This window comes from Providencia sp. AGC89 (assembly GCF_053543535.1).
Genome location: NZ_JBIXLP010000001.1, coordinates 57,672 through 115,342, shown reverse-complemented (window position 1 = coordinate 115,342; position 57,671 = coordinate 57,672). Strand labels below are relative to the sequence as shown.

54 protein-coding genes, 1 tRNA gene, 1 other RNA gene and 2 pseudogenes (1 of these 58 only partly in view) are annotated in these 57,671 nt (G+C 41.0%); 23 read left to right on the top strand and 35 right to left on the bottom strand.

Annotation, left to right across the window (positions count from 1 at the left end; translation table 11 throughout):
* The 7 genes from mlaF to murA all read left to right on the top strand — a co-directional run.
* Positions 1–593: the 3' portion of a phospholipid ABC transporter ATP-binding protein MlaF gene (gene mlaF / locus ACIPUA_RS00540; RefSeq protein WP_042846218.1), read on the top strand. Its footprint begins 211 nt before the window's first position; the window shows 593 of its 804 coding nt (coding positions 212–804); the start codon falls outside the window, past its left edge; its stop codon occupies positions 591–593.
* 6 nt (positions 594–599) lie between these two features.
* Positions 600–1,382: a lipid asymmetry maintenance ABC transporter permease subunit MlaE gene (gene mlaE / locus ACIPUA_RS00535; RefSeq protein WP_042846216.1), complete on the top strand. Its 783-nt coding sequence runs from the start codon at positions 600–602 to the stop codon at positions 1,380–1,382.
* Positions 1,383–1,385: 3 nt separating this feature from the next.
* A complete protein-coding gene (gene mlaD, locus ACIPUA_RS00530) occupies positions 1,386–1,883 on the top strand; it encodes an outer membrane lipid asymmetry maintenance protein MlaD (protein WP_042846214.1) in 498 nt (165 codons plus the stop codon).
* 35 nt (positions 1,884–1,918) lie between these two features.
* A complete protein-coding gene (mlaC, locus tag ACIPUA_RS00525) occupies positions 1,919–2,548 on the top strand; it encodes a phospholipid-binding protein MlaC (RefSeq protein WP_042846213.1) in 630 nt (209 codons plus the stop codon).
* A gap of 1 nt (position 2,549) precedes the next feature.
* The gene (gene mlaB / locus ACIPUA_RS00520; RefSeq protein ID WP_042846211.1) at positions 2,550–2,840 is read left to right on the top strand and encodes a lipid asymmetry maintenance protein MlaB; all 291 of its coding nucleotides are present in this window, start codon (positions 2,550–2,552) and stop codon (positions 2,838–2,840) included.
* A 218-nt stretch (positions 2,841–3,058) separates the two neighbouring features.
* Complete coding sequence (ibaG, locus tag ACIPUA_RS00515) at positions 3,059–3,313, top strand: BolA family iron metabolism protein IbaG (RefSeq protein WP_042846210.1); 255 nt, start codon at positions 3,059–3,061, stop codon at positions 3,311–3,313.
* A 52-nt stretch (positions 3,314–3,365) separates the two neighbouring features.
* Positions 3,366–4,628 (top strand): UDP-N-acetylglucosamine 1-carboxyvinyltransferase, encoded by a 1,263-nt coding sequence (murA, locus tag ACIPUA_RS00510; protein WP_042846209.1) that lies wholly within the window; start codon positions 3,366–3,368, stop codon positions 4,626–4,628.
* 108 nt (positions 4,629–4,736) lie between these two features.
* Here murA and degS read toward each other — a convergent pair whose 3' ends face one another.
* From degS to zapG, 3 genes are all read right to left on the bottom strand, one after another.
* Complete coding sequence (degS, locus tag ACIPUA_RS00505) at positions 4,737–5,801, bottom strand: outer membrane-stress sensor serine endopeptidase DegS (RefSeq protein WP_166685151.1); 1,065 nt, start codon at positions 5,799–5,801, stop codon at positions 4,737–4,739.
* Between the two features lie 116 nt (positions 5,802–5,917).
* Positions 5,918–7,312, bottom strand: a complete 1,395-nt coding sequence (locus tag ACIPUA_RS00500) for a Do family serine endopeptidase (protein ID WP_042846207.1) — start codon at positions 7,310–7,312, stop codon at positions 5,918–5,920.
* Between the two features lie 373 nt (positions 7,313–7,685).
* Positions 7,686–8,090 (bottom strand): Z-ring associated protein ZapG, encoded by a 405-nt coding sequence (gene zapG / locus ACIPUA_RS00495; protein ID WP_042846206.1) that lies wholly within the window; start codon positions 8,088–8,090, stop codon positions 7,686–7,688.
* A gap of 341 nt (positions 8,091–8,431) precedes the next feature.
* Between zapG and zapE the strand changes: the two genes are divergently transcribed.
* From zapE to sspB, 5 genes are all read left to right on the top strand, one after another.
* A complete protein-coding gene (zapE, locus tag ACIPUA_RS00490; RefSeq protein WP_042846205.1) occupies positions 8,432–9,562 on the top strand; it encodes a cell division protein ZapE in 1,131 nt (376 codons plus the stop codon).
* Positions 9,563–9,883: 321 nt separating this feature from the next.
* Positions 9,884–10,312, top strand: coding sequence for a 50S ribosomal protein L13 (gene rplM, locus ACIPUA_RS00485; RefSeq protein WP_004258237.1), 429 nt, complete (start codon positions 9,884–9,886; stop codon positions 10,310–10,312).
* Between the two features lie 14 nt (positions 10,313–10,326).
* Positions 10,327–10,719, top strand: coding sequence for a 30S ribosomal protein S9 (gene rpsI, locus ACIPUA_RS00480; protein ID WP_004258235.1), 393 nt, complete (start codon positions 10,327–10,329; stop codon positions 10,717–10,719).
* Between the two features lie 536 nt (positions 10,720–11,255).
* Positions 11,256–11,909, top strand: a complete 654-nt coding sequence (sspA, locus tag ACIPUA_RS00475) for a stringent starvation protein SspA (RefSeq protein WP_042846204.1) — start codon at positions 11,256–11,258, stop codon at positions 11,907–11,909.
* Positions 11,910–11,914: 5 nt separating this feature from the next.
* The gene (gene sspB, locus ACIPUA_RS00470; RefSeq protein WP_042846406.1) at positions 11,915–12,406 is read left to right on the top strand and encodes a ClpXP protease specificity-enhancing factor; all 492 of its coding nucleotides are present in this window, start codon (positions 11,915–11,917) and stop codon (positions 12,404–12,406) included.
* Between the two features lie 99 nt (positions 12,407–12,505).
* Here sspB and ACIPUA_RS00465 read toward each other — a convergent pair whose 3' ends face one another.
* Positions 12,506–13,912 carry an FAD-dependent oxidoreductase gene (locus ACIPUA_RS00465; protein WP_042846203.1) on the bottom strand — a complete coding sequence of 469 codons (1,407 nt, stop codon included), beginning with the start codon at positions 13,910–13,912 and terminating at the stop codon, positions 12,506–12,508.
* A 300-nt stretch (positions 13,913–14,212) separates the two neighbouring features.
* On the opposite strand from ACIPUA_RS00465, the gene arcB reads away from it, so the two are divergent.
* The 3 genes from arcB (at position 14,213) to mtgA (ending at position 18,172) form a co-directional block, all read left to right on the top strand.
* Positions 14,213–16,558 carry an aerobic respiration two-component sensor histidine kinase ArcB gene (gene arcB, locus ACIPUA_RS00460; RefSeq protein WP_042846202.1) on the top strand — a complete coding sequence of 782 codons (2,346 nt, stop codon included), beginning with the start codon at positions 14,213–14,215 and terminating at the stop codon, positions 16,556–16,558.
* A 232-nt stretch (positions 16,559–16,790) separates the two neighbouring features.
* Positions 16,791–17,441, top strand: coding sequence for an isoprenoid biosynthesis glyoxalase ElbB (elbB, locus tag ACIPUA_RS00455; RefSeq protein ID WP_048606189.1), 651 nt, complete (start codon positions 16,791–16,793; stop codon positions 17,439–17,441).
* Positions 17,442–17,449: 8 nt separating this feature from the next.
* A complete protein-coding gene (mtgA, locus tag ACIPUA_RS00450) occupies positions 17,450–18,172 on the top strand; it encodes a monofunctional biosynthetic peptidoglycan transglycosylase (protein ID WP_071548612.1) in 723 nt (240 codons plus the stop codon).
* Positions 18,173–18,235: 63 nt separating this feature from the next.
* On the opposite strand, the gene dolP is transcribed toward mtgA, so the two are convergent.
* From dolP to ACIPUA_RS00430, 4 genes are all read right to left on the bottom strand, one after another.
* A complete protein-coding gene (dolP, locus tag ACIPUA_RS00445; RefSeq protein ID WP_349483638.1) occupies positions 18,236–18,811 on the bottom strand; it encodes a division/outer membrane stress-associated lipid-binding lipoprotein in 576 nt (191 codons plus the stop codon).
* Positions 18,812–18,820: 9 nt separating this feature from the next.
* The gene (gene diaA, locus ACIPUA_RS00440; RefSeq protein ID WP_449059185.1) at positions 18,821–19,411 is read right to left on the bottom strand and encodes a DnaA initiator-associating protein DiaA; all 591 of its coding nucleotides are present in this window, start codon (positions 19,409–19,411) and stop codon (positions 18,821–18,823) included.
* A 651-nt stretch (positions 19,412–20,062) separates the two neighbouring features.
* Entirely contained in the window at positions 20,063–20,437 is a 375-nt protein-coding gene (locus ACIPUA_RS00435; protein ID WP_042846196.1) for a YraN family protein, read from the bottom strand.
* 46 nt (positions 20,438–20,483) lie between these two features.
* Entirely contained in the window at positions 20,484–22,190 is a 1,707-nt protein-coding gene (locus tag ACIPUA_RS00430) for a penicillin-binding protein activator (RefSeq protein WP_042846194.1), read from the bottom strand.
* A gap of 61 nt (positions 22,191–22,251) precedes the next feature.
* Here ACIPUA_RS00430 and rsmI point away from each other — a divergent pair, with 61 nt between their 5' ends.
* From rsmI to ACIPUA_RS00415, 3 genes are all read left to right on the top strand, one after another.
* A complete protein-coding gene (gene rsmI, locus ACIPUA_RS00425; RefSeq protein ID WP_042846193.1) occupies positions 22,252–23,124 on the top strand; it encodes a 16S rRNA (cytidine(1402)-2'-O)-methyltransferase in 873 nt (290 codons plus the stop codon).
* A 95-nt stretch (positions 23,125–23,219) separates the two neighbouring features.
* Positions 23,220–23,593: RNase P RNA component class A (gene rnpB / locus ACIPUA_RS00420), an RNA gene on the top strand.
* Positions 23,594–24,085: 492 nt separating this feature from the next.
* Entirely contained in the window at positions 24,086–25,162 is a 1,077-nt protein-coding gene (locus ACIPUA_RS00415) for a 4Fe-4S binding protein (protein WP_254178405.1), read from the top strand.
* 133 nt (positions 25,163–25,295) lie between these two features.
* Here the strand turns inward: ACIPUA_RS00415 and dagF are convergent, their stop codons facing one another.
* The 10 genes from dagF to ACIPUA_RS00365 all read right to left on the bottom strand — a co-directional run bounded on the left by dagF (position 25,296) and on the right by ACIPUA_RS00365 (position 34,339).
* Positions 25,296–26,036: a 2-dehydro-3-deoxy-phosphogluconate aldolase gene (dagF, locus tag ACIPUA_RS00410; RefSeq protein WP_042846191.1), complete on the bottom strand. Its 741-nt coding sequence runs from the start codon at positions 26,034–26,036 to the stop codon at positions 25,296–25,298.
* A 1-nt stretch (position 26,037) separates the two neighbouring features.
* A complete protein-coding gene (locus ACIPUA_RS00405) occupies positions 26,038–27,150 on the bottom strand; it encodes a DgaE family pyridoxal phosphate-dependent ammonia lyase (RefSeq protein ID WP_042846190.1) in 1,113 nt (370 codons plus the stop codon).
* Positions 27,134–28,273 carry an amidohydrolase/deacetylase family metallohydrolase gene (locus ACIPUA_RS00400; RefSeq protein WP_042846189.1) on the bottom strand — a complete coding sequence of 380 codons (1,140 nt, stop codon included), beginning with the start codon at positions 28,271–28,273 and terminating at the stop codon, positions 27,134–27,136. The genes ACIPUA_RS00405 and ACIPUA_RS00400 overlap by 17 nt, the downstream gene beginning before the upstream one ends.
* A 218-nt stretch (positions 28,274–28,491) precedes the next feature.
* Positions 28,492–29,142, bottom strand: coding sequence for a DUF4310 family protein (locus ACIPUA_RS00395; protein ID WP_042846188.1), 651 nt, complete (start codon positions 29,140–29,142; stop codon positions 28,492–28,494).
* A gap of 2 nt (positions 29,143–29,144) precedes the next feature.
* The gene (locus tag ACIPUA_RS00390) at positions 29,145–29,936 is read right to left on the bottom strand and encodes a DUF4311 domain-containing protein (RefSeq protein WP_042846187.1); all 792 of its coding nucleotides are present in this window, start codon (positions 29,934–29,936) and stop codon (positions 29,145–29,147) included.
* A 26-nt stretch (positions 29,937–29,962) separates the two neighbouring features.
* Entirely contained in the window at positions 29,963–30,259 is a 297-nt protein-coding gene (locus ACIPUA_RS00385; protein ID WP_042846186.1) for a DUF4312 family protein, read from the bottom strand.
* Positions 30,259–30,624, bottom strand: a complete 366-nt coding sequence (locus tag ACIPUA_RS00380) for an SFCGS family glycine-rich protein (RefSeq protein ID WP_042846184.1) — start codon at positions 30,622–30,624, stop codon at positions 30,259–30,261. Before ACIPUA_RS00380 ends, ACIPUA_RS00385 begins: the two co-directional genes overlap by 1 nt.
* A gap of 32 nt (positions 30,625–30,656) precedes the next feature.
* Positions 30,657–30,995 (bottom strand): transcriptional antiterminator, encoded by a 339-nt coding sequence (locus tag ACIPUA_RS00375; RefSeq protein WP_042846182.1) that lies wholly within the window; start codon positions 30,993–30,995, stop codon positions 30,657–30,659.
* 483 nt (positions 30,996–31,478) lie between these two features.
* Positions 31,479–33,416 carry a BglG family transcription antiterminator gene (locus tag ACIPUA_RS00370; RefSeq protein WP_217008102.1) on the bottom strand — a complete coding sequence of 646 codons (1,938 nt, stop codon included), beginning with the start codon at positions 33,414–33,416 and terminating at the stop codon, positions 31,479–31,481.
* Positions 33,417–33,631: 215 nt separating this feature from the next.
* Positions 33,632–34,339: a pirin family protein gene (locus tag ACIPUA_RS00365; protein WP_071548610.1), complete on the bottom strand. Its 708-nt coding sequence runs from the start codon at positions 34,337–34,339 to the stop codon at positions 33,632–33,634.
* Between the two features lie 123 nt (positions 34,340–34,462).
* On the opposite strand from ACIPUA_RS00365, the gene ACIPUA_RS00360 reads away from it, so the two are divergent.
* Positions 34,463–35,356, top strand: coding sequence for a LysR family transcriptional regulator (locus ACIPUA_RS00360; protein ID WP_042846177.1), 894 nt, complete (start codon positions 34,463–34,465; stop codon positions 35,354–35,356).
* A gap of 233 nt (positions 35,357–35,589) precedes the next feature.
* On the opposite strand, the gene ACIPUA_RS00355 is transcribed toward ACIPUA_RS00360, so the two are convergent.
* The 5 genes from ACIPUA_RS00355 to ACIPUA_RS00335 all read right to left on the bottom strand — a co-directional run bounded on the left by ACIPUA_RS00355 (position 35,590) and on the right by ACIPUA_RS00335 (position 38,151).
* The gene (locus ACIPUA_RS00355; RefSeq protein WP_042846175.1) at positions 35,590–35,985 is read right to left on the bottom strand and encodes a DoxX family protein; all 396 of its coding nucleotides are present in this window, start codon (positions 35,983–35,985) and stop codon (positions 35,590–35,592) included.
* A gap of 255 nt (positions 35,986–36,240) precedes the next feature.
* Positions 36,241–36,540 (bottom strand): YqjK-like family protein, encoded by a 300-nt coding sequence (locus ACIPUA_RS00350; RefSeq protein WP_042846174.1) that lies wholly within the window; start codon positions 36,538–36,540, stop codon positions 36,241–36,243.
* Positions 36,527–36,934: a phage holin family protein gene (locus ACIPUA_RS00345; protein WP_449059184.1), complete on the bottom strand. Its 408-nt coding sequence runs from the start codon at positions 36,932–36,934 to the stop codon at positions 36,527–36,529. Before ACIPUA_RS00345 ends, ACIPUA_RS00350 begins: the two co-directional genes overlap by 14 nt.
* 6 nt (positions 36,935–36,940) lie before the next feature.
* Entirely contained in the window at positions 36,941–37,246 is a 306-nt protein-coding gene (locus ACIPUA_RS00340; protein ID WP_042846171.1) for a DUF883 family protein, read from the bottom strand.
* 236 nt (positions 37,247–37,482) lie between these two features.
* The gene (locus ACIPUA_RS00335; protein ID WP_042846170.1) at positions 37,483–38,151 is read right to left on the bottom strand and encodes a DedA family protein; all 669 of its coding nucleotides are present in this window, start codon (positions 38,149–38,151) and stop codon (positions 37,483–37,485) included.
* A gap of 614 nt (positions 38,152–38,765) precedes the next feature.
* Here ACIPUA_RS00335 and ACIPUA_RS00330 point away from each other — a divergent pair.
* Positions 38,766–39,725, top strand: coding sequence for a TerC family protein (locus ACIPUA_RS00330; RefSeq protein ID WP_042846168.1), 960 nt, complete (start codon positions 38,766–38,768; stop codon positions 39,723–39,725).
* A 266-nt stretch (positions 39,726–39,991) separates the two neighbouring features.
* Positions 39,992–41,245 carry a serine/threonine transporter SstT gene (sstT, locus tag ACIPUA_RS00325; RefSeq protein WP_048606197.1) on the top strand — a complete coding sequence of 418 codons (1,254 nt, stop codon included), beginning with the start codon at positions 39,992–39,994 and terminating at the stop codon, positions 41,243–41,245.
* Between the two features lie 77 nt (positions 41,246–41,322).
* Here the strand turns inward: sstT and ACIPUA_RS00320 are convergent, their stop codons facing one another.
* The 3 genes from ACIPUA_RS00320 to ACIPUA_RS00310 form a co-directional block, all read right to left on the bottom strand.
* A complete protein-coding gene (locus ACIPUA_RS00320) occupies positions 41,323–41,883 on the bottom strand; it encodes a carbonate dehydratase (protein WP_042846165.1) in 561 nt (186 codons plus the stop codon).
* Positions 41,873–42,790: a GTP cyclohydrolase FolE2 gene (folE2, locus tag ACIPUA_RS00315; RefSeq protein ID WP_042846163.1), complete on the bottom strand. Its 918-nt coding sequence runs from the start codon at positions 42,788–42,790 to the stop codon at positions 41,873–41,875. Before folE2 ends, ACIPUA_RS00320 begins: the two co-directional genes overlap by 11 nt.
* A 150-nt stretch (positions 42,791–42,940) precedes the next feature.
* Complete coding sequence (locus tag ACIPUA_RS00310; RefSeq protein ID WP_042846162.1) at positions 42,941–44,962, bottom strand: NADPH-dependent 2,4-dienoyl-CoA reductase; 2,022 nt, start codon at positions 44,960–44,962, stop codon at positions 42,941–42,943.
* A gap of 242 nt (positions 44,963–45,204) precedes the next feature.
* On the opposite strand from ACIPUA_RS00310, the gene ACIPUA_RS00305 reads away from it, so the two are divergent.
* Entirely contained in the window at positions 45,205–45,801 is a 597-nt protein-coding gene (locus ACIPUA_RS00305; protein WP_042846161.1) for a GNAT family N-acetyltransferase, read from the top strand.
* 60 nt (positions 45,802–45,861) lie between these two features.
* Here the strand turns inward: ACIPUA_RS00305 and ACIPUA_RS00300 are convergent, their stop codons facing one another.
* On the bottom strand, positions 45,862–46,935 hold the full coding sequence (locus tag ACIPUA_RS00300; protein ID WP_042846160.1) for an NAD(P)H-dependent amine dehydrogenase family protein: 1,074 nt from the start codon (positions 46,933–46,935) through the stop codon (positions 45,862–45,864).
* Between the two features lie 359 nt (positions 46,936–47,294).
* Between ACIPUA_RS00300 and ACIPUA_RS00295 the strand changes: the two genes are divergently transcribed.
* Positions 47,295–47,371: transfer RNA gene (locus tag ACIPUA_RS00295), tRNA-Ile, on the top strand.
* A 341-nt stretch (positions 47,372–47,712) separates the two neighbouring features.
* On the opposite strand, the gene ACIPUA_RS00290 is transcribed toward ACIPUA_RS00295, so the two are convergent.
* The 8 genes and pseudogenes from ACIPUA_RS00290 to ACIPUA_RS00255 all read right to left on the bottom strand — a co-directional run.
* A complete protein-coding gene (locus ACIPUA_RS00290) occupies positions 47,713–48,837 on the bottom strand; it encodes a hypothetical protein (protein ID WP_198860913.1) in 1,125 nt (374 codons plus the stop codon).
* On the bottom strand, positions 48,837–49,097 hold the full coding sequence (locus ACIPUA_RS00285) for a PAAR domain-containing protein (RefSeq protein WP_449059183.1): 261 nt from the start codon (positions 49,095–49,097) through the stop codon (positions 48,837–48,839). Before ACIPUA_RS00285 ends, ACIPUA_RS00290 begins: the two co-directional genes overlap by 1 nt.
* 12 nt (positions 49,098–49,109) lie before the next feature.
* Entirely contained in the window at positions 49,110–50,027 is a 918-nt protein-coding gene (locus tag ACIPUA_RS00280; RefSeq protein ID WP_094301240.1) for an SEL1-like repeat protein, read from the bottom strand.
* Between the two features lie 74 nt (positions 50,028–50,101).
* Positions 50,102–51,103 carry an SEL1-like repeat protein gene (locus ACIPUA_RS00275; RefSeq protein WP_222708741.1) on the bottom strand — a complete coding sequence of 334 codons (1,002 nt, stop codon included), beginning with the start codon at positions 51,101–51,103 and terminating at the stop codon, positions 50,102–50,104.
* 5 nt (positions 51,104–51,108) lie between these two features.
* Positions 51,109–52,050, bottom strand: coding sequence for an SEL1-like repeat protein (locus ACIPUA_RS00270; RefSeq protein WP_042846153.1), 942 nt, complete (start codon positions 52,048–52,050; stop codon positions 51,109–51,111).
* Positions 52,051–52,052: 2 nt separating this feature from the next.
* Positions 52,053–53,852 carry a phospholipase D-like domain-containing protein gene (locus ACIPUA_RS00265; RefSeq protein WP_042846151.1) on the bottom strand — a complete coding sequence of 600 codons (1,800 nt, stop codon included), beginning with the start codon at positions 53,850–53,852 and terminating at the stop codon, positions 52,053–52,055.
* 2 nt (positions 53,853–53,854) lie between these two features.
* Positions 53,855–56,581 (bottom strand): annotated as a pseudogene (locus ACIPUA_RS00260) (DUF2345 domain-containing protein).
* Positions 56,582–57,343: 762 nt separating this feature from the next.
* Positions 57,344–57,487 (bottom strand): annotated as a pseudogene (locus ACIPUA_RS00255) (transposase); the annotation flags it as partial.
* Positions 57,488–57,671: the final 184 nt, after the last annotated feature.

The window sequence follows — 57,671 nt, the reverse complement described above, 5'->3', positions numbered from 1 at the left end:
ACATTCCTAGTTTGTCACGTTCAAAGCTGTACCAATCACGTAAAAAAATGAGCATGTTATTCCAGTCAGGTGCTTTATTTACGGATATGGACGTATTTAATAACGTCGCTTTTCCACTGCGTGAACATACTAATTTATCGGAATCTTTGATTCATACTACGGTAATGATGAAATTAGAAGCCGTCGGGTTACGTGGCGCAGCAAAGCTAATGCCGTCTGAGTTATCTGGTGGTATGGCGCGACGTGCGGCTTTAGCTCGGGCAATTGCTCTTGATCCTGATTTAATTATGTTTGATGAACCTTTTGTGGGGCAAGACCCGATAACAATGGGGGTTTTAGTCAAACTGATCGATGAGCTTAATCAAGCACTTGGGGTAACATGTGTCGTTGTATCCCATGATGTTCCAGAAGTGTTGAGCATCGCTGATAAAGCATATATTGTTGCGCAGCAGCATGTTATTGCACATGGCTCAGGGGATGAATTACGTGAAAATCGAGATCCCCGTGTGCGGCAATTCCTTGATGGTATTGCCGATGGTCCGGTACCATTCCGTTTTCCCGCCAATGATTATCTGGCTGATTTATTAGGGTAAAATAAGATGATAATAAAGGCGATCGCAGCCTTCGGACGCCGATGGATTGATATTTTTTCTGCGTTTGGTCGAGCTGGTTATATGCTGTTTCGCGCTTTACTTGGCAAACCAGAGTTTCGTAAACAGTGGCCATTATTGATGAAACAATTGTATGCCATTGGCGTACAGTCTTTACTGATAGTTGCTGTTTCAGGTTTGTTTATTGGAATGGTTCTTGGGTTACAAGGTTACCTTGTCCTGACAACATTTAGTGCAGAGGCAAGCTTAGGGATGATGGTGGCGCTTTCCCTATTACGTGAACTTGGTCCTGTTGTGACAGCTCTATTATTTGCTGGGCGGGCAGGGTCAGCATTAACGGCCGAAATTGGTCTAATGAAAGCAACTGAACAAATCTCTAGCCTTGAAATGATGGCAGTTGACCCTTTAAGGCGAGTCATTGCTCCGCGTTTTTGGGCTGGTTTTATTAGTATGCCATTGTTATCACTGATTTTTGTTGCTGTCGGTATCTTAGGCGGCGCATTGGTTGGTGTTGATTGGAAGGGTATCGATGAAGGTTTTTTCTGGGCGTCAATGCAATCCTCAATTGATTGGCGGCTAGATTTGGTTAACTGTGTGATTAAAAGCTTAGTTTTTGCTTTAACAGTAACTTGGATAGCGCTATTTAATGGCTATGATGCAATCCCCACTTCTGAAGGGATAAGTCAAGCAACAACACGAACCGTTGTGCATGCATCATTGTCTGTTTTAGGACTGGATTTCGTACTTACCGCACTGATGTTTGGGAACTAAGTCATGCAAAGTAAAAAAAGTGAAATATGGGTGGGTTGTTTTATGTTGCTGGCGATAGCCGCAATCATTTTTTTGTGTTTAAAAGTTGCTGATTTGAAGTCGATTGGGAGCCAATCTACCTACCAAATCTCTGCCTCTTTTGAAAACATTGGAGGTTTAAAAGAAGGCTCACCAATTAAAGTCGGTGGGGTGGTTATTGGTCGAGTTGCCAGTATCACTTTAGACAAAAAAAACTATATTCCCGAAGTTAAAATTGATTTATTGAGCGAGTACGACAATATTCCTGACTCTAGCTCACTTTCAATTCGTACTTCTGGGTTACTAGGGGAGCAATATATCGCAATGAATATTGGCCCAGATGATGAAGAGTTAGGTATTGCAATATTGAAAAATGGCGGGCGTCTAGAAGACACTAAGCCTGCCATGGTGCTAGAGGATCTCATCGGACAGTTCTTGTATAAGAGTGGTGATAGTCAAGGTACAGAGCCAGCGACAGAGTAATTTGAAGCTCTCTTTGAATAGTAAAGGAATTAATTATGTTTAAACGTTTAATGATGGTTGCCATGCTTGTTATTGCTCCATTTGCTATGGCGGTAGACCAAACCAACCCTTATAAATTAATGGATGAAGCGGCAGCGAAAACTTTTAATCGATTAAAAGCAGAACAGCCGAAAATTAAGCAAGATCCTGAGTATTTAAGAACGATTGTTCGTGAAGAGCTTTTGCCTTATGTTCAAATTAAATATGCGGGCGCTTTAGTGTTAGGCACCTACTATAAAGGTGCAACCCCAGCGCAGCGTGAAGCTTACTTCAAAGCATTCGAAGCTTATCTAGAACAGGTTTATGGCCAGGCATTAGCGATGTATCATGGGCAAACTTATCAGATTGCACCAGAGCAACCTATCGGGGATAAAAACATTGTTGCTATCCGTGTAACAATCGTTGACACCAATGGTCGCCCACCTGTACGTCTAGATTTCCAATGGCGTAAAAATAGTAAAACAGGTTACTGGCAAGCGTACGACATGATTGCAGAAGGCGTGAGTATGATCACCACCAAACAAAATGAATGGGGTGATATTTTACGTAAGCAAGGCGTTGATGGCCTAACAAAACAGTTAGAAGCTAGCGCAAAAGCCCCGATTACTTTAGAAGAGAAAAAGTAATATGAGCCACCCGTTAGCATGGGAACAAACAGAAATGACATTGCATCTAACGGGGACGTTAGACCGCGATTCTTTAATGGTGTTTTGGGATAAAAAGACGGTATTACTAGAAAGCATAGGTAATATCAATGTATCCGGTTTAACACATGTTGACTCTGCAGGTCTTGCGATGCTAGTTCGTTTAAAAGGCGAGTTCCAAGCTAAGAACCGCTCGCTGAGTATTACTGGTATTAGTGAGAACTTGAAAACATTGATTGAACTATATGGGGTTCAAACGGTGATTGCGAGTTAGGTTAAATGTCCTAAACTAAGTCAAGTTATGTAAAAATAAGCGCCTCTATGTGCTTTTCAGCTCGAGAGGCGTTTTCTTTGGTTTAAGTGTTAAGCTTAATCCTTTAGGATAGGGTCTTGCCTTGACTGCTCCGATTACGATGTTTTGATATAGGCAACGAAACATGGTGAGTTAGGGTAATATTATAAATCACAAATAATTAATAAAATTGAGTCATTATGGATACCAACGAAATTAAGCAAGTATTGATGGATAAGCTGTCTCTGGATGAGGCTATTGTTACTGGTGATGGCAGCCACTTTCAGGTTATTGCCGTCGGTGACATGTTTGACGGCATGAGCCGTGTTAAGCAACAGCAAGCAATTTATGCGCCTTTGATGGAGTATATTGCGGATAACCGCATTCATGCTTTATCAATTAAAGCGTACACCCCTGCGCAATGGGAGCGCGATCGTAAACTTAGTGGTCTTTGATTTCAAAGCCTAAGCGAACAGCCTGTAAAATTCGACATACGAGAACACTTGAATGGATAAGTTTTTAGTTAAAGGGCCAACCCGGTTAGAGGGTGAGGTGACTATATCTGGCGCAAAAAATGCGGCATTACCAATCTTGTTCGCTGCTTTATTGGCTGAAGAGCCAGTAGAAATTCAGAATGTCCCTCATTTAAGGGACATTGATACCACCATTAAATTACTGAATCAGCTTGGTACGAAAGTTAAGCGTAATGGTTCTGTGTATGTCGATGCCAGCACTGTGACAACTTATTGTGCACCTTATGATTTGGTTAAAACGATGCGTGCTTCTATTTGGGCATTGGCACCATTAGTCGCGCGTTTTGGTCATGGTGAAGTTTCTTTACCAGGTGGTTGTGCTATCGGTGCGCGCCCTGTTGATTTACATATCTCTGGTTTAGAACAATTAGGCGCAAATATTGTTCTAGAAGATGGTTATGTAAAAGCAACAGTAGACGGCCGTTTGAAAGGCGCATGCATTGTGATGGACAAAGTCAGTGTGGGTGCGACTGTTTCTATTATGACAGCAGCAACGTTGGCTGAAGGTACGACAACGATTGAAAATGCGGCTCGTGAGCCAGAAATTGAAGATACTGCTAATTTCCTTAATACCCTTGGTGCCAAAATTACAGGTGCAGGTACTGACCGTATTGTGATTGAGGGGGTTAAGCGCTTAGGTGGCGGTGTCTACCAAGTTCTACCTGATCGTATCGAAACAGGGACATTTTTAATCGCCGCCGCAGTTTCTCGTGGGAAAGTGATTTGTCGTAATGCACGCCCAGATACACTTGATGCTGTATTAGCTAAATTACGTGAAGCTGGTGCGAAAATCGAATTAGGGGATGACTGGATTAGCTTAGATATGGAAGGTAAACGCCCGAAAGCAGTTACTTTACGTACAGCACCACACCCAGGTTTCCCAACGGATATGCAGGCACAATTTAGTTTGCTCAACCTTGTTGCTGATGGTGCAGGGATGATCACCGAAACGATTTTTGAAAACCGTTTCATGCATATTCCAGAGTTGATCCGAATGGGCGCTCATGCTGAAATTGAAAGTAATACTGTGTTGTGTCATGGCGTTGAAAAACTGACCAGCGCCCAAGTGATGGCAACAGATTTACGCGCTTCAGCAAGTTTAGTTATTGCGGGTTGTATAGCCGAGGGGACTACGACGGTTGACCGTATCTACCATATTGACCGCGGCTATGAGCACATTGAAGATAAATTACGTGGTTTAGGTGCCGATATTCAGCGAGTACATTCTGACGATTAGTCATATTGTTAGCACAGGTCGGTAGTAAACCTATTGACTTAGTTAAACCCAAAAAAAGGTTGTTCTTCGAATGGAACAACCTTTTTTATTACAAAGAGAATGAATAAATTAACCCGCTTGGCCTTCAGGGATTTCCTCAATAATAACATCAATATTTTTGACTTCGCCATCCCGTAATATTTGTACTGCGGCTTTACTTCCGGGGCGAATTTCAGCCACTAAATCCATGGTTTCTGCCGCCGAAATGGCAGGCTTACCATCAACGGATAAAACAATATCACCTTGCAAAATCCCCGCTTTGGCGGCAGGCCCATTCGGAGCCACTTGGAAAACACGTAAACCTTGTATTTGATTGATATTATTATTGTTTGACCTAATTTGTGGTAGTTCGCGGGCGGTGACCCCAATGTAACCACGGATCACCCGACCATCACGGATTAGTTTATCCATGATTTTAGTCGCTAGTGCCGTTGGAATAGCAAAACTTAGCCCTTCAGAGCTAATACCTTGGCCTGCGGTAAATGAAAGCGTGTTAATACCAACTAATTCCCCTTCAGTATTGATTAATGCACCACCTGAGTTACCTGAATTAATTGAAGCATCAGTTTGTAGGAAGTTTTGTCGGCGTGTTGAGCTTAGCCCTACACGGCCAGTTGCGCTAATAATACCTTGGGTGACGGTTTGACCAATATTATAGGGGTTACCAATAGCAAGAACGACGTCACCAACATGGGTAACACGCTTGGTGTTAATGGGGATTACAGGCAGGTTGTCTGCGTCTATCTTAAGCACTGCGAGGTCAGTTAATGAATCCGAACCGACTAACAAGGCATCAAAGATAGCGCCATCTTGTAAGGCTACAAGGATTTGGTCTGGGTTATCAACAACATGTTTATTCGTAATGATATAGCCATTTGGGCTCATGATTACGCCAGAACCGAGAGATTTTAGTTCACGACCAGATTGGGAAAAACTGCCCTTGGAACTACTATACACATACACTACAGCTGGAGCCGCACGGCGCACAGCTTTATTATAACTGACGGGTTCGCTATTTGTTTTACCATACAGTAAGTCAGCTAAGCCTTGAGGACGCAACGAAGGAACCGCAACGATAATAATCAATGCAGTTAACAGGCCAAGCATGACGGATAAAGTTAGCTTCTTAACCATAAAATATCGAACATTCAGTTATTTTTTCAACGTACCCTTGAGCATAACATAAAAAAACAGGCACAGCAGAGTGATACTGTACCTGTTTTATTGATTTTAAGATGGAGTTTAATAAATTAATTTTTCATTAATAGATACAAGGTTTCCCCATCACGCAATACTTTCATTGCTAGCACTGGTGGCTTACCGTCAATAATTTTACGGAATTGGTCAATGGTCTCCACACGTGAGTCATTGACACCAAAGATTAAGTCACCTTTCATTAGGCCAATTGCAGCCGCAGGTGATTTTGGAGCCACGCTATCTACTTGGACACCTTTGGTATTACTGATAATTGCATTAGAAATAGTTGCACCTAATAAGGATTCACTTAGTTTTTCTGCTTTAGTTGCCGTACCTTCATCGTTCTCTAATACCACTTTGACATCAATTGGTTTACCAGAGCGGATTAAGCCAATGGTAATTTCTTTACCTATTTGGCTAGTACCAATTTTAGCTCTCAACTCAGCGAAACTGTTAATACGTTTACCATCAACTGAGACTAAGACGTCACCAGATTTAATACCCGCTTTAGCAGCAGATGATTTAGGAATAACTTCACTTACAAAGGCACCGCGTTGTGCATCAATGTTAAATGCTTTTGCGATATCGGAGTTCATCTCCGTACCTTTAATTCCTAAAATACCGCGTTTAACTTCCCCATGTTTAATCAGTTGTTCACTTAGGTTTTTAGCCATATTACTTGGGATAGCAAAACCGATACCGATATTACCGCCACCAGGGGCTAATATTGCAGTATTAATACCGATTAGCTCACCATTTAGGTTAACTAATGCACCACCTGAGTTACCACGGTTAATTGAGGCATCTGTTTGGATAAAGTTTTCCAAACCTTCAAGATTTAATCCACTACGACCTAATGCTGAGATAATCCCTGAAGTTGCCGTTTGGCCTAACCCAAATGGGTTACCAACTGCGACAGCAAAATCACCAACACGTAGTTTATCTGAATCTGCAATGCTAACAGCCGTTAAGTTTTTAATATCTTTGTTATTCGTGATTTTCAGTAATGCGATATCTGTTTGTGGGTCTTTACCAATCAATTTTACCGCGATTTCACGACCATCATTTAATTGGATTTGAATTTTGTCCGCACCATCAATTACATGGTTATTAGTTAAAATATACCCTTGTTCTGCATCAATAATTACACCGGAACCAAGCCCTTCAAATGGGCGCACGCTTTGTTGTTGTGATGGAACATTTGGGCCAAAAAAGAATTTTAGCTCTTCAGGAATTTGTTGATTTTGTACACGAGTCCCTGATACATGAATATTGACCACTGCGGGTAATACTTTTTCAAGCATTGGGGCTAGGCTTGGTAAATTTTGACTTTGTGCTGTTACGGGTAATGAAGCGGGTAATGCTGCACTGCTAACGGCAGGAATAGCGGCTAATGATAACCCTAGGCTCATTGCTACAGCGGTAAGAAAAAAGTTTTTTCTTTTCATAATTTAGTCGATTCTCTCAAAAATAATTATCAATTCACTGTGGATACATTTTTGGGAGTAACACAATGAGTTGAGATATTGGTTGGTATCAGATTCAATTTTACTGAAGACTATGACTATAGATTATGCGCAAAAGTTCCCTTTACGGGTAGCGAATATCCATTCTTTTACATCTATTTACATGCAACTTAAGTGAAACTTTAACTTCTATACAGTTGCTAAATAAATCATTAAGTTACATTTAGATGGAAATTTTGTTCAGATTTATTAAATGAGTATTTAAAAGCAGAAGATACAGGTGGAATAATAAAATTCAGTGAATGTTATAAGGAATCACCAGTAAGTGGCACTTACTGGTGATAAACGAAGAAAATTACTTTTCTTTCTCTTCAAGAGGGCGGAACAAGCCTGATGCGCCATCAGAGTAATCTCTTGGTGGCATTTTAACTGGTGCTTGGTCGTTATCTGCCTCAGACTCCGTTAAGCGATAGTTAAATGGGTTATCTTGTGCAGGCATATCAGGCATCAATTCAGACGAACTTTGTGCCATGTGTTGATACAGTTGACGGTAGTCACGCGCCATTTTATCCAATAGTTCTGCGCTGCGAGCAAAATGGCTAACAAGCTCTTTACGGTACTCTTCAAGTTCAGTGCTTTTTTTGTCTAACTCAGCTTGCGCTGTTTTTTGTTGGCGAAGTTTTGGGTTACCATAACGGACAACTAGTGCGCCGATGATAAAACCAACAATTAATCCTATTAATGCATACTCCCAGGTCATGCTGACTCCTTCATTACTTCAATGTTCACAGATTCAATGTTCGCAGAAATTAAGTGTCGTTACCGTTACTATACCTTAAATAATTCAAGTTGCATGTAAGCGTCAAGTAAAGCATTTCAACATATTGTAATTTGACAATTAAGTGATGAGAAAACCCACAAAACTTGAACTAGCTAAACTAAAGTTATTCAGAACTTAAAGGTAGAATCTTAAGTTGAATTTCCTTACTCTATATCGATTCGTTAACCGAAAGTTAAATGATAACTGAATCTGGTTATAATAAAGGCAGTGTATATCAAATAACGGTAAAAAAACCGAAATTTTTAAGGATTATTCAGTTAATGTCACCAATGAGCCCTACAATGCGTTATCAACAAGCGTTAGCTGATGGGAATTATCAGCCTGATGACGTACAAAAGCTTGCTGTCGAACGCCTAGATAAAATTTATCAGAACCTCGTTAATGCACCTTCAATTGTTCCTAGTGAAAAACCTTCTGGTTTAAAGCAACGTTTTAGCCGCTTATTAGGCAAAACTCCGACTACATCGATAGTGCCTGTACAAGGGTTATATATGTGGGGGGGAGTGGGTCGTGGAAAAACATGGCTAATGGATATGTTTTACGAAAGTTTACCAGGAACACGTAAACTTCGTTTGCATTTTCATCGTTTTATGAAAAAAGTACAAGAAGATTTAATGGCGTTACAGGGGCAAGAAAACCCGTTAGATATTATTGCCGATGAATTTAAAAAACACACTGACGTGTTGTGCTTTGATGAGTTTTTTGTCTCTGATATTACTGATGCAATGATTTTAGGTACTTTACTTGAGGGGTTATTTGCTCGGGGTATAACGTTAGTGGCTACCTCGAATATTATTCCTGATGATTTGTATCGTAATGGTTTGCAGCGTGCTCGTTTTTTACCTGCGATCGAGCAAATTAAAAAGTATTGCGATGTAATGAACGTCGATGCAGGGATTGACTATCGCTTACGGACTCTAACTCAAGCTCACCTATTCTTGTCGCCAATTAATAGTGAAAATCGTCAACATTTGGATGACATTTTTGTTAAATTGGCCGGGAAGCAAGGTGAACAATCACCGGTGTTAGAAGTTAATCACCGCAAAATGCAGGCGATCCGTACCGCGGAAGGGGTTTTAGCAATAGAGTTTAAGGTGCTTTGCGAAGAGCCTCGTAGCCAAAACGACTATATCTATTTATCGAACTGTTACCATACTATCTTGTTATATAATGTACCTGCCATGGGTACGAACGATGAAAACTCCGCTCGCAGGTTTTTGGCCTTAATTGATGAGTTTTATGAGCGTAAAGTTAAATTAATTATTAATGCAGCAGTACCGATGGAATCGCTTTATCAAGGGCAATTACTGGCGTTTGAATACCAACGTTGTTTGTCCCGTTTACAAGAAATGCAAAGTGAAGAATACCTTAAAATCCCACATTTGGCTTAAGTGGACAAACCCTTAAGTCGATAAACCATTGGTATTTTATCGAGCAAACGCCTTGGAATGCACAATTTAAGTACAAATTAGGGTGTTTATTCGAATAAACGTAAAAAAAATGCATTTGGGGTCGATTTTTGTTGCTGACTTCTCTATAATCTTGCGACCCCACGTTACAGCATTGTTTTTTATTTCCCAAAAAATAATGCATTAATGCCAGTTAGGCTGCTCGAAGGGGTAGGTTTACTGGACAAAGAGTCGTGTGAACCTCAGAAAGCTTATGAACATGAGTGTTCACCAACGTGTAACTTCAATATTGGGTAAGTTTTAATGAAAACTTTTACAGCTAAACCAGAGACCGTAAAACGCGACTGGTATGTTGTTGATGCAGATGGCAAAACTTTAGGCCGTCTTGCAACTGAAATTGCTAGCCGTTTACGCGGTAAGCATAAAGCGGAATACACTCCGCACGTGGATACTGGTGATTACATCATCGTTCTGAATGCAGAGAAAATTGCTGTTACCGGCAATAAACGCGAAGACAAAATCTACTATCGCCACACTGGCCATGTAGGTGGAATCAAGCAAGCAACTTTCGAAGAAATGATTGCTCGCAGTCCTGAGCGTGTGCTTGAAATCGCGGTTAAAGGCATGTTGCCAAAAGGACCTCTGGGTCGTGCAATGTACCGTAAACTGAAAGTTTACGCAGGTAATGAGCACAACCACGCGGCTCAACAACCGCAAGTTCTTGACATTTAATCGGGATTATAGCAATGGCTGAAAATCAATACTACGGCACTGGTCGCCGCAAAAGCTCATCTGCTCGTGTCTTTATTAAGCCGGGTAGCGGTAACATCACAATCAATCAACGTACACTGGAACAATACTTTGGTCGCGAAACTGCGCGCATGGTTGTTCGTCAGCCGTTAGAGCTGGTTGAAATGTTAGAAAAACTGGATCTGTACATCACTGTTAAAGGTGGTGGTATTTCAGGTCAAGCAGGCGCAATCCGTCACGGTATTACACGTGCACTGATGGCTTACGACGAGACTCTTCGTTCTGATCTGCGTAAAGCTGGTTTTGTTACCCGTGATGCGCGTTCTGTTGAACGTAAAAAAGTGGGTCTGCGCAAAGCACGTCGTCGTCCGCAGTTCTCCAAACGTTAATTTATTGCCCTTTGGGCATGAAATTAATGAAAAAACCCGCCTTTATGGCGGGTTTTTTATTGTCTGTTGTTTTTGATTAATTAATATTGGTAATACTTGATTAAATATAGCGATTAAAAAGAAATTGATATAATTTGTAGAAAAAAGAATTATTTAGTTTAGAATTTAAAATTATTATTAGTTGGGTGTTATTTAGTTCATTTATTTATTATTAAATAACCAAAGTATGGATTCAACTCCAAGGATTTAAGTCCATATATAAGTGTATTTTTAGTTAATAAAACTATTTTTTTTGTGATTTAACCTGTCATTGAAATATACTTATGATTTTTTCGATGCTTCCCCCCTAAGCTGTACAAAATCTGTTAGAATATGTGCCTGTTTTTTATTTCGGATTTCTCGCCTTTATTGTGCGGGAGGGTTGTGTTGGCTTTCAGTATGGATAAATGAAAGACGGACACTGGGGATTTTAAAATGGGTAATCGGTAATTAAATACTTAATTACATTTCGTCCATTTTGTATTTTGGAGGTTTTAATGGCTGTCGCTCCTAATAAACGTTCGGTAATGACATTGTTCTCTAGCCCAACTGACATTTTTAGCCATCAGGTACGTATTGTTCTGGCTGAAAAAGGAGTTAGTGTTCAAATTGAATATGTTGAACCTGGTCAGCAACATAAAGATTTGATTGACCTCAACCCATACCATAGCGTTCCAACGTTGGTTGATCGTGATCTAACGCTTTATGACCCACATATTATCATGGAATACCTTGATGAGCGTTTTCCTCATCCACCATTAATGCCTGTTTATCCAGTTGCACGTGGTACAAGCCGTCAATTAATGTATCGCATTAAAAATGACTGGTATTCATTGATGGACAAAATTGAGAAAGGCACGGCACAAGAAGCTGCAAATGCCCGCCGTCAATTATCTGAAGAGCTGATCGCAGTTTCTCCTGTTTTTGCTGAAATGGACTTCTTCATGAGCGAAGAATTTAGCATCGTCGATTGCTATTTGGCTCCATTGCTGTGGCGCTTACCTGTACTCGGTATTGAAATTAACCCATCAATCAGCAAATACTTACATTTTTATATGGATCGCGTTTTTGACCGTGACGGATTCAGCGCGTCATTGACGGATGCTGAAAAAGAAATGCGCGAGTCTAGACAGCCTATTAGAAGAGGCTAAAAATGATGGAAATGACACCAATGTCACCACGTCGTCCTTATTTGTTACGTGCCCACTACGAGTGGTTACTTGATAACGATATGACTCCGCATTTGGTGGTTGATGTCACCGTTCCCGATGTAAACGTTCCTATGGAGTTTGCTCGGGATGGGCAAATTGTTTTGAATGTAGCGCCTCGAGCCGTCGGTAATTTCGAAATCACCAACGAAGAAGTGCGTTTCAATGCCCGTTTTGGTGGTGTGCCGCGTCAAGTGTATGTTCCAATGTCAGCAATTATGGCGGTATATGCACGTGAAAATGGGGCTGGTATGATGTTTGAACCTGAGACTGCTTATGATGCAGAGTTATCCTCAGGGGTCGAAGATATTGAAGAACCAGAAGATAATATTACTTTAGTTCATGAAGCTGACCTTCCTGATGAAAGTTCGCAAGAACCATCAGGTGATGAGCCACCTAGGCCTCCGAAAGGTAGACCTGCACTAAGAGTTGTCAAATAACAGGCTTATCAGTTTTCATTACTTTAGAAATCAAGTAATAACGATCAACAGAGGGGATAATCCCTCTGTTTTTCTTTTTTTTTAAGTATTATTCGGTAATTAAACACCGAGAAAAAGCAAAATTCCTTCAGCTGCTCCGCGGCCATCAGCAATCGCAGTGACTACAAGGTCAGAACCCCTAATGGCATCTCCCCCTGCAAATATCTTTTGATTGGATGTTTGGTATGGAAAACCCGTATGATGACTAGCTAAGATATGACCGTGCTGATTATGCTTAACATCTTGCTCTGCTAACCAAGATTGAGTGTATGGGTGAAAACCAAAAGCAACAATAACCACATCAGCTTCGATAAAAGTATTTGAATTTTCAATGAGTTCTACTTGATAACGCCCATCTTTGAGTTCACCTTTTTGGGTTCGAGAAGCATAAATGCCAGTAATCTGACCATTTTCATTGGTGGCTACTTTGGTCGCTTGGGTATTAAAATAAAATTGAACACCTTCGTCTAATGCATTCGTTATTTCTTTTTGCGACCCGGGCATGCTTGCTTTATCTCTACGATAGACACAATTAACCTGTGCAGCGCCTTGACGAATAGCACTCCGAGTGCAATCCATCGCGGTATCCCCCCCACCTAAAACAACCACGCGTTTTTTATGTAAATCAATGTAGGGTTGGTCTGTAGATGCAGGTAGTGCCATTAAATGACGGGTATTCGCGATTAAATAGGGCAGAGCCTCATACACGCCTTGAATTGATTCAGTTGAGAGGTTCCCTTTAATTGACTGATAGGCACCTGTAGCAATAAAAATAGCGTCATAGGTGCTAAGAAGCGCATCTAACGAGAGGTCAACACCTATTTCAGTATTAAGCTGAAACTGTACCCCCATTTCTGCCAAAATTTCATGTCGCTGCATCATAACGTGTTTTTCTAACTTAAATGCTGGGATACCAAATGTCAGTAGTCCCCCAATCTCGGGATGTTTATCAAAAACGATAGCCTCGACACCATTACGAACAAGAACATCGGCACAAGCTAGCCCAGCGGGGCCAGCCCCAATAATAGCAACACGCTTATTGACTGGAGAAACATGAGAAAGGTCGGGGCGCCAGCCTAATGCAAAGGCAGTATCATTAATATAGCGTTCAATGTGGCCAATAGTCACTGCACCATGGTCGTCATGTAGTACACAAGCGACTTCGCATAACTTATCTTGGGGGCAAACACGGCCACATATTTCGGGTAAACTATTGGTGTGATGGGACAATTCAGCGGCTTCAATGATACGCCCTTCAGCTGCAAGTTTAAGCCAACTAGAGATTGGGTTATGTAAAGGGCACTTCCATTCACAAAAAGGGCTACCACAAGACAGACAACGACTTGATTGTTGTTGAATATCAGAAACGTTATCAGGCTCATAAATTTCAACAAACTCTATTTTACGGGTTGCCAGTGCTTTTTTGTGTGGCTCGCGGCGTTGTAGGTTGAAACTGTTAGAATTCATGGTGTTCCTTAATGAACTTTGTCTGATTTCACTTGGTAAAACTTGGCGTTTTCTTTTAAGTTTATCGCCCATATTTAAAGATAAACAGCATTAATATTTTGTTTTTCAATTGATTGTGATTAAGATTTACTCAGAATGAGTTTTTACCCGAGTAGAAGCAAAGAAAATTCCTGATTGTTATTTATCATTAATAATAAAAAATGGCTATTGAATGAGCAGGATCGACATTTTGTATTAATAAACATCCGAAACTGTCCTGTTTGATATATGATTCAAAGAGAATTTAACTAAGGGGTGGTTATGAAAGTACTTCGCGGCCTTGCGCAATACTATGTCGATTTGATGATGAAACTAGGGCTGGTGCGGTTTTCACTATTACTAGCATCCGCGCTGGTTGTTCTTGCCATGATAATGCAGATGGCCGTGACAATCTTTTTGCGAGGGCATGTTGATAGCCTCGATATGGTCGGGTCGATTTTCTTTGGCTTAATCATTACCCCTTTAGCGGTTTATTTTCTTTCGGTTGTTGTTGAGCAGTTAGAAGAGTCGCGGCAACGTTTGTCGCGCATGGTCGATAAACTTGAAGTCATGCGTAAGCGCGATGCGGAATTAAACATTCAATTACATGGCAATATTGAGCAACTAAATCTTGAAATACAAGAGCGCGAAAAAGCTGAAAGAGCGCACTTGGAACTGCTTGAACAACTCAAACAAGAAATGAAATATCGAGAGCAAACACAGGTTGAACTTGAACAACAATCGGTGTTGCTGCGCTCATTCCTTGATGCATCACCGGATTTAGTTTATTACCGCAACGAAAATAACGAGTTTTCAGGTTGTAACAGAGCAATGGAACTGTTGACTGGTAAAAGTGAAAAACACTTAGTTGGGTTAACACCTCTAGATATTTATGATGTCGAAATTGCATCTAAAGTAATGGAGACTGATGAAAAAGTTTTCCGCCATAATGTTTCCCTCACTTATGAACAGTGGCTGGTTTACCCTGATGGCAGAAAAGCCTGTTTTGAGTTACGAAAAGTCCCATTTTATGACCGAGTAGGTAAACGGCATGGCCTTATGGGCTTTGGTCGCGATATAACAGAGCGTAAACGCTACCAGGAGGCGTTAGAGAACGCGAGCAGGGAAAAGACTACCTTTATCTCAACGATAAGCCACGAGCTTCGTACGCCGCTTAATGGCATCGTTGGTCTTAGTCGTATTTTACTCGATACGAATTTAACTTCAGAACAATCTAGCTATTTAAAAACGATTCATGTCAGTGCAGTGACATTAGGGAATATTTTTAATGATGTCATTGAGATGGATAAAATTGAGCGTCGTAAAGTCCAACTAGATAACCAACCCGTCGCATTACCTGAGTTTGTGAATGATTTAGAGAATCTAAGTGGGTTATTAGTTCAGCCCAAAGGGCTTAAATTTGTTATGGATGTGGCACCTACTTTGCCAAAAACGGTGTTAACTGATGGGACGCGTTTACGGCAGGTATTATGGAATTTAATTGGGAATGCGGTTAAGTTCACGCAACAAGGTGAGGTCAAAGTAAGTATTTGGCAAGAGCCTGAAAACAAAATCTTTTTTAGGGTAAAAGACAGTGGTATTGGCATACCTCAGGATGAGTTAGATAAAATCTTTGCGATGTACTATCAAGTAACAGATTCTGCTGGTGGTAAACCTGCAACAGGGACGGGGATTGGTCTTTCTGTATCACGTCGGTTAGCACAAAATATGGGGGGCGACATACAGGTTGAGAGTGAAATAGGCCAAGGTTCTACTTTTACTTTATCAATTACAGCGCCTGTGGTTGAAGAAGAAGTCGCTGAACATCAAGACAGTGATGATGATTACCCACTACCAGCCTTGCATATTTTATTAGTGGAAGACATTGAACTCAATGTTGTTGTTGCGTGTTCTGTATTAGAAAACCTTGGCAATACAGTTGATGTAGCGATGAATGGTAAAGATGCATTAGCAATGTTTGCTCCCGGTGAATATGATTTAGTGTTATTAGACATTCAATTACCAGATATGACAGGTTTAGATATTTCTAGGCAGCTTAAACAACAGTATGACAAAGAAGATTTACCGCCATTAATAGCCTTAACGGCAAATGTCCTTAAGGATAAAAAAGAATATTTTGATGCGGGAATGGATGGCGTATTGAGTAAACCGTTGTCGGTTCCTGCTTTAACTCAAGTTATAGAACAATTTTGGGGGGAGCATACTTCCCAAAATGAGGAAGTTGAAAACCGCGATGTCACATCACAAGTTGATGAGTCTATATTAGATTGTGACATGTTAGAGCAATACATTGAATTAGTCGGCCCCAAACTGATTTATGATGGGTTAGATGTTTTTGAAAAAATGTTGCCGGGTTATTTAGCTATTCTTGATTCGAATATGGTGGCTAAGGACCAAAAAGGTATTGTTGAAGAGGCCCATAAAATTAAAGGTGCCGCTGGCTCTGTTGGTTTAAAGAATTTACAGAAAATCGCACAGCAAATTCAATCTCCTGATTTACCAGCATGGTGGGATAATGTTCAGGAATGGGTTGATGAATTAAAACAAGACTGGAAAGCAGATATAGAAACTTTAAGAAACTGGGTTGATGAGCGTACAAAAAAATAACCCCAACCGAAGTTGGGGTGCGCGAATACTGCGCCAACACCAGGGAAATCGTTGATCTGCATGTATTTTTTGTTCTTGGCAAATCATTAAATTAGGTATATCACCGTAAAGGGCAACATCAAGATACCAAAATTTAGCGAATCTGTTACAAGATTCATTAAAATCTGTGATGAAGATTGATGTTTCTACCCTTTAGCGCTTGAGAGATAATTTACTACAAATGGAGGAAGATATGAAATCAATTGCGGTTATTTTAAGTGGCTGTGGTGTTTTTGATGGAAGCGAGATCCATGAGTCTGTATTAACTATGTTGGCTTTGAGTCAAAATAATGCTGAAGTTCATTTTTTCGCTCCTGATGATAATCAACCTACTGTTATTAATCATATAACTGGTGAAGAAAAATCAGAGAAACGTAACCAATTAGAAGAATCTTCTCGTATTACACGTGGGAAAATATCGCCTTTGTCGTCAGCTGATGCATCAAAGCTAGATGCCCTCATAATTCCTGGTGGTTTTGGTGCTGCAAAAAACTTATGTAATTTCGCAGTTAAAGGAAGTGAGTGTGAAATTAATAAAGAACTATTAAGTTTAGTACGAGAAATGCATCAGCAGAAAAAGCCGCTAGGGCTGATGTGTATTGCTCCTGTCATGCTTCCTAAAATGTTAAATACATCAGTAGAACTAACTATTGGTGATGATAGTGAAACGATTGCTCAGATAGAGAGCATGGGAGGGAAGCACGTCAAATGTACTGTAGATGACATTGTAGTTGATGAGGTTAATCGAGTTGTTACAACACCTGCTTATATGCTGGCTCAATCAATTTCTGAAGCAAATATAGGTATTAACAAGCTCGTTAAGAAAGTATTGGAAATGGCGTGATTATTTAAATGCTAACTTTTGTTTCTAGATTGTGGCACTGGTTAAAGAAGATCACAATTTCATTACTTGTGGTGTGGCTTTTTTCCGTCATTCTTTTTAAATATGTACCAGTGCCATTTTCAGCAGTAATGGCAGAAAGACAAATTACTGCATGGTTAAACTTAAATTTTTCTTATGTATCTCATTCTAAATGGGTAGATGAAAATCGTATTTCTCCGTATGTTTATTTGGCTGTAATTGCCGCTGAAGATCAAAATTTCCCTCATCACTGGGGTTTTGATCTTGATGCAATTGAGAGGGCTTATCAACATAATATGATCAATAAACAGTCAGTCAGAGGGGCATCTACCATTTCTCAACAAACTGTAAAAAACGTATGGTTATGGGATGGAAGAAGCTGGATAAGAAAGGGGTTTGAAACAGCAATGACTCCAGTTATGGAGCTCTTCTGGTCTAAAAAAAGAATACTCACTGTTTATTTGAATGTTGCTGAGTTCGGAGAGGGGGTTTTTGGGGTAGAAGAGGCTGCAAATAAATTCTTTAATAAGCCTGCTAGCAAGCTTACAATGAATGAAGCTGCATTATTAGCAGCAGTTTTACCTAATCCTCATAGGTATAGCGTAAAATCACCCTCTTCTTATGTTTTAAAAAGGCAAGCGTGGATCTTGAATCAGATGCGCTTATTAGGCGGTAAGAATTTTCTGAAAATAAACCAATTGGCTTCGGAATAAGATAAAAGCCATGGTTTTTAACTCATGGCTTTTATTTTTATACCAATATATTATTGTTTATGATTAATTGAGATAAGTGAATGCTGTGGTTACTCGGCGAACACCGTCTGTTTCGCTCGCAATTTTTGCTGCTGCATCACCTTCTTGCCTTGTTAATACCCCCAATAAAAAGACTTCACCATTTTCTGTGATGACTTTTACACTGCCCGATTTAACACTGTCACTGGCAAGAATTTTGGATTTTACTTTGGTTGTTAACCAAGTGTCTTTTGAGGCTGTGCCTAAATCAACAGGTTCACCACTACGAATCTCATTATAAACAGCAGTAGTTCCTTCAACATTCGAGGCGATTTGTTTCGCACGCTCAGCCCAAGCCATGTCAGGGCTTTGCCCCGTTAATAACACATTTCCTTTATACGCAGTCGCGATAATGCGTGCTTTACCTGTTATTTCCTTATCTTTATTAAGTTGTCCACTAACACGTGCTTCTAAGGTGCCATCGTCAACTTGCTGACCAACTGTGCGAGGATCTGTAGCGCTTTTCGTTGCAACAGCAGCAGAGCCGACAACAGCAGCACCAATACAACCTTGTAAAAGAATAGTACTCATGATTATGGCAAAAACTGGTATTAATCGCATTTTGTCTCCTTAATCGTCCTGATGAGGGAAAAGGGTATTATCTATGAGGTCGCACAGACAATTTACAGTAAGTAAATGAACTTCTTGGATACGAACACTTCTTTGAGATGGGATCCTAATTTCAACATCTTGTGGGCCAAGTAACCCTGCGAGCTCTCCACCGTCATAGCCAGTGAGAGCGACAATGGTCATATCTCGCGTTACCGCCGCTTCAACAGCTTTAATAATATCACTGCTATTACCATGAGTAGATATTGCCATTAGAACATCACCATGCTGCCCCAATGCCCTAACTTGTTTAGCATAAATTTCGGACGGTTGTTTGCTGCCTGAGATAGCGGTTAATACAGCATTATCGGTATTAAGTGCCAATGCAGGCAGGCTAGGACGTTCAGTTTCGAAACGGTGGATCATACTCGCGGCGAAACGTTGTGCTGTGGCAGCAGAAGCACCATTACCACAACATAAAATTTTGTTACCATTTAGCAATGATTGAACCATCATCATTGCAGCTCTGGATATAGTATCCGGCAGCGCTTCAGCAGCTGCTATTTGAGTTTGAATACTTTCAGTGAAACAAACTTTTATACGGTCTAGCACTGGTTTTTTCCTATCAAAATTTACCCGTCATACTTCGTGCTGTAGCGGTGTTGGCTACGCTCGCTAACCCTAATCACATACTTATGTATGCTCATAGGGATTAGCTTACTTGCCGCCTTGCTACAACACGAATTATTTAGGGTAATCCCGTCATATCCCATGCTGTAGCGGTGTTGGCTACGCTCGCTAACCCTAATCACATACTTATGTATGCTCATAGGGATTAGCTTACTTGCCGCCTTGCTACAACACGAATTATTTAGGGTAATCCCGTCATATCCCATGCTGTAGCGGCGTTGACTACGCTCGCTAACCCTAATCACATACTTATGTATGTTCATAGGGATTAGCTTACTTGCGGCCTTGCTACAACACGAATTATTTAGGGTAATCCCGTCATATCCCATGCTGTAGCGGCGTTGACTACGCTCGCTAACCCTAATCACATACTTATGTATGCTCATAGGGATTAGCTTACTTGCCGCCTTGCTACAACACGAATTATTTAGGGTAATCCCGTCATATCCCATGCTGTAGCGGCGTTGACTACACTCTTGCAGCCTTGCTACAACGAAAAGTAATATTTGTAGCGTTGTTGATTATACTCGCTAATTTATTCAGGTAGCTTATTTGTCATTCAGATTACGAATACTAGCCATCTTCGTTAAATGCGTTTTGTATCCATTCAAATTGGTTACCCGTTATTGCGCAGATATCAAAACGGCACGAGCTGGTATCGAAACTTTCTTGCCTTTGCGCAAGCCATAATTTTGCAGCGGCTAATAATTTTCTACGTTTATGCCAGTTTACTGATAAAAGTGCATTACCGTAATCACCATTTTTACGAAAACGTACCTCGATAAATACCCAACCAGTATTATCGCGCATTATTAAATCGATCTCACCGGCTCGATTTCTTGCATTACGTTCGACAAACGTTAGCCCTTGTTGTTTCAGGAAAGTGAGTACTTGGTGTTCATAGTACCGACCTGTTAACCATTTTAAGGGTTTCTGGATTGTTTTCATGACGTCCTTGTCTGAAAAGTCACCTTCTCGATGACTTGTTTATACCCTATTGAGCAGGAAGGATCTTCCCTTGCTTGAACTGTAACCAAGGTAATTCGCGGAAAACAACACAATTAGGTGTTGTTGTGAGTACTCCGGATGCACCATTAATACGTAATTGTTCTGGTTGCTGTAATTTATCGAAATTATTAGCTAATGACCATGCATCAATACCCATTGCATATAAGCGAAATAGTGAGTAGTCATTATTTAACTTTTGTTGAGCCTGTTTGCGTAAACTATTGTTTGCACCAGCTAATAAAGGGACCTCGCTGAACTTAACACCGTCCATTTCGAAGCGGTAATCAGCCCCTGAACCTGCTTGGTTACTACGTGAGCTCGTATAAAGTGCTGGACGTGAACGGGTGCTAATTGCCATTTCTATCATCGGTTTGATAAGCGTCAGCTCGTCACGTGTCGCCACAATATAGACACCATCAATAGCACCTGTTGAATCTTCAATTTGAGGGCTTAATTGTGGGCTAACTGTTTCCCCTGTATTAACAGGTGTTCCAGTCATACGGATACCAGCACCGCGGTTAATGGATTCTTTTAGCGAAGGTACTGAACCAAAGGTTTGCATTAACACGGTCGAGCCGCCTTTCTCTTGCCAACCTTTAGCGAAGGCTTTGGCAATTCTATCGCCAAAGGCATTTGCTGGCACTAATACGAGAGGCATTTGTTTGCCTTCAGACCTCATATAAGCGGCTGCATTTTGCGCTTCATCTTCTGGAGATAACGAAAAATAACAGAGGTTTGGACGAGGTTGTAATTGGTTGCTATCGAGTTCGTTAAGCGCAAGAACGCTAACAGGAGCACCCATTTGTGCTATCACATTTACATCTGTTTTCAGCAGCGGCCCGACAACAAGGTTAAATCCTTCATTTTTAGCTTGTTCAAGCAGTTGAGGCATTTGTTGATTGGTGGTATCAAAGACTTTGATCGTTTGTGTATTTGTCGGAGTAGCATCAATACGTAAAGCGGAGGTTACCAAGTCATTATCGGTGGTGGCAGGCGCTTCACCCGTAGTCGCTGCGACTTCTGCATAAATTTGGTCGAGTATATCATTACCGCTACTTTGAGCGTTCGCTGTGTTAGCCGGAAGAGATGTGGTTTGCGGGAGCCCTTTTTGAGCATCCATAAACCCTTGCATGATGGCTTGACCGAAAACCTGACCTTGCCCACTCATCGGTAAAAATAGGGCTATTTTCGGGGTTGTGCCAACACGCGGTAACATTGCTTGGAGCAACTGGGTCGGGGGAATTGTGGCCCCTGGGTTATTTGAATAACGCATTTTCCAGTCGTTGAAACCGGTGCGTAGCGCATCAGGGTCATCTTGGTTGTTTTGATAAATATCTAAAAGATCGACCCAACCTTGGAGAATATATTCATCAGCCTCAATTCCGTGGACTTGTTCTGGCGTTAACTGTGTTAACATCTTCCAGAGGCCATCAATATTGGCTTGGCGCTCAGCAGCTGTTTTTAATAAAGGCTCTTGGCTAATATAAGCTCGCAGGGCTTCCATTGAGGGCTTGCCTTGAGCAGCATCAATGATGGCTTGGTAGCTGCTAACATCAGACGTACTTTGCTCAGGTGTTTTTTGGGTGGGCGGGAAGTAATCCGATACCATTTGGCACCCTGACAATGCAAATATAGATAGCATTGCTGTGCAGATTAACCCTTTTTTCAAATGCAAAAAAATTGAAGGACGCATACTGTATCCAATGGTGTATTTTTCAATTGCTTAATTTTAAACCGGCTATTCGGATGAAACAATGAACCAACCTAATCAAGCTGTGGTTATGGCATCCACGCTGTATATCGTCCCAACCCCAATTGGTAATATGGGTGATATCACGCAACGTGCGTTGGATGTTCTTAAACATGTTGACCTTATTGCGGCAGAGGACACTCGGCATTCAGGCATTCTTTTACAGAATTTTGCGATTAATGCACGACTGTTCGCTCTACATGATCATAATGAACAGCAAAAGGCAGATCAATTAATTAGCAAACTTCAACAAGGCGATAGTATCGCATTAGTCTCTGATGCAGGTACACCTTTAATTAATGATCCAGGTTATCATTTAGTCAATCGTTGTCGTGAGGCTGGTATCCGTGTTGTGCCTTTACCCGGCGCCTGTGCAGCGATTACTGCGCTGTCTGCTGCCGGTTTGCCTTCAGACCGTTTTTGTTATGAAGGTTTTTTACCTGCTAAAACAAAAGGCCGTAAAGACGTTTTACAATCACTTGAACAAGAAACTCGGACACTGATTTTCTATGAGTCAACCCACCGTTTGTTAGATAGTTTAGCAGATATGGTAGAAGTCTGGGGACCAGAACGTCATGTTGTTTTAGCTCGGGAATTGACTAAAACGTGGGAGTCAATTGAAGGCCGTCCAGTAGGTGAATTGTTGGCGTGGGTAAAAGAGGATGAAAACCGCCATCGCGGCGAAATGGTGTTAATTGTTGAAGGCTATAAGAAGCCAGAGGATGATTCGGCTATTTCCCCTGATGTGGTTCGCACGTTAAATTTATTACAAAAAGAGCTTCCCCCTAAAAAAGCGGCAGCGATTACAGCCGAAATTTATGGGTTAAAGAAAAATATGTTGTATAAATTGATGCTTGATAATCAAAGCAATGAATGATTTTTAGGCAAATAAAACGGTTACATTAATATAAGTGGTAAATTGCAGGTGCTAGAGTCTGTACAAGCTACAACAAAGTGCCTATAATTCGCCGCGGAGTTGGCCAGACAACCGCTGCTTTATCGTTGTCCCTTCGGGAGACGGGTAAAGGGGAGGAAAGTCCGGGCTCCATAGGGCAGGGTGCCAGATAACGTCTGGGAGGCGCAAGCCTACGACTAGTGCAACAGAGAGCAAACCGCCGATGGCCTGTTTACAGGATCAGGTAAGGGTGAAAGGGTGCGGTAAGAGCGCACCGCGCGACTGGCAACAGTTCGTGGCACGGTAAACTCCACCCGGAGCAAGACCAAATAGGGGTTCATATGGTGCGGCCCGCATTGAACTCGGGTAGGTTGCTGGAGCCAGTGCGCAAGTGCTGGCCTAGATGAATGGTTGTCCACGACAGAACCCGGCTTATCGGCCAACTCCCATTTTTTCGTCATACTTAGCGCTGTCACGGCGTTAGCTTCATTCAGCCACACGGGTCACATACTTTTGTATGCTCCCCGTGCTGTCTTCACATCGCTGCCTTGTTACAGCACTAACTATTTAGAAAAAATCTCAGTTTGTAGTGCTTTAAGCTGTCCTATGTTGGCGTTGCTCGTCAACTCGAGTCACATACTTTTGTATGCTCCTTTTTTTCGTCATACTTCAAGTTGTGCCTGTGTTGGCGTCACTCGTCAACCCTAGTCACATACTTTTGTATGCTCCTAGGGATTTCCTCATTTTGCCGCCTTGGCACAACTCGAATTATTTAGCAAAAACCAACGATAATATTTTTCTATTTCTATTTTTCTGGTCAACCTTCACCATTTTGTTGTATCAAACCATCAACGTCACAACCCCCTGATGCAAATCAATATGTTTTCTGAATATGTAAATACAATAATGGTATTTAAAATGCATGTTAAAGAGATGGGCGTATATGACCAAAAAACCACGTATAAGGTATCAACGCCGCCCCGGTACGACAGGGGGAAAGCTTCCTTGGAATGATTGGCGGAACGCATCAACTTGGCGGAAAGTTGTACAATTCACACTCTTGGCGATAAACCTTTATATCGGTATTACTTTCTATTACTGGGTTCGTTACTACGAAACTGGTGGGGCAACGCTTTATCTTCCTCGTCCGGGTGGGATTGAGGGTTGGCTACCTATTGCTGGGTTAATGAATTTAAAATACACATTAGAAACAGGCAGTTTTCCGGTAATCCATGCGGCCTCAATGTTTCTTTTGGTTTCTTTCATAATTATTAGCTTATTATTGAAAAAAGCCTTTTGTTCGTGGATGTGCCCAATAGGGACAATTTCTGAATACACGGGGAAAATAGGGCAAAAACTGTTTCGTTATCAAAACCAAATCGATTTACCTAAATGGTTAGATATTCCTCTAAAAGGCTTAAAATATTTACTATTAGCTTTTTTTCTCTATATAGCATTATCCATGCCTGCACAGATGATCCAGTATTTTATGATGTCGCCTTATGGGATCATCATTGATGTTAAAATGCTCGATTTCTTTCGCTACATTAGCGGTGTTACCTTGGTGAGTGTTATTGTTCTTGTGGTGATTAGTTTGTTTATTCGCAATGCTTGGTGCCGTTATTTGTGCCCTTATGGTGCATTGTTGGGGCTATTTTCGTTATTTTCCCCCGTAAAAATTCGTCGAGATGTGGAAAGCTGCATTGATTGCGGAAAATGTGCCAAGAACTGCCCGTCGCGTATTCCAGTCGACAAGCTCATTAAGGTAAGAACGGTGGAATGTACAGGGTGTATGACGTGCGTGGAGTCCTGCCCTGTTTCTTCAACCCTAAATTTTTCATTACAAGTGCCAAGAAAAAAACGCCAAATCCCATTGTCTGGGGTAATTATGTTAGTTTTAACTCTGGGAATGTTATTTAGTGTCATCGGGGTTGCTGCTTACTTTGGTGTGTGGGATAGCCCTGTCCCCGATAATTATTGGTTTCATATTATACCGAATGCACGAATGATAGGTCATTAATATATAATGAAAAAAGCCCCACTACATACTAGATGAGTGGGGCATTTGTTGTTTTGTCATTTGTCACAATGACTGTTTTTTATAACATCTCGCTTATATTTATTTTCCGACTTCTTTTTACTGCTTTAACGCATCAATTAACCGCTTGCTTAACCATCTGCAATAATTGACGAACTTCTTCTGGGCGAGTATTGCCCGTATTTTTATCAATGATTGAGCTATAAATATGAGGAATGATTTTCTTCACGCCTGCATCAAGGGCTATTTGCAAAATTTCCGCAAAGTTATCTAAATCAATACCGCCAGTAGGCTCTAAAGAAAAATCAAATTCAGCACAAGCTTTAGCAATGGCTTTATATTCTTCAATATATTTTAACCCTTTCATATTAAAGAACTTAACAGAGTCAGCGCCCATATCTTTAAGCATCATGATTGCGGTTTCAATGGGGACAATGCCATCTGGGGCTTGTGAGCTTAATGGGCCTGTAGAGATTTTTACCATGCCAACCGTACCTGTCGGTGAGATTAATGCGTTAACGAATGTCTCGGTTTGGCCTAATAAGGCTCGGCTAATGGGAGCACCTGTAAATACTTGATTTACATGCTGTGGTTGAATTTCCTGTGAAATTAAAGACACCATGGTTGATTGGTTTGGATCGCCAGCCCCAAGACCAACCGATAACGCATTATCCGTCTCTTGCGCGTAGATGCGCATATCAGCTATGGCACTTTCTAAGTCAGGGTAATTTTTGGATAATACACCGACAACGACAAAGGTTTCCGCTGCGACATAAATGTCTTTAGCATTTTGGTGGCTACCAGCCAACACATTTAAACAGACACGGTCACGGTAAAAATTCGGTGACAATTTCATTTTAAAATCCTTCTACTAGCAAACGAATATTCTTTGAAATGACATCAAGTTGTTCATTGCTTACACTACGGATATCCGCTTCAACTTTTCCTTCATTAGCTTTGTATTCACGGAAATAAATGGCGGTATTCCCCTGTTTCAACTCAGCCATAATCTGATAGGTCGTTTTGCCAATAACATTTTCATCGAAGCTAATTTCAGTACGTGCAATATCGCGTCCTGCGCCATCCCATACCACTTGCGCAGAGATGCCGTTGATATCATTTAGGTCACTGATAAATTTACTCATTCGATTAACCATTTCAGCGCCAGTTTCTTTTGTCGCACTCAGATATTGTTCGATAGCAAGTGTGAGCCCTAAAATACCTTCTTTACCGACTTTCATTGCTCGGCCGATACCTTGGCTTTGGCGTTTAACCCACTCGATATATTGTTTTTTACCAATAACGAGACCGCTGGTTGGGCCTTCAATAGCTTTGGCACCACTGTAAATAACAATATCGCCACCAGTGTGATAATAAGCCGTTAATTCCTCTTCTGCCGCAGCATCAACAATCAGCGGTAGCTGGTGGTCATGAGCGACTTTGGCCGCTTGCTCCACAGTTAACATGCTTTTTTGTACGGTATGATGTGATTTGATATATAAGATGGCTGCGGTTTGAGGGGTGATTTTTGCCGCGAGTTGTGCAGCACTGCATTCATTAGCAAAACCAGCTTCAATGACTTTACCTCCGCCGAGTGTCACCATGGTGTCGACGGGGGCGCCAAAGTTAACATTATGGCCTTTAGGTAAAATAATTTCGCGAGGAACCACTTTGTCGGATGAATGCAGGTTGAGTAGTAAATCATCGTCGTCTTGCACGATCACCGCGGCAACAGCTTGGGCAATACCGGCAGATGCACAAGACACCACAACAGCAGCTTCAACATCTAATAAACTTGCAATGTATTCGCCTGTTTTATTGACTAAATCTTTAATTTCAAAATAGTGATTTAACCCATAAGCCACTCGCTCAACCACTTCAGGTGTTGGGGTCGATACACCAAGGGCGGTCATACGGCCAGAAGCATTAATAACGTGTTTTAACTGATATTTATCATAGATTGATTGCATGTTCAGATTCGCCTTCTGCATGAATAATATGTTTTCCACCGACAATTGCGGCAATAGGAACAAAGCGGTGAGTCCCTATGCGATGTTCACCTTCTGCATCAGTGAGTTCAGTCGGTTCTTCTTTTAAATCAAATAGCGTAATATCTGCATCGAAGCCCGGTTTTAGATAGCCTTTCGCTGGAAGTGACAGCAAGTCAGCAGCTTTTTCTGTGACACAACGTAAAACTTGCTCAGCACTAAAGCCCATGCAGAGGAATTTCGTCATTACAAAAGCAAGGCTATACACTGGCCCATTTACGCGGTTTCGGTGATAGATATCTGAACTGATGATGTCTGGATAAGTCCCAATACGCATGGCTTGCTCTGCAACTTTAAAGCTAAAGCTTTCGCCGCCATGACCAACGTCTAAAATAACACCACGCGCCAGTGCTCTGGCAATTGAGGGTTTTAGGTAGCCATCATCACCTAAAATTTTATTTGGCTTGCCATTAAAGCAGTGAGTAATGATATCCCCACGGGTGAGTAAATCGGCAACTTCATCAATATTTGGGGGGTTATTACCAATATGCACCATTAGCGGGAGATGATGTTTTTTCTGCATTTCTTTTGCTTTGATTAAAGGGGTAATTCCGTTTTCACCCACCACGCTTTTGCTCATACGCGCTTTCATACCAACAATGAAGCCATTATGGCGCTCAATGGCCTCTTGGAAGCAAGTTTCATTGATATTGTTCATATCTGACAATTCATTTTGTGCAATGATGCCAATACGAGAGATATTCAATAAAGAAAAGACATTGGTTTTCGATTTTTGGGTGAGTTGATAAAATTTATCAACATCATCAGCGCCTACACTACCTGCATCAACCAGTGAGGTGACTCCACCCGCAGCACCTGCTAAGTCGGGGTCATCGAAGTAGATAGGCGATTCAACAAAACAATGTGCGTGAGAGTCGATCCACCCCGCACTTACATAGCATTTTCCTTTCAGGTCAATAACTTTGTCTGCTTGTTGATTGTTGGCCAGCTCTGGGCCTGCGGCGTCGATTTTTCCATCTTTGATAAGAATATCGATAATTGCACCATCGATACGTTTAGCTTGTTTGATGATTAGAGTGTACATAAGTTGCCTTCTTCATACTCGATGCTTGTCATACTCGTCATACTTCAAACCGCAGCGTTGTTGCCTGTTGTTTCACTACCCTAGCCACATACTGGTGTATGCTCCTAGGGATATCGTCGTTTGCTGCAATTTGAATTATTTAGAGTATGTCTAACTGTTTGTTCTAAATGATATAAACCGTAGCGTTTTCGTTAACCTATATTCCGAGAGAATGCGGATTAAGCGGCGATTGGGAAGAAATAACCGAATAACATCGCACCTAAAATTGCACCGCCTGCAACAGGTTTTTGCCATACATAGAAAACCAATGCGCCGATTAAAGAACCAATACCAATTGGGATGGATGCAGCCATTGCAGCAAGGATAATCAATGGCCCAAGGAATCGACCTGATGTGTTACCTGCACCCATCATGACATCAGCCCCGAAGGTTGAGTTGGCTTGGGCAATTGTGAATTTACGTGCAAATACGATTAACAGACCGATTAACACGCCAAGGAGTAAACCCGTAAGCAGTGACATCCAGAAGTTGGTCACTAAAATATCCCAGCCCGCGGCTAAGAATAGAGCAGGAACACCTAGACCAATCCCCGTTTGTAATGCGCCACCGATATCTAAGATACCGACTAATGAGCCTTCAATGATCCGAGCGAATAGGAAGCTAGCACCGAAAGCCGCTACTGCACCGTAAACACCAGTATCTAACCCTGCACGCAGCATGGCTACGAAGGCCACTTCGTTAAACGCTCCGAAGCCATAGACGACATACATGTGAGTACCTGCAAAGATCCCTGCGGATAACAGCCCAACAAAGATTGGGAAGGACCATTCAGCGTACCAAAAATCTTGTTTGTTAATTTCAGTTGTCATGATTATTTCCCGCTTAGCAGTCCGTGGACGTATTCAAGCCATAATGGTTTATCTAGGTTGAAGGAGGTGATCATCTTCAGGTCAAACTCACGGAAGAAACCACTTAATACAAACAACAACACGACAGTGATCATCATAGTACGAGTGATACGGTTCCAACCGTTGTCATCAACACCTTTACCAATCAAGATACCTAAAACTAAACCAGGGATAGCGTTACCCATAATTAACTGTGCGCAGCCTCCAAATAGGGTGGCCCAGAAACCGGAACGACGGCCCGCATCCATCGCAGCTAACCAGAAAATGACTGGCATTACGGTGTTGACGAGTAAGTTAGCGGCGGGGACTAATACATTGACCGCCGTGGTTTGTAATGCCGCTGGAACAGCAGAGGCGGTGGTATTTAAGAACGCAACCACGACCGCACCGATAATGGCACAAGCAATCGCCATTTTTTTCGGGTTATGCAGTGTGTCTGCTACGCTGCGGTTTTTGGTTAACAATGCGGCCGCGCCCCAGTTTGGGATGATGCGGTGGTCGACATCTTGGGTAAATGCACCAGCTGCAACAGATGAAGCCCATGCGTTAAAGAAGAACCCTAAGCCGAAAGAAAAGTGTGAAGCTGGGTCGCCTTCACAGGCGTTAAGTTCACCCAAAGTACGAAATGCCCCCATACCTTGTACGGTTGGTGCGTGGAACATCCGCGCTGCCCCGGCTCCTAAACCGAAGCCGCAGAGCCCACCGATAATTAGGGACATGCCCAATATTTCTAAAAAAGATGCAGTTTCACTCATGGAATTAACTCCAGACCTGATTGCTATTATTGTTCTGTAAATGGTATTTCGTTGACAGAAAGTAAGGTGACATCCAGCGAAACGTCGAGTACAACACGAAAATGTTCACGCTTGCGTGGCAAAAAGATAAAAAGAAACTTTTCTGTTCGCGATTGTGAGTGAGCACTAACAACCTCAACATCCTTTGGTTCTATCCGCAGGATGATATCTGTATTGTTTTTCAGTACGGTTTTTTGAATTGAATTTAAGGCGTCAGCAATGGCTTTTTGTTTGGTATCGCCTTGCCCTGTTACCCGTACAACCGTTTCGATAGATTTTTTCATTAAGCGTTGCCGTATTTTTTATTAAAAGCTTTAACTAAGCGCTCACCTAACTCTTCCTTGTCCATAAAACCAAAACCTAGCACGTTGCAACCATCCGCAATGGCGGTCTCTCCCTCTTCGATAGAACGCATCCCATAACGAGCTTTGTAACCATATTTAGTTTGAGCGGTAATAGCGCCTGCGCCGCCGCTACCACAAAAAGAGATACCTAAATCGGCTTGCTCTGCATTCATAACATCACCGAGTTTCATATCCGCAGCAACACCAGGAACGACAATGGCTTTACCACCCGCAGCTTCCACACCTGCAGCCACTTTTTGGCCTTTACCTAAGCGATCTCCGATAACAACAACCATCTGTTTCATAAAATATTCTCCAAATTCTACAATGTTAAAAATTAATCATTCGCGCGAGCGACTTCAAAGTGAACAGAGAGTAAATAGGTCTCTTCTTGTGCCAAGCCGGGTAACGTGTCGACAACGCGTTGTGCTAGTGCAATTGAATGTGCTGATATTTCGTCAAACAGGCTGATATCGATTTCTGGTAAGGCTTCACCCGTTTTTGCTCTTGCCACCATGGCTCGTAAGTGAGATTGCAACATTTGTTGTTGTACATCTGTAGTGTAGCAGTCCTCCTGCTTGAGCCAGTCAGTAATCACTGCCAGCAGTTTTTGTGTCACCTCATCGATATCGAGGTTATGTTCTAACATCTTAAAAACTACAACTGATTCACTCATAACTATTTAAAATCCAAAGTAATATTGCAAGTTAGACCACTCTGTTCCTTCATGCTTAATACCTTAATACGTCCATACTCATTTTTGCAGGCAATGAATTTCCACTTATAAGTGGAAATTATTTGGAAGTTAGAACTTACAAGAATGGTTTATTTTTTAGACTATTTGGAAAATAAGTGGAAAAAACGGATGTTTATCAACTATTGTTGAATAATTAAATTATGGGGTTTTCTTTAAAATTTTATATCTATCAAATAGATATGATTTTTTATAAACAAGTGGAAATGGAAAATAGAATTGGAGGGTAAAGTGGAAGCTCTAAATGGAAGCCATCTAATGTATCTGATAATGACTTCCACTTAGCCATTTAGCGTGTAAAATCACCAGTTTTGGATAGGAAAACATTTGATGGAGTTGTGGTTAGGATCACGTAAAAACTATCAATCATCATTTTTCCATTACTAAGTGGAAGTTGCTCTTAACTTAAAGAATTCGCGCTAGGCTATCTTTAGCGATCACTTGGAATTCATTAAAGTTTTTGACGCCTATTAGGCGGCGAGTGGTTTTTTCCTTCACAAAGGTGACGAATAAATCATAGATTGCCATGGCTTCTTCATAATCCGCTTTGCTGATAGCCAATAGAAAAATAACATAAGCGTTTTCTTTCGTTTCTTTATTCCATTCAATACCTTGTGGAGCAACGACAGTGGCAACGACGGTTTTATTCGCCAATAACCCTAATGAATGCGGCAGTGCAATCCCTTCCCCAAGTAATGTGGAAACAATGGATTCGCGTTCTTGCAAAGAAGGATAGAAATCTGAAGTGATATAACCTTCCCGTTGTAATTTATGGCACACGGTTTGAAATAACTCTGCTTGGCTAATTTTTTCGTTAACGACCATAAAAAAGCGTTCATCAAAGAAGCGTTCAATGATGTAGGGGCGTGTTTGGTCTACCATGGCAAGGCGGCCCACTTGCTCTAGCTGGTAAGGTGTAGGAAAAGGCGCGATTTTGATGACGGGTTTATTTTTTTCCGAAACACGAACTGTAGTAATGACAAAATCTTCCGTAACTTCATTTAGCGATTCATATTCTTGCAGTGTTAAGCCGCGACTAAATTTAAGTTGTGGAAATTCACGCATAATTTTTGATTCAACGACTCGGAAGGTTGAGTTCCCTGCATCAGTGACTACGAGTACCTCGGTCTGGCGAATTGAACCTGCACCGTAATTTCGCTCAAGGCTAACCCCAATATGTACGGCTAAATAACCTAATTCGTCTTCGTTAATAGGGTGGGGAAGTAATTGCTTACTTGCACTCGTTAAAGCACTTAAGGTGACATCGTAAGCAAAAGGATAATATTGTTTAATATCAGAGAGTAATGGATTTGGCGTAGAAATATGGTATTGCAGGCGGGTGATTAGCGCAGCAAGATGAGTGTTGAGGTCTTTTTTAAGTTTTTCATCATTACGCAAATCGTAGTTATATAACTCGTTGATATAGCTTAAAATATATTCGGATAATTCATTGTGGCTCCCTACTTTTTGGCTGCTCGGGTCTTGATTGCTAATGCGTTGAGCTATGATTTGATCGTGTAGGTAACTGAGCTCAGCCCCTGAAAGGTCATTGCCAAGAAAGTAAATTAGGCCTTTCGATATTTCATCACATGCCTTGCGGATCACTTCTTCGCTATCATCATTTTTTACCGTTGTCGTTAGTTCATGGCCGCGAGTAATACGCAAAATAGTTACAGCACAATTAAAAACAAGGTACAAATGGCCTTCATTGCTAATACGAATATCGAACCGATTCATACTGTTATGTAGGACTTTGTCAATATATGTTAGGTCTAAATTATCAAGGCAATCAGGGCGGAAAGACGTTAAGTCTGGGGTTAACTGTGCGGAATATCGGCGCCATAACGTTTCGGTCATGCAAGCACGAACGGCCCATTCACTACCATTTAACCGAATACCTTGATGGGGAATACTTTCTAATGAAATTTGATATTTATGTAATTGTTCCCTGACCGCTCCCATGTCTTGCTGTAAAGTACCTCGACTGATAAACCATTCTTCAGCGATATCATCAAGCTTTACTGGCAGGGATTGCATTAGTAATTTGAGAAGCAAGGCGTCAATGCGTTCTTTGCTCGTACGAGGAATGCTATTTTCCTCTTCAGTTTGCTTGGTGAAAGTGGCAAACAGGGCTTCATCCTCAATTTTTAACCGATAACCATGACCACGCTCATACACAATGTGTGCGCTATATTCCTGAATCAATTCATTGATTTCATTGATATCTGAACGAATGGTTCGTGTTGAAACTGAGCAAAGTTTTGCTAGCTCATCTTGAGGAACGACCTCATTGAGTATTTGTGCAAAAATTTGGTTGTGTCGCTGCTGCGTAAATAGGGCCACTAAAACACCTTTAAAATCAAAATCAAAAAGTATTTGAGTTAGAAAAGAACGTATTTTCTTTCTCTCTAATGGCAGGACTCTATCATAAGGGTGTCAATATGTAGGACATGTAAATGATTAAATTTGCGAATCCGTTCGCAAATTTAATCATGATATTGAAAAAAATTGAGTCTTAAAGGAAAGAATATGATGTTGAGATAGCTATAAAAAACGGTTTAGCTTTGGTCGCCGAGGTCAATCAATAACCCTCGAAAATATTTATCTGCTGTAATAACGATTTCATTATCATTTTGGATAAAAACGCCATCATTACAGCCCATAATTAAACTCTCACCTTGCTGACTGCGTATAGTTGCGCCGCCATGTATGGATTGCAGGAATGCATTATTACCTTTTAATGTCATGGAAGCTGATTCTTGGGGCTCCAGATGGATATGGTTTATCCAAATTTGTTGACGTAATTGAATGCTTTGATTTTGACCATCAGGTGACGCAATGAGCTTGTTTTCATCCTGTTGAATCGCTATTTTTTGTAACGGAAGCGATTCTTGTTGCGGGCAAGCATTTAACCAAAGCTGTAAGCGAGTTAATGGTGTTTGTGGGCAAATGTTTTGCTCGCTATAGCTGAGGTCTGAACGGGGTGAGAAACGCACACATTCCCCTTCACTGGCTTGTATTGTATTACCTTGACTATCACGGTATTGCGCATGCCCTTTAAGAATAATGTTTAATATATCAACATGAGGGTACATTCTAGGTTGTAAGGCGTTTTGTGGCGCAATAACTTCTTGATTTAACACTCGTAGGGTTTTAAAACCCATAAAGTCAGGGTCAAAGTAGTGGCCAAATGAGAAGGCGTAACGCGCTTGTAGCCAACCATAGTCTGCTTTTCCACAATGGTTAGCGGGTCTAAGTGTCATCATAATGGTTACCCCTCAGCTAAAATTAATAAATTAATACTATATTGTTATAATAAATAGCTGGACGTTGAATTGTTAGCCAGTTAATCTGTTTCCTTTATTCAAATTTCCTGAAAGAGATACGTCATGAGTAAAGAGAGAGCATTAACGCTTGAATCATTAAGGGTGATGGATGCAATCGACCGGCGTGGTAGCTTTGCAGCAGCGGCAGAAGAGTTAGGTCGAGTACCTTCCGCGCTTAGTTATACCATGCAAAAATTAGAAGAAGAGCTCGATGTCATTTTATTCGACCGTTCAGGACATAGAACCAAATTTACCAATGTCGGTAGAATGTTGCTGGATAGAGGACGGATTCTACTTGAGGCGGCCGATAAATTGACTTCGGATGCTGAGGCCTTAGCAAAAGGGTGGGAAACACACCTGACAATAGTGTGTGAAGCATTAATTCCAGCTCAGTCATTATTTCCTCTGGTTGAACGTTTGGCTGAGAAATCAGAAACACAATTATCATTAATTACTGAGGTGTTAGCAGGGGCATGGGAACGCCTTGAAAGTGGTAAAGCGGATATTGTGATTGCCCCTGATATGCATTTTCGTTCTTCATCTGAAATTAACTCGAAATCGTTATATACCATTAACCATATTTATGTTGCGAGCCCTGACCATCCTATTCATCAAGAACCCGAGCCGCTTTCAGATGCGGTACGAGTGAAATATCGAGGGATCGCGGTTGCAGATACTGCGCGAGAACGCCCAGTGATCACCGTACAATTATTGGATAAACAGCAGCGATTAACAGTATCGACAATTGAAGATAAACGAAATGCATTGCTGGCAGGGTTAGGGGTGGCAACTATGCCATATCCAATGGTTGAACAAGATATTCGAGAAGGGCGCTTAAAAGTTGTCGGGGCTGAATTTAGTCATGAGACGAATATTATTATGGCGTGGCGCAGAGATAGTATGGGGGAGGCTAAGTCGTGGTGTCTCCGAGAAATCCCCAAATTATTTAGGGTGTAAACTCGTTATATTTTGAGCCGTAGGGGTGTTGGCTTCATTGAGTCACCCGAGTCACATACTTATGTATGCTCACGGGATGACTCAATTTGCTGCCTACCGAGGACACCTCAACTAAGTGATTTTCTCTTCACTGATTTAATACCTTTATTTTAGATAAAAAAATACCTCCCGAAGGAGGTATAAATTGGACAAAAAAATCAAATAAATTCACAAGGGTGATAATGAAATCGGAGTTACCATTTTTTATTTAATAAATGGTCGATACTAAATTTACCCGGACCAGTGACTGCTAACAGTAAGAAGCCGCCCGCAATCGTGAAGTTCTTCATAAACATTAGGCTGTTTGGTGCAACACTAAAGTCAATGTGGAACAGCAATGCTGTTAGTACAGTAAAGCCTGCTGTAAACAAGGCAACAGTTCTGGTTAAGAAACCAAATAGGATTGCTAAGCCGCCGCCAAATTCTAATAAAATGGTTAAAGGTAATAAAAACCCAGGGACGCCCATTGCTTGCATATATTGTTGTGTTCCTGCATAAGCATCACCTAGTTTCCCGTACCCAGCGACAATAAATAGGATTGGCATCATGATACGAGCCAATAATATCGCACCATTTTCTAAATTTTTCATCGAGACTCTCCAGACTAATAAGCTATTAAATTTTATTAAATTGCGATATATGTCGCTTTGTAGTGTTGTTTTCAGCACTAATAGGTAAGAAAACATTTGATGCACTTATAGTAGTGATTTATTTATTCAATAAAAAGCAAAGCTTATTAACAAACAAGTACAAAAAAATTGAATGATAAATAAATTGTTGGAGTTGATTTCAGGAACGGGGGTTTTTATTAACCTATAGCGATTAATTGATTTCAAAATAGAGGATTATTTTTTACTTGCGTTGAGGGTGCTTTGTACTGTTCGAGCCAAACTCCAAATTGTGAGTGCTTTTTTACCTAACCGTAAAAGTTTTTGAGGCTTTTTCAATGAGTAGATTGACAGTATTCCTGTTGCGGCAATAAACAGAGGGCGGAAGGTAATAAAAAATTTCCATGTGCGGTCGTAGCGTTCAGTGGTTTGTAGCCAATCTTTAGAAGAAGCAGCAAGGTCACTCCGTTGCTGCTCAATCCTTTTGATTAACATTTGTTTTTTGGTGGCTAATAATTGGCGCTTATTTCTGCTCATTATCCTTTCCCGCTAAAGCATTAGCATCTTGGCTTAACTGCTCTCGAGTAGAACCCAATAACGTTGATTGCTTCGCTTTTTTTAATGCCCAAAGGGCAAAAATAATAGCGAGTATGATCAGACTCCCTGTTGTCATTGCCAGTGCTTGATAGCGATAGACGGGGTCGACTGACCAAAAGATTAAACCGATTAAACACATCAAACCAAAAGCAGTAAATAGGAGAGCTAGCCCAACTAACAGTGATAGTTGAATAAAGTTGATTTTCTCCTCTTCAAGCTCAACGGCAATAAGCTGAAGACGAGTTTCAACAACATTCACAGTGATACTTGCGATACGTTGCAATATTTCAAGGACCCCTTTCCCGGGGCCCTGACGTTGTTGGTTTTGTTCCATATACGATTAACGTTTAGCGAGTAATACGCCAAGAACAACCCCAACGGCTGCACCAATACCGATGCCTGTCCACGGGTTTTCCTTCACATAGTTATCCGCTCGTCCCGCGATTTCCTTGGTTTGTTCTGTGATCCGCTCAGTGGTTTGGCTGAGTTTAGCGCGTGATGAACACAATGCATCTTTTGCCTTGGATTTTAGGCTTTCAATCTCTTCTTTCGATTTTTCACCGGTATCATTGAGTACCGCTTCCAGAGAATCTGCTAAAGCCCGTAATTCCGCACGTAAGTCTTCTGATGAATGGTTAGCTGACATGTACAACCTCCTGTTAATAGAAAAATCGTAATTGCTGTATTAACAATAGCTTTTTTTGTACTAAGTGCAATGGATTATTTAGGCCAAGTGCATGTAACAAAGGAAAATTTACATAATGAAATGATTAAGAATAGTTTTTTATCAAGGAGTTAAGGAGGTAACTCTTTGATAAATTAACAGAGGGTAAATAAAAGTAAAACTAAAAATATGGGGGCCAATAGACCCCCATCGTAGATTTAGTTTGCTTTTTTGCTTGAGAGTTTTTTCTTTACAACAACAGCAATACTACCGATTAAACCTATAATCAGCAGACCCACAGGGATTAACATCAAGACATTCATAATATGATGTTCATACTGCAGGAAAATAGGGCTTTTACCAAACCCATAGCCAATAGCGGTTAAAATCAGAACCCATAGTAGACCACTTAGCCAGTTAAAGACTTGGAAACGGCCATTCTGCAAACCTGCAAGGCCCGCGATGGTGGGTAATAATGTTCTGACGAAGGCTAAAAAACGGCCAACTAATAATGCAGCGAGGCCATGGCGATGGAAAAGCCCATATGCGCGCTGGTGGTAGTGTTCTGGTAAATGTGCAAGCCACCCTTTAACTAAGCGTGTATTCCCTAACCATCGCCCTTGTATATAACCAACCCAGCAGCCTAAGCTTGCCCCGGCAGTTAAAATTGCGATCGTCAGTGGATAACTTAGCGTACCTTTAGCGATGAGCACACCGACTAGAATCAATAAGCTATCGCCAGGTAAAAAAGCCGCAGGCAAAACCCCGTTTTCAAGAAACAAGATAGCGAACAGCATGAAGTAAATCGACCAGACTAACGCGGGGTTAGACAGGGTGACATAATCTTGGTGCCAAAGGGCAAAAAAAAGTTCTTTAACTAATTCCATTAATGTTTCCTAAACGGCAATAACAGCAACAAACTTGTTGTTGGGCAGGGAGAAATGGATTAAGTGAATGCCAAAGTGAAAGTGTTGTTTCCTCAGGCTGTTAGTGTAAAGCACGCTCACTTTAACAAAACAGAAAATAACTAAACAGTAAATTTTAAGCTTATTTTTAGAATTCATTTAAGTTTTGGCTTATTTTTACAATTTATCGCTCATTGTATACAGGTTTAAAGTGCTTAAAACCCGCTTTTAGCCTATTTTTTAGATGATAAATGTGAAATATGATTGTTCTTTCATTTTTTAATGTGAAAAAAGAGTGATAAAACCCTCGTTGCTAATTATTGCATTTTAAGATTATTTACCGTATCTTATCGCCATAGCAAAGGGGAGTAACTTCTTCTTGTCGGTTTATCGTCATTACGGTGTACAAATTACACCCGGTAGCCGAGCACCACAGTTTCCTAATCTCAGGTAATTTGTGTTGTAAGTGAGACCTTGCCAGAAGGCGAGGTTTGCTCATAATTTACAACCAATAGATAACTCCTTGAGGTTAAACAATTTTAAGCGGCTGATGTCTTCTGGATATCAGCCGTTTTTTGTTTTTAAGGGATAGGAAAATGCATTCAGTCGGTAACCCTGTTTTATGGGGTAGTTTTGCAGTTATTATTTTACTCATGTTACTTATCGATTTGTTTTGGCAGGGAAAACATAAAGGCCAAGCCATGTCGATGAAGCAAGCGGCTGCTTGGAGTATTGTATGGGTGACACTTTCATTACTCTTTGCCGCAGGGTTTTGGTGGTATCTTAATGATAACGTGGGGCGTGAGTTTGCTGATAACCAAACTATCGCATTTTTAACCGGTTATTTATTAGAAAAAGCATTAGCGATAGATAATGTATTTGTCTGGTTAATGCTCTTTAGTTATTTTGCTATTCCAGCAAATTTACAACGTCGTGTCCTTGTGTACGGTGTACTGGGTGCCATCGTATTGCGTACGATTATGATTTTTGCTGGTAGTTGGTTAGTTACGCAATTTAGCTGGATTTTATATGTATTTGGCCTGTTTTTATTATTTACCGGGCTTAAAATGGCATTTGCTAAAGAGGACGATTCCCCTATTACGGATAAACCTCTGGTCAAATGGGTGCGCTCACATTTACGTATGACCGATGAATTACATGGGGAAAAATTCTTTATTAAAAAGAATGGGATATTGTTCGCAACCCCATTAATTTTAGTGCTAATTTTAGTTGAAATTAGTGATGTGATATTTGCGGTTGATAGCATACCCGCTATTTTTGCGGTAACAACTGACCCGTTCATTGTCTTAACATCGAACCTATTTGCTATTTTAGGGCTACGTGCGATGTACTTTTTATTAGCTGGTGTGGCAGAAAAGTTCTCAATGCTCAAATACGGTTTAGCGGTCATTTTAAGCTTTATCGGTATAAAAATGCTGTTAATTGATATTTTTCATATTCCAACGGCTATTTCTCTTGGGGTTATTGCGTCCATACTAGTTATAACGTTAATTATTAATACAATTGTTAATAAACGAAACGAAGCCAAAAGTTAATTTAGTGGTTTTAGTTGAAGCCTCCGCTGGAAAGTCGGGGGCTTTTTTTGTTTTAACCTTCTGAAAGTATTCACTCATTTTAAAATTCTCTATTCTACTTTAAGAAACAAAACTCTATTGAGATCACAGATGTGTAAAATGTTTGTTAAATAAAGTCAATCATTGTGTATATTTTGAATAATTGCCTTTTCAGGCGACTATTATTCCTTATACTTGCTGTGCAAACACATTTAATTCCTAATAAAGATAACTAATATAGGTCTACTATGGATACAAATAAAACAGGGTTATGGCGAGTAATTAGCCAAGGTAGTCTAGTCAAGCAGATACTGGTTGGTTTGATCGCAGGTATCTTACTGGCATGGTTATGGCCTTCAGCGGCGAAAAATGTTGCCCTACTAGGCGACCTATTTGTTAGCGCGTTGAAAGCAGTCGCTCCCGTATTGGTCTGGGTATTAGTCATGTCGTCAATTGCGAATCATCGTCAAGGGCAAAAAACCAATATAAAACCGATACTGGTTCTGTATATCTTGGGGACTTTTTTTGCCGCGGTTGTCGCAGTCATTGGTTCTTTCATTTTCCCATCTAACTTAGTTTTAGTGGTGGGAGACTCTCAATTAAACCCCCCAAGTAATATTGCTGAAGTTTTAAAAGGCTTACTGATCAATATCTTTGCTAACCCTATCGATGCATTAATTAAAGGTAACTATGTTGGTATTTTGGCATGGGCGATTGGGCTTGGTATTGCATTGCGTCATGCCAACGATACAACAAAGAATTTAGTGCATGATTTCTCTAATGCGGTGACTCAGTTAGTACGCGTTGTGATCCGTTTAGCACCAGTGGGGATTTTTGGTTTGGTCGCTTCTACCATCGCAACAACTGGTTTTGAAACCTTAAAAGGTTATATCCATGTCCTAGCGGTATTAGTTGGTTGTATGTTAGTTGTGGCACTTGTTGTTAACCCATTGATTGTTTATTGGAAAATTAGGCGTAATCCATTCCCCTTGGTATTTGCCTGCCTGCGTGAAAGTGGTGTAACTGCCTTCTTTACGCGTAGTTCTGCGGCCAATATACCTGTTAATATGGCAATGTGTCGCCGTATGAACCTTCACGAAGATACCTATTCTGTTTCGATCCCATTAGGTGCAACCATTAATATGGCGGGTGCTGCAGTGACAATCACTGTATTGACTTTAGCCGCTGTACATACACTCGGTATCCCTGTTGATATTCCAACAGCTCTGTTGCTAAGTGTTGTTGCTGCTGTCTGTGCTTGCGGTGCTTCTGGGGTTGCTGGCGGGTCGTTATTGCTTATCCCATTAGCATGTAACATGTTTGGGATTTCGAATGAAGTTGCCATGCAAGTCGTTGCTGTTGGTGTGATGATTGGGGTATTGCAAGACTCAGTGGAAACGGGGCTTAACTCTTCAACTGATGTCCTTTTCACAGCTGCAGTCTGCTTAGCCGAAGATGATAGACTGGCAAATTCAGAAGCGCAGTTATCTCATCGTGATTAAGTGTTCCTGAATTTAGATAAATAGGGTAGAGGCTGCGAAAGCAAACTCTACCCTTATTGTTTTAACAGCTTATAGATTTAAAACTCATTACGTAGACGACGGTAGCCTTCAACAAGTTGAATGTTCGTAGTTGCGACCTCTTCAGAGAATTGCAATGAAGCGTGATCAACTTGGTTGAATGCCGATAAATCACTGTATGCGTTCACATGTATGCATGACGGAATATATAAACCATCCGGCAGTGTTAAGCCATCGACGACTGCGTTATAGCGGATCACACTGTTTTTACCAATTTTGCAGTTAAATAAAACGCTATTAAAGCCAATAAACACGCGCTCAGCAATTTCACAAGGGCCATGGACAATTGCTCGGTGCGCAATCGATGTGTGTGAGCCAATTTGTACACCCGCGCCACTTTTTGAGTGAATTACCACCCCATCTTGAATATTTGAGTGTGAGCCGATCACGATGGGGGACATATCTGCATTTTCATTGAGTTCATCAGCACGGATCACGGCATATGGACCAACGTAAACATAATCTTCAATAATCACTTTACCGCAGATAATGGCGGTAGGGTCAATATATGCTTTTTCCGATACAACAGGCGAGTGCCCCGATGGGTTTTTACGCAACATACAGACTCCGTTTCCATTGTGTGTGGGCAATCGCATTATGGGCATGTAAGCTTTCTTGGTGATCAATGTGGATCGTCGCTTCGTCAAATTGGCATTGATGGCGAAAGGCATTCACTAGTTTACGAGCGGCATCTTCACAAAACATCAAGTTCTGCCCATTAACAATAGCAAAAGCTTGTTCATCTTTACGTTTCACCACCGTTTGTACTGGGGTGGAAAGAATATTTTCGATTTGGTTGATTAACTCAATAATAGGAAGCTCTTTATAAGTTGTTTTTAGCTTGATGGTTACCCATGCCCAACTGCGTTGACTGTGTGGTATTGCTGGGACCCCTTGTTTAATCAACCAATCAAGGACTTGAGATTGAGTTAATGTTTGTTCTGTATCATCAAAATCAATCGCAAACTGTTGTTGCATAACTTGGCTGCTGAGTGCGGCAGAGCTTGGGCAAGTTGATGAATAGGGGACTCCGACTTTCAAATAAAGGGATAGTGACTTATCAAATGATGCTGAAATCTCAAACGGATAGGCTTTCCAACCAAACTGAGCTGATACTAACGAACGGCGCGATAATAAAATATCACCATAAAATCGGATATGAGCCTTCGATGAAATAGTTTGATGCGACAATAATACTTGTTCTAATGTTTGCTTTATTAAATCTGGCGTCAGTTCATTTTGTGTTAGGCCATCCAATATTTGATAGAGACGAGACATGTGGACCCCTTTTTGCCCTTGTAGATCAACGCCAATATCGATAGTCGCATTAACTGGGCGGCTTTCAATTTCAATGGGCAAAGCAATCCCTGTCATTCCAACCCAGTCAAGCTTGATATTACTGTGAGTGTCATTTTGTGCTTGTGCGTCAGGCAAAACAGAAGAGGGTAATTCAGTTGAAAGTGTCATAAAGCCTCAAATTATCCATGAAATAATGATATGTTATAACATAACAATTTGAATTATTAAAGTCAGATAAGAGTAGATAGTCAGGTTGAGCTTAAAGTTGGGGCACAGAAAAGCCCCTTAAGCTAACAGCTTAGCACAAGGGGGAAGAAGTTAAAGTTGGTAAGCTATTTTCATGCCTTGCTCGATGGCTCGGCGTGCATCGAGTTCTGCTGCTATATCTGCACCACCAATAACATGCGCATTAATGCCGAGTTTTGCTAACTGTATTTTCAACGGGCGATAAGGCTCTTGCCCTGCGCAAAGAATGACATTATCAACGGGAAGGCACTGTATTTTATCTTGATAACGAATATGTAGCCCGTTGTCATCAACTCGCATGTATTCAACGCCATTCAGCATTTTTACACCGCGCTTCATAAGAGACAAACGATGTACCCAACCAGTTGTTTTCCCTAAATTAGCGCCAACTTTACTATTTTTACGTTGCAATAAATAGAGGTGACGAGCAGGCTCTATTGGCCGTTTTTGTGGAGGGTATATACCACCTTTAGAGTGAATTGAAGTATCAATATTCCATTCTTCGTTAAATAACGAAGTATCTAAACTGCTACTTTTTCCTGTTTGGGTTAATAGCTCTGCGACATCAAAACCAATCCCCCCAGCACCAATGATAGCGACATTTTTCCCTACAGGGCGTTGTTGGGTAATAACATCTATATAGGAAATGACCTTATGATGGTCTATCCCCTCAAGCTGAATTTGGCGTGGTACAACACCCGTTGCAATAATCACATCATCAAAGCCTGACAAGTTGTCTACATCGGCTTGCTGTTCAAGGCGTACATCCACATTCAATAATTGTAGCTGTCGGCAAAAATAACGGATCGTTTCATGGAATTCTTCTTTACCGGGAATTTGCTTTGCGAGGTTAAATTGCCCACCAATATGATTAGATTTTTCAAATAGGGTGACTCGATGCCCACGTTTAGCGGCATAAATAGCACAAGAAAGCCCTGCGGGGCCTGCACCGACTATTGCCACTGATTTGCTAATCGTGGCTTTTTCGTTAGGATAATCAAACTCCCTGACGGCTTGAGGGTTAACTAGGCAACTGGCTAATTTTCCGCTAAAAATGAGGTCTAGACAGGCTTGATTACAGCCAATGCAGGTGTTTATTTCATCTGCTCGGTTTTCCGCAGCTTTGCGAACAAATGACTCGTCAGCAAGAAAAGGGCGAGCCATGGAAACCATATCCGCTTGTTGATTAGCGATAATTTGCTCAGCTACATATGGGTCATTGATACGGTTAGTTGTGATCAATGGAATATTAACTTTACCCATTAACTTTTGAGTAACCCAGCTAAATGCACTGCGAGGGACTTGAGTTGCAATTGTGGGAACTCTGGCCTCATGCCAACCAATCCCTGTATTAATTAAGCTCGCGCCGGCAAGCTCAATTTGTTTTGCTAGTAACTCTATTTCTTCCCAAGTGGAGCCATCCTCGACGAGATCAAGCATGGAAAGCCGGTAAATAATAATAAAATTATCCCCAACGGCTTCTCGTACTTGACGAACAATTTCAATGGGAAAACGAATGCGGTTTGCATAGCTTCCTCCCCACTCATCGTCCCTATGGTTAGTGCGCTTGGTAATAAACTGGTTGATTAAGTAACCTTCAGAACCCATGATTTCAACACCATCATATCCCGCTCGTTGGGCTAATTTTGCAGTAGTGACAAAATCTTGTATGGTTTTTTTTACTTCATCAGATGTCAGTGCTTTAGGGGGAAATGGAATAATTTCAGCTTGAATAGCACTGGGGGCAACTAATGCGGGGTGCAAGCCATAACGGCCTGCATGTAGGATTTGTAAAGCAATTTTTCCGCCTGCTTGATGAACTTCGTTTGTAATATGCTGATGGAAGGGGAGCTGCTCTTGGTTATTGAGTACAGCCCCATGAGCAGTTAGTGCCCCTTCTGGGCTTGGCGCTATTCCCCCAGTAATAATAAGACTGACCCCATTTTCTGCACGTAAACGATAAAAATGTGCGAGTCTTTCACTTCCTTCAGGATGCTCTTCGAGCCCAGTATGCATTGAGCCCATTAATATTCTATTTTTTAGAACGGTATGGCCTAAATCTAGAGGGGTAAAAAGGTGTGGAAAATTGCTCATTATTATACTCCCATTTCGGGCTCTATTAACAGGTCAGATGAGTTAACTGTAGCCTAATGGGATGATGAATTGGTAATAATGTTAATTTTTTGTGATTTTTATCATGACTTTTAATTAAAAGTGCGGAGTTAATCTAAATATAGCGGAGAAATTTATTATTTTGTCATAAAAATAAATTATCAATAACATTCAAATTAATATTCACGCACAATCAACATTTACTTGTCAGGAACTCACAGCCTATGAAAGAAATTTGCCAAACTATCACTTTAGAAGGTTCACACGTTCGCTTGGAGTTTTTATCTCATCAATACGATCAAGCGTTGTCTGCTATGATCCAAAAGGATGGGCTACATAAGTTATGGTATACCTCTGTCCCTGAACCTGAAAATGTCGCTAAAGATGTGGATAACCGTCTTAAGCGGTTTCAACAAAAAGAAATGTTGCCTTTTGTTGTTATTGATAAAAAAACAGGTAATGCAGTTGGTATGACTTCCTATCTGCGTATTGATAGTGTGGTTAGGCGAGTTGAAATTGGCGCGACATGGTACGGTAAAGAAGTGCAGCGTACAGCGATTAATACTGAGGCTAAATACCTGTTATTACAGTATGCTTTTGAACAATTAAATTGTGTTGCTGTGGAGTTAAGAACGCACTTTTTAAATCAACAAAGTCGCAGAGCGATTGAACGTCTGGGAGCAAAACTTGATGGGGTCCTCAGAAACCATATGCTCACTCGTACAGGGGAACTGCGTGATAGCTGTATTTACAGCATTATTGAGTCAGAATGGCCCGCGATAAAACGGCATTTAGAGTGGCAAATGGTCAAGCCCCGTTAACGATTGCCATTAAATCGGCCAAAAAGCCCACCACTGTGTTTTGGGGTGGGCTAAATAGGCTTATAAATATTCGTGCATTGGTTTGGTCATATAGACGTTATTTGGCATTTTTTCCGTCGTAGTATATCCCGCAGGGCTATTAATCAGTGCAGGGATGCGGTTGACTAAATTGGCACAAGTTAACTCAACTGTCGCTGGGTTATTCACTTCAATAGACGTATCTGGCTCACCAATTAATTGCCAACTATTTTTATCGCATTCATCAGCGGTCAAAATTTTACCAATACATTCTGTTTCAAGGGTAACGCCTTCTGCTGTTTCGGTGATCACAACAGCAGATAAACCGAGTACATCCCCTTTTTTGACGGTCATTTTTAAGGTGTCTGAATAGGTATCTTGCTTGGCGATTTGTGGAACACAGCGCTGAATTTGGCTTGTAATGGTTAACCCTAGGCGGCTACATAACCAACCATTTTGCGTCCACATGTACGGCGGTGCATATTCACCGCTTTCAATTTTTTGTGAGATAACGTCATATGGTAAATCATTGTAGTTACCGATTTGTTGATTAAATTCATTAACAGTTAACCCTGCGCCATGACCAACAGCTAAGGCAATACCGTAATCTTCAACGTTATAGCAACTAGAGCCTTTAACTTTTACTAATTTATGCATTGAACCTGCTAAGGTGTCGATCAACACTCCCCAATACATATCTGGGTAGCCACTCCCTGCTAAGGTACAATTATTTTCTTTGGCCAATATATCAAGTTTTTGGGTTATTTCTGGTGATGAATTCCAAGGGTAAAGCGCTTCCTCTCCGGTTGAAATGGCATTAACACCGTGGCGGGCAAATAAGGAAAATGCATCTTCTAAATCAGCCATCGTGCTCAGTGTGGCAATGATCCCAACATCAGGTTTTAAGGTTTCGAGTGTTTTATCTGCTTCATGGAGTGCTTGGACTTTGACTCCAGTTAGTGCGGTTCCTGCAATTTCTCCTATATCTTTGCCGATTACAGCTTCATTGATATCAAAAGCTGCCACAACTTCAGCGCCATGTTCTTGTAAGTAACGGATTAGGTATTTACCCATTTTTCCGCAACCATATTGAACTGCACGTACTTTTTTCATCATTTTTGTCCTATCAGCGAATTATCTATAAATCATATTGTGAGATCTTGATGAGAAAATTGTTGTTCTATATCAAATGATTGGGGGAAGAATGTTTAATAAGCCTGATTGTGTTTATGCTGTGGTTTATATTTTTAATTTGATATAGATTGATTTTTAATGTCATGGATACTATGAGCATTGGTTGAATTAAAAATGACAAAAATAAACGAGGCTTTATGGCAAGTATGAAAGAATGATAGTTTTTGGTGATGCTATCACTTTGAATTATAAGTGATGCGATTGATTTGAACACAATTTCGCCATACAGTTTTGAAACACTAGACCTAAGAGAAAACTGCACGTATAATCCTTTCCACTTTGGCCCCTTAGCTCAGTTGGTTAGAGCAGTCGACTCATAATCGATTGGTCACTGGTTCAAGTCCAGTAGGGGCCACCAAATTTATTAAGGAGTTAGGTGTTAATCATCTAACTCCTTTTTGTTTTTACTTGATTTTGGGTCAGAATGACTCAAGTTATCTAATTCAATACATCCACGCTGACTTCTTCAGTAGACATAATCCGATCCGTTTCGTCTTCCCTAGAAATTACCAGAACGCCAGTCTTATTTTTGGATAGGTTGACTATACCTGTATTATGATCCAAATAAATGTATTGGCTTTTATTTGTTTTTGTATTGGCATCCAATAGGGTGGGAACTAAACCATGTAGGGTGGTTAGCCTAGCACTCAATGGCATGAATAATTTTATCACTCATAACAGGCACCTCTTATTCATTTATTAACATATTACTTGTTGTAACAATAAGTTATCGTTTTCTTGGCATACAATTAGTTGGTTTTCGTGATTATCGCTGACCAATGACAAGATTGTGCTATGCCGAGCAATCCCACTCGTACCGAAAAAGGCATCGGCATCATAAAATTGGTTTAAGAGACAATGAATATCTTGTTGTACATAGCTTTCAATACATTGGCTTTTGTTTTTATCTGTGACCCCGCTATGCCACACTGAATTTAATTGGTGACCCGGTAATTGAAATTCACATTGTGCTTTCAATGCATCATCGAAGGATTTTACCTCGGTGGATATCGGGCGTAATAGCTTCGCTTTGATAGGTGCTCTTAGACTCTCGTAGAATCCTTGAGGGGCGAGTAATAGACTCGCGGCTTCTTCACTCGCCGTTGAGTCTAATTGAAATGCTAAAATAGCGTATAACTTAGGTTCAAAGGGATTTTCATACAGTGCTAACAACCATTCACTTAATGAGTCATATGGCAATGTTTCAACAGATTCAAGCTCTAATGATAAGCGCGTGGCTTCCTGCTCAATCAGTTCCTGCCAATTAGGCTCATTATCTTCAGCTTGCCAATATAGGGTAATAGGTTGGGAGAGAGAATGTTGATGGTAATATTCAGCAATGGGTGCAAGTAACTTTCGCACCGCCATTTCTTGTTTCTCCCATAAAGAAAGTGATTTGAAGGCGTTTAATTGCAATATATTGTCTTTATTCGGAGGCAGTGAAGACAAAACAACGTTTGTTTGTTTTTCTTCATCAAATTGTGTCAATCGTGTATGCGCTAAAATTCCTAGATGCTTCCTAGCCCAATATCCCCATTCTTGACGTGCATCATCGAGCATATCAGTAAACTGCCGATGGTCATATGACATTATCGAATAAGCCAATAGACGAATAAACAAAATAACAATCACGGGAAGAACAACAAATAAAGCAATTATTTGGTTGTTACTGACTTCACTAGACAATACCCCAATTGAAGATAAATAAGCACCTATGCCAAATCCGATAACACCAATAATCACGACTAAAAACAACCAAAGCATCAAGCGAGGTAATTTAGGCTTAGGTGGGTGCTCTAAAGAGGGAATTTTCCAGCTTATCATTACTGTTCACCTGACGAGGAAAGGCTCGCAATGAGGGTACAGCCACATTCGGTTTGAAAGCCGTTCAATGCCGCTTGGCGACCGGATATTAAAATGCGCGTTGAGCCGGGTAAAATGGCATTGACACCATGTCCTTTTTTAGGACAACTGACTTTATCTCCCACTAAGGCAATGGGCTTACCGTACATCATCGAGCCAGAAGCGGAAATCACTTCGCCGCAATGAGTAGTTTTGTCACCTAATCGAACAAGTGCGCGCATGTTAAGATCCTTTTATTGGTTATCCTGTTGTTTTTTATATTCAAACGTACCATCCCATTCAGGGAGTTCGGCAGGGGGAAGTGGAACGATTTTATCGATATCGGGGAACTTGGCGGTTTCGTCAGAAGCATCCATTTCTTTGACAATTGCTTCATAACGGGCTGAGCGTTCTGGGTCTGGTTTAACCGCTAGGTAATAATAGTCTTTTGGTGTTGTGTCTATTTTAAATGTATCAATGAGTATTGAAGCTGAGATTCTATGTCCATTTTCCGATGCTAATTGAAAAAACTCTAATGCTATGTCAAAGTTTTTTTCCACACTCTTATAAAACATCGCTGCTGTAAATGCAGCTTCTTTATTACCTTGTTGAGCAGCACAAGCAAGCATTTTTTTTCCAATTTCAGGTTGATAAGCAGGATTGTCTTTATCTGATAAACGTTGAGCGAGAAAAATATCACCAATAACATATTGCCCTTCTGGGCTGCCTAAATCGGCAGCCTGCCTAAAATAAGCTAACGCTTTCGTTCTATCAGCAGGTACACCATAACCCGTATCGAGATAATGTCCCATTTGGTAATAACCATAGCTGATATTCAATTTAGCCATTTTTTGGATAATATCCCACACTTCTTGCGCTGGGCCTTTCCCGCCAATCGGGGGCACTTTGCCATAACTGATTAAATTACTGAGATTCAACATGGCCTTGGGGTGATTACGCTCCGCGGCTTTACGGTATAGAACACCAATTTGCTTATAATCTCGTTGATGTTTATTGACTTTTTCAAGTTCACGGGCTTGTTTAAACCAAACATCCGCTTCAGGGTCAACGGGAGGAAGAGTGTCTTTTTCATACACGCAGGTGAAGGTTAAATCAGGTTCTGTTTTTTGAGTCACAGTGACGTCCTTTTTATCGATGGGTTTACACCCCATCAATAGCAAGCCTAATACGACAACAGCATATTGACTGGCTAGATGGTTAGAGGATAAAAAGGAAAAGGTCATGATTACTGCCCCTCTGCCTGTTTTTTATATTCAAAGGTGCCATCCCACTCAGGGAGTTCAGCTGGCGGAAGAGGAACAATTTTATCGATATCAGGAAAGCGTGCCTCGGGGTTATTTCTAATTTCATCAGCAATAGCTTCATAACGAGCAGAACGTTCAGGATCTGGTTTTACACCTAGGTAGTAATAATTTTTTGGAGTTGTATTTGGGGCAAAAACTTGATTTAACCTAGATGCAGCACTACGCAAACCATTTTTAACTGCTAGTTGATAGTATATTAAGGTAGTATCAACATTATTTTCCACATTAAAAGAGTATGTAGCAAATCGACGCGCAGCTTCCCCATTGCCTTGTTTAGCTGCGCAATCCAACATACTTTTTCCTATTTCGGGTTGATAGGCAGGGTTATCTCTGTCCGATAAGCGTTGAGAAACAAGTATATCTCCAATCACATATTGAGCCTCAGGATTACCTAAATCTGCCGCTTGACGAAAATAGGCTAACGCTTTTGTACGATCAGCAGCTACGCCATAACCCGTATCGAGATAATGCCCCATTTGGTAATAACCATAACTGATGTTTAATTTAGCCATTTTTCGGATAATATCCCACACTTCTTGTGCTGGGCCTTTACCTTCAACCGGGGGGACTTTTCCATAACTGATTAAGTTACTGAGATTCAACATGGCCTTGGGGTGATTACGTTCTGCGGCTTTACGGTATAGCTCACCAATCTTGACATAATCGCGTTGAGATTTATTGACCTTTTCAAGTTCTCGCGCCTGTTTGAACCAAACATCGGCTTCAGGATCAACGGGGGGCAAAGTGTCTTTTTCATACACACAGGTGAAGGTTAAATCGGGTTCAGTTTTTTGAATCGGCAACTTTTCCTTTTTATCCATCGGGTTGCAAGCGCTCAGCACCAACATGCTACAAATCAATGCACTGCATTTAAATATGCGACGAGCAACAGATTGATGATGAAATAAAAAAGAGAGATTCATCTTGGTTATTGCCCCTCTGCCTGTTTTTTATATTCAAACGTGCCATCCCATTCAGGGAGTTCAGCAGGTGGAAGAGGAACGATTTTATCAATATCGGGGAATTTGGCTCTAGGATTAAGTGAAAGCTCTTTTTCTATCAATTTATAACGACGAACCCTTTCAGGATCAACATGTTGTTCCATATAGTATATTTCATTCTTAGGGTCTGATGTGTTAAAACTTTCAGATAACTTATAAGCTGATTGATCGCTACCATATCGGATAGCTAATTGATAGTATTTCAGTGCCTGACTATAATTTTTATCACGAACTTCATAATTCATCGCAAGAGAATAAGCTGCGTCTGTATTACCTTGTTTAGCCGCACAATCGAGTAGTTTTCTGCCTAAGTCCAAACGATACAACGGAGTTCTTGCATTAAGGAATTGCTCCGAAATGGCAAGTTGTCCTTCTGGATTCCCCATTATTGCGGCTTTTAAAAAATAACGCATCGCTGCATCTGAGTCTTGTTTTACTCCGAAACCTCTTTGGAGATAAGTCCCCATAATGTAATAACCAAAGGGAATATCCATTTGTATCAGTTGCTCAACTAAATCAATCACCTCTTCAGAGCGTTTTTTACCTATCATAGGTTCAGCTTGACCTGTTGCTATCATATTCTGTAAGTTACCTATAGCTTTGTAATGTTTTTTTTCAGCCGCTTGACGATACAATGTAGCAATATGACCAAAATCTTTAGGACCTTTTTTAATTTCTAAGCGACGTGCTTCTTTAAACCAAGCATCAGCTTCGGGATCTAATGGTGGAAAACTGTCTTTTTCTTGTACACAGGTAAATTGAAAATTTTTTAAGGTATCATTCATTTTATTTACTTCCTTTTGTTCACATCCTGCCAACAATGGAAAAAAAATCACCATTAAACTTAAAAGTATTTTTTTAAATTCCATAACTAGTCCTTGTTATCCCATTTTTTATTTCCATCAAAAAACTCAATTAACGATGCAGAAGGTGTGGTTGGTATTTCACTATTTCTAAGCTCTTTATTTCTTTTAATGATTTCTTTCCAATGTTTAAATTCTTTTTTAAAATCATCACTAGCCCGTTTTGTATGCATTTTCCATAAATGCTGTCGGATAGGCGGTATAATATTTGTCACATCAGTATCTTGAATGGCGATATTAAATTCGCTGTCAAATAACATACTGCGTAAATTCACATTACTAGAGCCTAATGTCATAAAAGTGTCATCAATCATTAGCACTTTGCTATGAACATAAACAGATTTCCAATGCGGTGTTGTTGAATCAGGTGAAACTAATGTGCAAATATGCGATTTTATTCCGGGAATCGAACCTGCGGCTATTGGTTCCTCATCACCCAATTTATGCTCTTTACGATGATAATTAGGCACCATGTCTGGTCGTTGTAACGCTTCAATCATTTTATACGTTTGATAACTTCCGGAATGTATCGCTGCATCATTAGAGCTATTAGTGACAACAAAGAGATAGAGTGGGTTTTGTTCTATATCATAGCCTTTTTTAACTCGCTCATTGACCGCTTCTTGTAATAGCTTTACAAAAGGAGGATAACGAAAATATTGGTTTTCAATGTAAATATATTTCCTTGCCCTTACTAACGTATGCTTATATAAGCGTAAAACATCAAATTCATTATACTGAGGTTGAGTACGACAAATTTGAGCCATCACTTTTTTTAGTGGGATCATTCCACCTACAGTAACTGAATGAATCAATCTGTTATTAATTTTATCCATTCGCTGTTGGGTGAATTGATGGTCTTCCTCGGTAAAAGATGACCGTCGACTCAGTTCAGCATCTTCCCCAACATTTTTTTCCCATGCTTCGACAAAATTGTGATTGATATGCGCCAAAACGGCACCACAAACACATGATGAGTTATCTTGCCATGCGGTATCAGCATCTCGACCAATAGCTGCTGAAAACTGGTGTTCAGAATGAGAATCCTTATCCCAATAGGTGGAGAGGGAATTGTGCCCCATGACAAATCCGACAGCATCATCTGGCACTTCATAATCAACCAGAATCACTTTTTGATGGTGAGTTGGGTATAAAGCAAGTAGCCGCCCTTGAATATAACCAATATCGCCATATTCTTTTACGTGATGGCTTGTTTGTCGTTCAGTCGCTTCTTGAATATCATTGGTCCAATTTAATTCTCGATGTCTGACAAGGATATTCCCTTTTCCTCTTTTCTTGATTGAAATCTCCCAATGCCACTGACAGTCATATTCATAATCTTCAGGTGTTTGGTATGGTAACTGGTTACCGGAAGCACTGTAAACAGCAGGCGTAGCTGGTGTATAAACAGCAAAATTACCATAACCAAAGTTTTTAGGAGTAGCTTTCCATCCCGGAAAGTTAGGATCTTGACTATCCCCCCCTAATGTATACCAGACTAATATACGCACCTTAACACCGCGATCTGCCGCTTCAACAAGTAGATCTCCCACTCTTTTGGCTTCGTCTTTACTCCCCCGAGTAAAATACATGGATGATTGAAATCCCCATGTAATAATATCAATACTTTTTTGTGCCTGTTCAATCGCTTTAGCTATTGTGGCAAAAGCACGTTCACCATTAATTAAAGGGGCAAAACCTGCAGCAACAGGTGCATATTTACCACTGATAAACCATTGAGGTGTCAGTATTGCACTATCATTTTCCCCTAACACGAGATTGATGGTTTGTTCCGTTGCATCGCTCATGACTATTTTTCCTCTTGGTTATCTTTCAGTGATTCACTCATCAATAATTTTTTGAAAATATCTCTATGTGTCATACCTGAAAGTTTTTTGCCTTCCATGCCCGGCATTGGTTTGAGAGCACGAAATCCTTCCCTTGAAGCCTCATCTTCTTGAGTGTTTTCTGAGTCTGCTTTTAAAAGATTGATGGTGAATTTTTCACCGTCCAATAACTCTACTCGATATTTTTCTATGGACGTATCATGTTCAATCTGAATATTTCCATTTTCATCGGTGAATCCTTTCGCTAATAGCGCTCCATTACCATATAAAGTATACGGCTCAAACGCACGCGCCTTCATCGGACTCTGCGGAGAGGAGCTCAGTTGAAAGCGCAAGGTTTGTTTTGGCATTGATTGCGGAAACTGTGGATGAGTGACATCCATTGAAGCCGCTCCTTCAACCACCCAGTTAGTTGCTTTGACGGTTTGGTTGCTGGGGCTGCCGTACTCAATCTGCCCGCCTTTCAAGCGAATATAAGCACCACCGCAGGTCAGCAATAACTCATCTTTAGCGGCGACGACAGTTTTACCGCCCGTGCTGGTGATGGTCATGTCTTTGAGTGAGGTGAGGTGCATTTCATCGCTTTGCGCTTGGATTTCCACCTTGCCTTTAGCCGCGAAGGCTTTTATACCCAAAGTATGGGCAAACAAACTAATCGCTTGACCTGCCGCTAAGGTGATTTTTTTACCTACCGAGATATCAGTCTGTTTATTGGCCGTCAGGGTAATGTTTTCACCGCTGTGAGCCTGCACCGTTTTCGGGGAGGTGAGAGCAATACCTGCAGGGGCGCTGAGTAATAACGCCGCTTGCTGCAATTTATCAATAGATTGAGTCAGTAACGTTTGTTGCGCTTTTAAATCTGCTAGTTCGGCTTTTGCCACCTCTGCCGCTTCGCGTAGCGAACTGACTAAATTCAGCGCATCATCAAGCTGTTGTTTGGCTTCGCGCATATCCAGTTGTTCAGACGAGGCTTTCGTGCGTAAATCTGTGCTGATAAACAGCCCTTTTCCTGCTCGAATAGCGCCCCAGCTGTCGGTTCGCAGCTCAAAGCCATCACCGCGCTTTTCACGCCCTTGATTAACCAGATGCCCTAAATTGAGTTGCGATTTCCCCCCGTATTCGGTGCTGAATTTGATGTGTTCTTCCCCGCGTTTGTCTTCCATGTGTAGCTTATTATTTGCCGGAGTACGAATGACATTGCGGGTATTATTTTTGTCGGTGATGTGGTCGGGACGATGCGAGTCATGCAACGCATGGGCGATATACGGCCTATCCGGGTCGCCCTGATGGAACCCAATGGCAACTTCTGTCCCTTGGATTAAGGGGAAGTGCATGCCGTAGGTATCGCCTGCATAGGGTTTCGCCAGCCGCACAGGCATGCTTTCATACCCAGTGGGCTTTTCATCACGGTCGGCATCGAATTTAACCCAATAAAATCCATGTTCATTTTGATGGGCATAGATATCATGTGGCTTGGCGCTAGTAATCCGCGCCATTAACGTACCTGCAATCACGGGGCGAGGTTTAAGAGCTGGTCGCCAGCACAAAGCTTCGGTGTACGACGTTGCTTCAAACTGCACGACTAAGGCACTGCTGCGGCTACCTGAAAATCGCAGGCGGCTCAGGAGGATTTCAGATTGAAAGTCAGACGGTAATGTTGAAGGCAGTTGGTTATCGGTAATTTTGAGCACCAATAGCGGCGTTAGCATCGGTGAATTACTTTTACCGTACAGTTGAGTTTGACGAACCAAAAAGCGTTCATGGTCAAGGCGTGACCAAAAGTGAGCGGTTTCCGTTTCAGGTTGGTACTTCTCACCGCGCTCAAGGTGACGAGGTTTATAATGGTAGACATCGCCGTAGTGGATGTCCTCTCCCTCACCTCGAGTCATATCCGTTTCAATCGATTGCAGAGTTTGCATCGCTTGGCGGTGATTGTAATCTTTGGTGGTGACACTGCGCTCAACCACTTGATGACGTAGTGATAACCCCCAGACACTTTCTACACCCTCGTCATTCATCCCTGATGGGCTATTGAGAGGTAGCTTGAGGTCATACACATAGGCTCGTTGGCTATCCCCAAAATGAATAACTTCGGTTTTGGTATCCGGTTGCAAACTGAACGAATAGAAAATCCCCACTTCACTTAGCAGGCGTTCAATAAACTACCAATCACTCTCATTGATTTGGTTAATTTGCTCCCGCTTTGGGTATTGACGCTGCAAATGAAACTCAAATTCCCAGCCTTTCATGTCATGCTCACGTAAGATGAGGTCAATGACGTCTGGCACGGATTTATTTAAGAAGAAGCGGTGAGTGCGCATTTGGTGGCGTAATAAGGAGACAAACGGTTCTATCACAATTTGGTATTGTGTTTCATCAGCGGAGCCAGACAGCCGCTTGAAGTGGGTGATCACGCCATGAACACGTTTTTGCGGCTCATTCAATGTGTTCAGCATAGCCAATGGCAGGGTAGGCGATGAAAAGGTAAAATCAGCACTGCGGCGTAGAAATTGTTGCGCTTGCAGGTTTTTGTTTGGGGAGGTAAAGGTAATCTGATAACGATAAGTTTCACTAATGGCTTCACGTCCCGTGAAGTGCTCAACGTCTAAGTGGGTCTGGCAACCTTGTACAGCAAGCTGGTAGCGATTATGGGATTGAAACGGCTTAATGACAATGTCGAACAAGCTCATGACGTATTCCTTTCAGATGCTTTGTGGCAACCGAAAATGAAATGCTAGAGTAAGGTTATCCACGCTAATGCCAATTTATTTACCTTAAGCTAACCGATTGTTATAAATAAAAACAAATTTATTATTTAAAAATTTTGACGCATTTAGCATAAAATAGATTTATCTGAATGGTTTTACACGAATAATAAGTTTTTTTGGCAGTTAAATTATATGCATGTGGCGGGTTTAACTAACCGTTTGTCTTAATGCTTTACTTTTGGCTGTGGCTTATACTTGGGGTATTAGCGCTAGGTGTTCAGAGTCGTTTAGAAAAGACATATTGTTCCGATAACCGAGTCCAGAAGAAATTCTAAGGTAAGCTGGTGTCCTTTTAACCGTGAGATCCCTGTCGGAAAAATTTTATAGATATTGCGTGGAAACATTTAATAATGATCTTAATACGTTTCATCATTACTCTTTGATTAATCGTGGGGCCTTCTCATGGCAGGGCGATCCATCATCATGGCTATTAAGTATAACATTTACTATGGTTGAGCGAGTATTTGTGAAACGTAGTGATTATCAAATCAACCAACATGGTGCTGATGATTGAAAGCCTTGCTTGTGTGATGGAAGCATTCTGAGTTGGATTTTTATTATTTAAGGCTTGTTATGCTGTAGAAGTACCAAGGCAGGCAACGTGAGACCCATATTGCTTTATTTTGCCTTTTTAGTTTTAGCCAGTTAATTTTTACAACTAATAAAACGCCTCATTACCTATTTTCAGCTTTTAATTGGCATACTCCATTTTTTAGAGGTAGATTCAATTGCTAAATAAATCACTTTCGGCACAGAGTCATCGCTGGGGAAGACCTTACGTTTCTTTATAGCATGACGGATAACGCTGTTTAATGACTCGATGGTATTAATATAACTATCTAATTCGACTATATGAATTAAATTTTTAGGGGGAATATATACCGATGATATATAAATTGATGTGGTCGACTTTCGTTTTAATAAAGTTTTAAAGTTAATTTTTGGAGCGGTTATTTTTGATTGTCATAATAAGACAGTCTAATTGTTACCTGAAATAGGCCAAGAGTAAAAT

Bases quoted from the DNA above. Each gene is read 5' to 3' on its own strand.
- mlaE (WP_042846216.1), top strand. From the start codon at position 600: ATGATAATAAAGGCGATCGCAGCCTTCGGACGCCGATGGATTGATATT.
- mlaD (WP_042846214.1), top strand. From the start codon at position 1,386: ATGCAAAGTAAAAAAAGTGAAATATGGGTGGGTTGTTTTATGTTGCTG.
- mlaC (WP_042846213.1), top strand. From the start codon at position 1,919: ATGTTTAAACGTTTAATGATGGTTGCCATGCTTGTTATTGCTCCATTT.
- mlaB (WP_042846211.1), top strand. From the start codon at position 2,550: ATGAGCCACCCGTTAGCATGGGAACAAACAGAAATGACATTGCATCTA.
- ibaG (WP_042846210.1), top strand. From the start codon at position 3,059: ATGGATACCAACGAAATTAAGCAAGTATTGATGGATAAGCTGTCTCTG.
- murA (WP_042846209.1), top strand. From the start codon at position 3,366: ATGGATAAGTTTTTAGTTAAAGGGCCAACCCGGTTAGAGGGTGAGGTG.
- degS (WP_166685151.1), bottom strand. From the start codon at position 5,801: ATGGTTAAGAAGCTAACTTTATCCGTCATGCTTGGCCTGTTAACTGCA.
- ACIPUA_RS00500 (WP_042846207.1), bottom strand. From the start codon at position 7,312: ATGAAAAGAAAAAACTTTTTTCTTACCGCTGTAGCAATGAGCCTAGGG.
- zapG (WP_042846206.1), bottom strand. From the start codon at position 8,090: ATGACCTGGGAGTATGCATTAATAGGATTAATTGTTGGTTTTATCATC.
- zapE (WP_042846205.1), top strand. From the start codon at position 8,432: ATGTCACCAATGAGCCCTACAATGCGTTATCAACAAGCGTTAGCTGAT.
- rplM (WP_004258237.1), top strand. From the start codon at position 9,884: ATGAAAACTTTTACAGCTAAACCAGAGACCGTAAAACGCGACTGGTAT.
- rpsI (WP_004258235.1), top strand. From the start codon at position 10,327: ATGGCTGAAAATCAATACTACGGCACTGGTCGCCGCAAAAGCTCATCT.
- sspA (WP_042846204.1), top strand. From the start codon at position 11,256: ATGGCTGTCGCTCCTAATAAACGTTCGGTAATGACATTGTTCTCTAGC.
- sspB (WP_042846406.1), top strand. From the start codon at position 11,915: ATGGAAATGACACCAATGTCACCACGTCGTCCTTATTTGTTACGTGCC.
- ACIPUA_RS00465 (WP_042846203.1), bottom strand. From the start codon at position 13,912: ATGAATTCTAACAGTTTCAACCTACAACGCCGCGAGCCACACAAAAAA.
- arcB (WP_042846202.1), top strand. From the start codon at position 14,213: ATGAAAGTACTTCGCGGCCTTGCGCAATACTATGTCGATTTGATGATG.
- elbB (WP_048606189.1), top strand. From the start codon at position 16,791: ATGAAATCAATTGCGGTTATTTTAAGTGGCTGTGGTGTTTTTGATGGA.
- mtgA (WP_071548612.1), top strand. From the start codon at position 17,450: ATGCTAACTTTTGTTTCTAGATTGTGGCACTGGTTAAAGAAGATCACA.
- dolP (WP_349483638.1), bottom strand. From the start codon at position 18,811: ATGCGATTAATACCAGTTTTTGCCATAATCATGAGTACTATTCTTTTA.
- ACIPUA_RS00435 (WP_042846196.1), bottom strand. From the start codon at position 20,437: ATGAAAACAATCCAGAAACCCTTAAAATGGTTAACAGGTCGGTACTAT.
- ACIPUA_RS00430 (WP_042846194.1), bottom strand. From the start codon at position 22,190: ATGCGTCCTTCAATTTTTTTGCATTTGAAAAAAGGGTTAATCTGCACA.
- rsmI (WP_042846193.1), top strand. From the start codon at position 22,252: ATGAACCAACCTAATCAAGCTGTGGTTATGGCATCCACGCTGTATATC.
- ACIPUA_RS00415 (WP_254178405.1), top strand. From the start codon at position 24,086: ATGACCAAAAAACCACGTATAAGGTATCAACGCCGCCCCGGTACGACA.
- dagF (WP_042846191.1), bottom strand. From the start codon at position 26,036: ATGAAATTGTCACCGAATTTTTACCGTGACCGTGTCTGTTTAAATGTG.
- ACIPUA_RS00405 (WP_042846190.1), bottom strand. From the start codon at position 27,150: ATGCAATCAATCTATGATAAATATCAGTTAAAACACGTTATTAATGCT.
- ACIPUA_RS00400 (WP_042846189.1), bottom strand. From the start codon at position 28,273: ATGTACACTCTAATCATCAAACAAGCTAAACGTATCGATGGTGCAATT.
- ACIPUA_RS00395 (WP_042846188.1), bottom strand. From the start codon at position 29,142: ATGACAACTGAAATTAACAAACAAGATTTTTGGTACGCTGAATGGTCC.
- ACIPUA_RS00390 (WP_042846187.1), bottom strand. From the start codon at position 29,936: ATGAGTGAAACTGCATCTTTTTTAGAAATATTGGGCATGTCCCTAATT.
- ACIPUA_RS00385 (WP_042846186.1), bottom strand. From the start codon at position 30,259: ATGAAAAAATCTATCGAAACGGTTGTACGGGTAACAGGGCAAGGCGAT.
- ACIPUA_RS00380 (WP_042846184.1), bottom strand. From the start codon at position 30,624: ATGAAACAGATGGTTGTTGTTATCGGAGATCGCTTAGGTAAAGGCCAA.
- ACIPUA_RS00375 (WP_042846182.1), bottom strand. From the start codon at position 30,995: ATGAGTGAATCAGTTGTAGTTTTTAAGATGTTAGAACATAACCTCGAT.
- ACIPUA_RS00365 (WP_071548610.1), bottom strand. From the start codon at position 34,339: ATGATGACACTTAGACCCGCTAACCATTGTGGAAAAGCAGACTATGGT.
- ACIPUA_RS00360 (WP_042846177.1), top strand. From the start codon at position 34,463: ATGAGTAAAGAGAGAGCATTAACGCTTGAATCATTAAGGGTGATGGAT.
- ACIPUA_RS00355 (WP_042846175.1), bottom strand. From the start codon at position 35,985: ATGAAAAATTTAGAAAATGGTGCGATATTATTGGCTCGTATCATGATG.
- ACIPUA_RS00350 (WP_042846174.1), bottom strand. From the start codon at position 36,540: ATGAGCAGAAATAAGCGCCAATTATTAGCCACCAAAAAACAAATGTTA.
- ACIPUA_RS00345 (WP_449059184.1), bottom strand. From the start codon at position 36,934: ATGGAACAAAACCAACAACGTCAGGGCCCCGGGAAAGGGGTCCTTGAA.
- ACIPUA_RS00340 (WP_042846171.1), bottom strand. From the start codon at position 37,246: ATGTCAGCTAACCATTCATCAGAAGACTTACGTGCGGAATTACGGGCT.
- ACIPUA_RS00335 (WP_042846170.1), bottom strand. From the start codon at position 38,151: ATGGAATTAGTTAAAGAACTTTTTTTTGCCCTTTGGCACCAAGATTAT.
- ACIPUA_RS00330 (WP_042846168.1), top strand. From the start codon at position 38,766: ATGCATTCAGTCGGTAACCCTGTTTTATGGGGTAGTTTTGCAGTTATT.
- sstT (WP_048606197.1), top strand. From the start codon at position 39,992: ATGGATACAAATAAAACAGGGTTATGGCGAGTAATTAGCCAAGGTAGT.
- ACIPUA_RS00320 (WP_042846165.1), bottom strand. From the start codon at position 41,883: ATGTTGCGTAAAAACCCATCGGGGCACTCGCCTGTTGTATCGGAAAAA.
- folE2 (WP_042846163.1), bottom strand. From the start codon at position 42,790: ATGACACTTTCAACTGAATTACCCTCTTCTGTTTTGCCTGACGCACAA.
- ACIPUA_RS00310 (WP_042846162.1), bottom strand. From the start codon at position 44,962: ATGAGCAATTTTCCACACCTTTTTACCCCTCTAGATTTAGGCCATACC.
- ACIPUA_RS00305 (WP_042846161.1), top strand. From the start codon at position 45,205: ATGAAAGAAATTTGCCAAACTATCACTTTAGAAGGTTCACACGTTCGC.
- ACIPUA_RS00300 (WP_042846160.1), bottom strand. From the start codon at position 46,935: ATGATGAAAAAAGTACGTGCAGTTCAATATGGTTGCGGAAAAATGGGT.
- ACIPUA_RS00290 (WP_198860913.1), bottom strand. From the start codon at position 48,837: ATGATAAGCTGGAAAATTCCCTCTTTAGAGCACCCACCTAAGCCTAAA.
- ACIPUA_RS00285 (WP_449059183.1), bottom strand. From the start codon at position 49,097: ATGCGCGCACTTGTTCGATTAGGTGACAAAACTACTCATTGCGGCGAA.
- ACIPUA_RS00280 (WP_094301240.1), bottom strand. From the start codon at position 50,027: ATGGGGTGTAAACCCATCGATAAAAAGGACGTCACTGTGACTCAAAAA.
- ACIPUA_RS00275 (WP_222708741.1), bottom strand. From the start codon at position 51,103: ATGAATCTCTCTTTTTTATTTCATCATCAATCTGTTGCTCGTCGCATA.
- ACIPUA_RS00270 (WP_042846153.1), bottom strand. From the start codon at position 52,050: ATGGAATTTAAAAAAATACTTTTAAGTTTAATGGTGATTTTTTTTCCA.
- ACIPUA_RS00265 (WP_042846151.1), bottom strand. From the start codon at position 53,852: ATGAGCGATGCAACGGAACAAACCATCAATCTCGTGTTAGGGGAAAAT.